The sequence below is a fragment of the Faecalibacterium sp. Marseille-Q4137 genome, assembly GCF_017377535.1.
Classification (GTDB): Bacteria; Bacillota; Clostridia; order Oscillospirales; family Ruminococcaceae; genus Faecalibacterium; species Faecalibacterium duncaniae.
The window spans coordinates 1-55,321 of sequence record NZ_JAFREK010000014.1 but is presented as its reverse complement, the minus strand read 5'-3'; the positions used below and the strand labels follow the sequence as shown (position 1 = coordinate 55,321).

The following is a 55,321-nucleotide window of genomic DNA, read 5'->3' as shown; positions in this document are numbered from 1 at the left end:
CTGCGGGAACCCAGCGCCAGTGTGACCTGCCGTTGCGGCGGGGAAGTTCAGCTGGACAACCTGACACGGTATGAGTTCACCTGCCCCTGCTGTGACTTTGAAGCCCGCGGCCGCACAAATCTGGAAGACCCCGAAATCACGGTGCCCTGCAAGTGCGGCAACCCGGTCACGATGAAGTGGGACCGCAACAAGCGTATGTACCATGAATGAGGGCGGAAGCAATGACACTTGTGGGTGCCGCTGCTGGAGCCGCCGGAGAAAGAAAAGCAATGAAAGAAAAAACCATCACAGTTTCGCATGAAGTGTCACCGGAATATGGAAAATGCAGTTTCGGTGGGGACTTTTGGGGAGAAGAAGTGTGCAAGTACCACGCACTTCGTACCCAGACACACGGAAATAAGGCACCGCCGGAATACAGAAAACCCAAGTGCCTGTTATTCAACTGCTGGCTCGAAGAACCCTACAAGAAGTGTGAAGCATGCAGAAAAGCGTGCAGAGAGGAGAACGAAAAGTGAAAGCTGTCCTTATCAGCATCAAGCCCAAGTGGTGTGACCTGATCCGGCGGGGGCGTAAGACGGTTGAGGTCCGCAAGACCTGCCCGAAGCTGGAAGTGCCGTTCAAGGTTTATATCTATGAGACCATGGATGGCGGTCGTGGTAGCGGCCTTGTTTTCGGCGAGTTCGTCTGCAACGGCTTTGATGTGTTCAGGCCGATCGGCAAGGGCATCAGCATCAAGCGTTTCCCGGCGCTGTACGAAAGCTGCCTGACCCTTGATGAAATCGTAAAGTATGCGCAGGGTGAGCCGGTATATGGCTGGCAGATCTCTCAGCTGAAGCTCTACGAGGAGCCGCTCAAGCTGGAGGATTTCTCCCGGCACGGTTTCTGTGGCATGAACGGGACTGGCGTTTGCGGCAATGCAGACTGCGAGAACTATCAACCGTCTGGCAACTATATGGAGCCGCCCACCTGTGCAGTCAATGGCTGCATCCTGTATGAAGCGCCGCAGAGTTGGTGCTATGTGGAGGAAAGGGAGTGTTCGGAATGAAGTGGATTCAGATTACCGATGTCATAAAGTGGATTGCTGTGTGCGTTGCAATCTCCATTTCTGTTTATGTGACAAGGGATGGAAGATACCTCTGGTTTCTTCTCATCCCTGCATTCCTGATTTAAGTGGGGTGATGGCAATATGAGAGATTGTTCTATATGCAAGGCGAGGGCGTACTGCTGGGAAGCAGTTGAACCCGGCTCCATCATGTGCGGCATCAACCTGATGCAGCATGGTGGGACGAAAAGTGAACCCGAAACGCCGCGGTCGATAAGCGTGAAGCTGAGTCCGACCTTTTGCGCATACTGCGGTAAGCCGCTGAAAATTATTGGGACAGAGCGCTTCTGCAACAACGTCCAGTGCTTCAACCGCTTTCAGAATGTATAAAGGGGGATGCCTGATGTCAAATTTTCAAAAAGATGTCCAGCTCCTCACTGATTTGCAGGAGCTGATCTCCGATGCAGAGCGCACCGCCAATATGCCGGGGTATGCGGGGGCTGTATTCAATGCAATCTCCCCGGCGCTGAAAGCGGCCATGCCGGCAGCACAGAAGAAAGCCCGGCGGCAAATCGATGTGCTGACCCGCGCCAAAGAACGGCTGATGGAGCTGATGGAGGAACCGTAGAAATGACCAACGGTGACTTTATCCGCTCGATGTCGGATGCAGACATCCGGGAAAACTTCACCCAGCTGCTCTGTGAATTCGTCCAGCGGAAGCAGACGAGCCGTTGCCGGAGCAGAGAACATTGCTTCCACTGCATCAAGGACTGGCTGAAAGAAGAAAGCGTGGCGCTTAGGAGGGCCGATGATGACACTGAATGAGATTCGCAAGCTCCGGGGGATGACCCTCAGCGAGTTTAGCCGGAAGTCAGGGCTGTCCCCGCATACTGCACGGAACCTGATGGGCTACAGGGAACTCTACGGAAATCCTCGGATGGACACGATGGTGGATGCGGCGCGGGCGCTGAATGCGGTCGTGACGATCACCCCCAAGGGCGTGACGATCCGCGCCAGAAAGGAAAGCGCATGACTCCTATTCCATTCCGTGAGCAGAACATCACCTATAATCCGCCGGAGGGCATGGAAGACAAGTGCGAAGCTCTTCCAGCTTTCCGGGGAGAGGGACAGGTGATCTCCTGCTGGCATCTTACATTATGGGAGCGCATCAAGCTCCTGCTGACCGGGCGGCTGTGGTTCTCGGTGATCGGCAATGGACAGCCGCCTATCTGGCTGGGCGTGGATTGCCCGTTCATTCGTAAATAATCCGACCGCAAGACCTGTATTTTTGCCGTAAAATGTGCTAAAATAATTAGGTAGCACCTCTACAAATTGGAGGCCGCGCACATATTACTGGAGGTCAGGTATGACGGTGCAAGAGCTGTCCAGATACTTAACGCTTCGAAAGCAGATTGATGAGGACAAAGAAATCTACGAGAACATGTGCCAGAAGATGGGACCAGCATCCCCGTCACTGTCAGGAATGCCCCATACTCCCGGTGTTCGTGATAAGGTTGGTGATCTGGCCGCAGACCTGGCAGACTTGGATGCCGGCATCAAAGAGCTTGAAGCCGAAGCCGAAAGGGTACTTCCAGCAATAGAAGAATTCTGTGTGTCGATTTCAGACCCACGGATGCGCCTGATTTTCAGGCTCCGTTTCGTGCGGTGCCGCTCATGGGCAGAGATTGCAGGAACACTCGGAAGGTACTATACCGAAGCCGGAGTGTGCAAGATGGCATATAATTACCTCAAAAAGATAGCCTGAATTAAATTCAAAAGGCCGCTGTCTCAGTATGAAAATGCTGATTCAGCGGCTTTTTCTTTTGCTTGCCTGCCACGGGTGGAAAGCGTAGTTTGTCAGATGACTTCCAATGGTTTCTGATGGGTTCTAATGACTTCCAATCGGTACGAATGCTTTCCAATGCTTTCTGATGACGCAAGGCGCAAGGCATGGTATTATTATGCTACAAAATCCTAAACAAAGCCGGGCGGTGCAGATCATCTGATGTGCGCCGCCATTTTTATGGAAAGGAGGATTTTTCCGCCCCGCGTTGCTCCTTTGCGCGGGAAATCGTGCTTCCAGTCATCCCCGGTTCGCCGCCGGGGCTGTCTGGAAGCAGGTCATCATAAGGAGCAATTCATGGAAATCAGAAAAGTACCTATCAGCCTGCTCAATGCAGCACCCTACAATCCGAGAAAGGATTTGCAGCCCGGCGACCCGGAATATCAGAAGATTGCCCGGTCAATCGAAAAGTACGGCTGTGTTGAGCCTATCATCTGGAATGAGAAGACTGGCAACGTGATTGGTGGCCACCAGCGCTTGAAAGTGCTGGCGGCGACCGGCGCGGTGGAAGTGGATGTCAGTGTGGTGCAGCTGTCCCTTGAGGATGAAAAGGCCCTGAATCTGGCGCTGAACAAAATCAGCGGCCAGTGGGACAATGAAAAGCTGTCTGCCGTCCTGCAGGATCTTTCTGCCGGCTTCGATGTTGAGGTGACAGGCTTCGACCAGCATGAGGTTGACGCACTGGTTGCATCCTTTGCGGAGAGCGGCCATGAGTACGAGCTTCCCGGCTCTGAACCCTATATCAATAATTTCTTTGATTCCGGGGTTCAGGCAAAGCCCAAGGCCGAGGAACCCGCTGCCGTTCCTGCACCGGAAGCCCCGGCACAGGATGCAGAGATGCACCCCAGCGCTGCACCCACACCCAATGAGGTGCAGGCAGTCCAGCCCGGCGGGAAAAAGACCGTCATTGTGCCTAATCTGTCTGAACAGGATGCAACCACCCTCGTGGACGTTCTCAAGGACATGGGCTTTGCGTACCGTCTGGAGGATGCGGCATGACACAGTATGTGATATGCGCACTTCAGATGGAGGGCTTTCACTGCTGGCCGGAGGCTGATGGAGAACTCGCATATCTCAAAAACTCACACCGTCATATCTTTTTTATTACGGCAGAGTTTCCAGTTCACAATGCAAACCGTGAAATAGAAATCATCAGCCAACAGAATGCAATCAAGCGCTATCTTCTCTCCAAGTATGGGGATGAGGATGGCGCTTGTCATTTTGGGCGGCGCTCCTGTGAGGACATCGCCGCCGAAATCCTGAACCAGTTTGAAAACTCCACATCCTGCACCGTCCTTGAAGATGGGTTTGGGGGTGCGCGAGTTGTTCGATAACAACATCAAAGTGCATTTTGCCGGGAGCGACGGCGGAGAGATATTCTACGCCGCCCTGCTGGCAGCACAAACCAAATACCGGCTGTTTTCCTGTTACAAGTACATTCTCAAGCGTCGCCCGGATGATGATTTCCGGCTCCCGGCGGACCATGTGATCCGTGTGCAGGATACAGTCAACCGCCATGTGATACAGGATAGCGGCCTGTTCACGCTGATGTTTGGTGCCGGGAAAGGGCAGACACAGACGTTGGAAAGCCTGACCGAGTGGCAGGACAAGCTCATAGCATTCGTGCAGCAGAATGATCTCCGCTGTACCTGTGTCGAGCTGGACTGCCAGAAAGTGCTGGGCGTAAGGGAAGCGTGGTACTTACGGGAGCGGATGAAGAAGCTACTGGATAACCCCCAAATCAACGTATTCCATTTTGAGGATGGGATGCGGGGACTGGACAGCATGATAGATTTCAGCGACTACATAGCCCTGAGCATCCCGGAGCTGCGCATCATCAAGCCGAAGACGTTCCGGGAGGACACCCGCTATCTGACCCACTACATCAAAAACCGCAAACCTGAGATCGACATCCACCTTTTGGGATGCACCGATGTGAAGATGATCGCACAGAACAGCTTCTGTACCTCCGCAGACAGCACCAGCTGGCTGTCCGGGGTCAAATATGGCTGGTTCGATGATGGCAACCAAAAGGCACATATCAATCAGTTCCGAAAAGACCTCATAGAACAGCGGCTATCCGCGGTGAGGACCATTACAGAGGGCAGGGGGCTGGAGCTGACAGATAAAACGCTTCTCTATGGAGCGAGAGCCAGCCTGTGCGCCACCATCTGCAAACAGAAATATACACGAGCCGCAGGCTCACAAGAATAGGAGCAAAAATGAAAAAGACAAACGAGAACTTGGTGATCCTGATTACGTTGTTTGCAATCAGCATTGTCATTGCCAACGTGACCGGCGCACGCACCATTACAACCGGCCTGCATATCGGCCCCATCGAGCTGGCCTTGAGCGGCGGTGCCATCACCTACGCCGTCACATTTCTCTGCACAGACATCATCGGCGAGATTTGGGGCAAGGCAACAGCCCAGCGCGTGGTGAAGTATGGCTTCATCGGCCAGATTTTTGCCACCGCCTGCATTATGATCACCGGCGTTTTTCCTGCGACGGATGCCGTCATGGACAATGCTTATCAAACCCTGCTGGGGCAGAACTGGATTTTCGTCATCGGCAGTCTGTCCGCATACCTCGTTTCCCAGTCGTGGGATGTGGCCGTGTTCCATGCAATCCGTGACCGCTACATTGCCAAGCATGGCAGTACCAAGGGTGGCCGCTGGCTCTGGAATAACGGCAGCACCATCACGAGCCAGATTTGGGACACGGTGATCTATGCGGTCATCAGTTTCGGCTTCGGTCTGGGTTGGGTGCATACCCATGAGGGCCGGATGCAGCTTATCGGTATTATCATCGGGCAGTATCTTCTGAAAGCCTGTCTGGCGCTGTTGGATACTCCTTTTTTCTATTTCTTCACGAGAAATGCAGACCGCCGCTGACGGCATCGTGTAGCGTGCGCTCTGTGTTCCGCCTGCCAGTTTGAGCAGAAACAAACAAAGGAGGATGGTGACTATGTAGATGGACAAGCGGGATAAAGGCTACACCCTGTATAAAAAAGGTCTGTCCTGCACCGAGATTTCCAAGAAGTTGGACGTGTCTATCAACACAGTAAAGTCATGGCGCAAGCGCTACTGGACGCAGGGTGCAGATGCACCCGCAAAACGCACCCTGCACCCAGAGGATGCACCCGCCGCACCTGACCCTGAAACAAGACCAAAGCAGGGCGCGCCGCCGGGTAATGTCAATGCCGTTGGAGCAGGTGCGCCCAAGGGAAACCGCAACGCCGTCAAGCATGGCGGTTGGTCTGAACTGATGTTCCGAAGCTGGACAGAGGAACACCGTCAGCTGTTGGATGCCTGTGACGAAGATGTGGATGCAGAAGAACTGCTCATAAACGAGCTGAAGCTGCTGACCGCCCGTGAGGGCTATCTGCTGGAGCGTATCTCCCACTATTCCAAAGAGGGAGCCTATGTTCAGACGCAGACCACATCCAAGAGAAGCAGGAATTTCAAGCGGCTGGATGGTGACACTGAAAAGGAAAAGAATGATTTGCAGGCCTATGTGGATGCCATTGATGCCAAAGTAGCCGCCGGGGAGCGTTTGCCGGGCAATGAAACCCTGACAAATTCCACTCTGGAAGCGTCCTACCTCATCATAGAGCGCTTGAACAAGCTCCTGACCGATGTACAGCGGCAGAAAGCCCAGTGCATCAAACAGCTGGCCGAACTGCGCAATATGAGCGGCGGCGGAAAGAGCGAACTGGTTGACGACTGGGTAGCAGCCATTCAGGCCGCAGAGGGGATGGACGATGACACGCCGTGAGTTTTTCCAAAGAAGAATACCGCGGTACCGCAAAGACCCGCTCCTTTTTTTCAAGGAAGTGACTCACTTTGAGCCGGATCCATGGCAGCGGGAGGCGGCTGTGGCGGTATCACAGCATCGGCGTGTTGCCATCCGTTCCGGGCAGGGCGTGGGCAAAACGGCATTGGAAGCCAATCTTATGTGGTGGTTCATTGCCTGTTTTTCCTACCCGCGCATCGTCTGCACCGCCCCCACGATGCAACAGCTGGATAACGTCCTGTGGGCAGAAATGGCAAAGTGGCTGGACGCAAGCCCGGTGCTTCAAATGATGTTCACATGGACGAAGACCCGCGTGTACATGAACGGCTATGACCGCCGCTGGTTTGCCGTCCCGCGTACAGCCACAAAGCCTGAGTCCCTGCAGGGCTTCCACGAAGACAATATGCTTTTCGTGGTGGACGAAGCATCCGGTGTTGCTGACCCCATCCTTGATGCCATCGGCGGCACCCTGACCGGTGCCAACAACAGGCTTCTCTACTGCGGGAACCCCACAAAGGCGACCGGCGGCTTTGCTGAGAGCTTCCAAGGGGACGGCATGGACTGGTACTGCATGACGGTATCAAGCCGGGACAGCCCCCGCACCAGCAAGGAAAACATAGCTGCCCTCGAAAAGAAGTACGGCAAAAATTCCAATGTGGTGCGCGTCCGTGTGGATGGCCTGCCGCCGGTCGCGGACAGTGATGTGTTCATACCCAGCTACATTGCGGAAAAGGCCACCATGAATGAGCCGCTTCCGCATGACAGCCCGGTGCGACTCTCCATCGGCTGTGACGTTGCCCGCTTTGGTGATGACTGCACTGTCATTGCCCCCAACATAGATGCTGACGTTCAGGAACTGAAAATTCGGAACGGACAAGATCTGTGGGCAACGGCAGAGGACATCATCTTTGAGTATCTTTTCCTGCTGGAGAAGTACCCGCAGTACCCCGGCATGGTCTATGCCATCATTGATGATACCGGTCTGGGCGGCGGCGTGACCGATATTCTGCGCCATGAAAGGGAAGCCAGAGGGCTGAACCAGCTTGAGGTTATCCCGGTGAACTTCGGTGCATCCGTGCCGCAGGAGGATGCCGCTGCCAACTATGCCGACATATCCACATGGATGTGGTCACTGGTTCGTGACATGGCACAGAGCGGGCGGCTGCACCTGCCCAATGATACAGAACTGATCGCCCAACTTTCCACACGAAAGTACGCTTTTGCAGGAACACCGCCGAAGCTGAAGTTGGAGAGCAAGGACATTATGAAGCGGCGCGGCCTGCCCAGCCCTGATCGGGCGGATGCCGTGGCACTGTCCCTGTATCAGCCCGTCACCTACACATGGGAAATCGGATAGGAGGAAACAACAGAAACATGGCAGTATTTGGATTCGGACGGCGCAATGCCGTTGGGCGGCAGTACAATGGCGGGAACGTCAGCGTTATGCTGCCCCGGTACACTACGCCGCCTGAGCGCAATACGCGGGACTGGCTGGAAATGTTTGGCCGCAACCCGCGTTTGGCGGTTGTGGATCGCATTGCTTCCGACCTGTCCACCTGCGCCGGTAAGCTGTACCGCAAGGATGAAAATGGGGAAGAAGTGGAAATCACGGACCATCCCTTTTTGAATTTCATGGCGCATCCGAACCCCCTCTATGAAATGACTTCGGGTGCGTGCTGGCGGTTGCAGCAGATCTATCTGGAACTCAAGGGCGAGGGCTACTTCGTCTATGAATTTGATGCCCTCGGTCGTCCGGTGGAGCTGTGGCCGCTCCCTACACATTGGGTGCAGCAGACCCCCTATGTGGGCTACCCCTACTATGAAATCAGAACGACCGGCGGACTCATCCGGCAAATCCCGGTGGACGATATTTTCTGCATGAAAGAACTGAACCCGCTTGACCCCTACAAAAGAGGTCTCGGTGCGGCAGAGTCCATTGCAGATGAGATCGAGACGGACGAGTACGCGGCAAAATTCCAGAAGAAGTTCTTCTACAACGATGCCACTCCGACCACGCTGATCTCGATGCCGGGAAGCAGTAAGGATCAGCGTGACCGTTTCAGATCTGAATGGAATGAGCGCTTCCGGGGGCCGTTCAACTCCCACGGCATTGCCACGGTGGACGGCAACGTGACCGTGACAAAGCTGGCCGAGAACATGCGCGACATGGATATGACGGAGGGGCGAAGGTTCCTCCGGGATGCCGTGCTTGAGCATTTTGGTGTTCCGCGTGAAATCATGGGCATCACGGAGAGCAGCAACAGAGCCACGAGCGAAGCGGCTCAGTACATCTACGCCCAGAACGTCATCATGCCACGGCTCAACCGCAGGGAAGAAGCCATCAATACACAGATTTTGCCGTTCTATGGCAATGATCTTGTCTGGCATTTTGATGATGTGGTTCCGCGCTCGCAGGAGTTTGACAAGGCCAAAGGCATTGACGGCTGGAATGCCGGGCTTTTGACCAAGGATGAAGCACGCGAACTGCTGGGCATGGAACCCTGCAAGACCGGCGGTGACTGTTTCAAGATCACCATTTCCGATATGTTCATCGGCTCCAACGATGACCCGGCGGAGGTGACGACCGACCTGATGCAGGAAAGCACAGATGAAGTCGAAGTCACGGATGATGAAGATACCGGCGGGATGCTGTCTATGAGTGACCGCCGGGAGCATGAAGAAAAATCCCGTGTGCAGAACATCGGCAATCTGCTGGCGGCCGCCCAGAAAGCCCAGAGAGCGAAGTTTGAAGTTGCCACGATGAAGTTCTTCCGGCAACAGCAAAAACGGCTCTCCGGCTCTCTGAGCGGCACTGAGAAAGCAGACTGGAGCGTGTGGGATGTCCTGATGCCCTACATCACGGAAAACCATGTGGAAGACAGCGCCGCATGGTCTGCCCTCGGTGAGCAGGAGCAGAAAAATCTTGTGGAGCAGTTCATTGGTGGCCTTGTCAACTGGCCGTCCGAAGAAACGGCAATGGAAGAAATCTTCAAGCCGCTTTGGAAGCAGACCTATGATGAGGGTACCCGGATTGCAAAACAGGCCTACAATATCCGCGGTGTTGACCGCCCGGAACTGCTCAGTCAGGCAAAGCTCCACGGTGGGAAGCGCGTCCGTCGTGTGACGCAGACCACCAAGGAAAATATCTCCCGCATCGTGGCAAACGGCATTGAAGCTGGTATTGGCCGCGAAAAGATGGCGGATGAGATTTTGCAGGAGTATGAGATCCAGACCCGGAGCAGGGCGCGGCTCATTGCAGACCAAGAAACCGTTATGACGCTGGAGACCGGCCACTATGACATGATGCAGAAAAGCGGCGCCACCACGAAGACGTGGCATCACCGCCCGCAGAAGAACCCTCGTGATGGTTCCAATGGCGGTCCGAACCATGTCAAGATGGACGGAGAGACCGTGCCGATCGATGCCCGGTTCTCCAATGGTCTGCGGTATCCCTGCGACCCGGAGGGGCCTGCACGCGAAACCATCAAATGCAGGTGCTACGTCACCTACAACAGATAAAGGAGGGCGTGAGAGTGGTATTCACGCGAGAAGATGCAGCTCGTGCTGCACAGACAATCGGCATTGACTTCAAAAAGGAAGCATTCCAGCTGGAAGACCTGCTGAACGGCATGAACACAGAGCTTGCCCGGCACGGTACCAAGGCAGGAACGGTCGATGTTACACACGATGACCCCACAATGACGGCGAAGCTGGCAGTTGCAAATCTGCGGGTATCGCCGTCTTATTATTCCCAGCGCGTGGGGAAAAGCGCATGGGAACGCTCCCTTGCACGGGGAGTAAAGCACAAGGGCGCAAAGACCGAGTACAAAACCGTGGAGTTTGAACTGGAGGGCTTTGACGATAAAGAGGGTACATTCTCCGGCTATGGAGCCGTGTTCTCCAATATCGACAGCGGCGGCGACATTATTGAGCCGGGTGCCTTCACGAAGACCATCGCCGAGGGCATCGGCCGGGTGAAAATCCTGTCCGGGCATAACGATAGTCTGCTGCCGATCGGCATTCCCACCGAACTCCGCGAGGATGCAAAAGGTCTTTTTATGAGCGCCAAGATCAGTGATACCACTCTCGGCAGGGATGTGAAGACGCTGATCCATGACGGCGTTCTGTGCGAACTCTCTATCGGCTATGACCCGGTTGTGTTTGACTACGATGAGAACGGCATCCGCCACCTCCGCGAAGTCAAACTCTGGGAAATCAGCGTTGTCACATGGGCCATGAACGAACAGGCAGTCATTACGGACCACAAATCGGATGATGCGGCGACCCGCATCGAAGCGGAAGCGCAGGCCATCGTTACCGAGGTAAAGGCCGGACGCAAAATTTCTGCTTCCCGCATGAAGTCCCTCAAGGATGCCTGTACGTCCATGAAAGCCGCCACAAAGCTGCTGGATAAGATCATTTCGGAAGCGCAGGGTGACAACGGCAAGGGGCATCCCCCGGTAAGCGCACACAAGTCCGTGGAACGGAAATCCGCTCCGAAGAAAACTGTAGAAATTATTTTTTGACACAGGAGGAAAAATCAATGCGTCTGAAGAACAGAAAGAAGTCCGCAGCCGCCATCAAGTCTATGAAGGTGGGCACCGATGAGCTGAAAGACCTCATCAAGGGCGCCGTCAAGGAAGCTATGGGCGAGGAGGACGATACCGGCGATGATGGCAGTGATACTGCCGCCGCGCTGGATGGCATTACCGCAGAGGACATGGCCGATATTATCGAACAGGCCGTGGACAGTGCCAACGAAAAGCGCAAGTCCCGCAAGGATGCCGGTGAGGAAGTCGGCGACCTGACGGCTGATGAAGTCATTCAGGAAGCCGCTGAGATCATCGATTCCATGACCGCAGATGAGGGTATGGACGATGATGAAGCCGATCCTGAGGGCAAGGATGACGATGAGGCAGACTCTGATGAAAAGGATGACGACGAAGCCGCTTCTGAGGATGATGCCAAGCGCCGCAAGTCCGCTGCATTCCGCCGTCAGGTGAAGTCCGGCACCGCTCCTGCCCAGCGTAAGTACTCCAGCCTGTTCATGGGCGGCACCGCTTCCGCCAAGAAGCAGCAGAAGAGTGTGCCCCCGCTGGTGAACCTCGCCCGCGCCATCAAGTGTCTGGATGTCTTCGGCCGGCATGACCCGGAACGTGCCGAGTTTTACGCCAAGAAGTACTACAACGATACGTCCATGGCCCACGAGTTCAAGGCCATGTCTGCCACCAACCCGACCGCTGGCGGCTTCCTGATCCCGGAAGTCTATCTGGATGAGGTCATCGAACTGCTGTACAGCAAGACCGTCATCAAGGAGCTGGGCGCACGCACCATTCCGCTGGAAAACGGCAACCTGAACATCCCGCGCATGACCTCCGGCACCCGTGCTATGTGGGGCGGTGAGGGTCGCAAGATCGCTTCCACTCAGCCTGCATTCGGCAACCTGCGCCTGTCTGCAAAGCGTCTGGAAGCCATTGTGCCCCAGACCCGCGAACTGCTGATGAGCACCAAGTACAGCGCCGATGAACTGTTCGCCGCTGATCTGTCCCGCCGTATGCAGCTCGGCCTTGACTGGGGCGCTCTGTACGGCACCGGCGGCGAGTTCCAGCCCACCGGCATTGCCAACACCCCCGGCGTTGAGAAAATCGACGCAAAGAAGATGGATGCCCAGTATGCCGCAGACGGTAAGCTGACTGCCGATTTCCCGGTCTATGTGAAGTCGCTGGTTATGAGCAAGAACGTGGACGATCAGGCTCTGGGCTGGGCTTTCAACTCCTTTATGGAGGGCTATCTCAAGAACATCAAGACCACCACCGGCGACTACATCTACCGCGATGAGATGAACGCTGGCAACTTCCTTGGTATGCCGTACAAGGTTTCCAACCAGATCCCGACCGACAGCAAGACCGGCTGCACCGAAATGTTCTTCGGCAACTGGGCAGACCTGATGATCGGCGATCAGATGGGTCTGGAGACCTACACTACTCTGGACGGTACTTGGACGGATGAGAACGGTGTCCAGCACAACGCCTTTGAGGAAAATCTGACCGGCACCCGTGCTCTGATGTACGATGACATTGGCGTGCGCCATGTTGAGAGCTTCGCCTACGTCCACAATATCAAGGTTATCTGAGGAGGAAGACTGCTATGAAAAGAGCACTGTTTGATACTGTCACCGTCCTGCCGTTTGCCAGCGGCAATGTGGTTGACCGCACCGGCTATGAGAGCGCCGTGCTGGCTGTTACTGTGGAAGCATCCCAGACGGCCACCATCAAGGTCGAAACCGCCGACAGCACCGCCGGTCCGTATGAGCCGGTCAAGGACAGCCGCATCTTCGTTGACAACCCGGTCAATGAGGATGGCGAGGCCGTCATCGAGAACGAAGCCGAAGCTCAGGCTGTGGCGAACCTCGACATTGACCTGATTGGCTGCAAGTCCTGCGTCAAGATCACCGCCACCAACGGCACTATCGGTGCGCTGGCGCTGGGTGATGCCACCAACTGCCCGGTCAAGGAAAGTATCTGATGGAGGGCTGCATGATGGCGAGAATGTTCAAACCGCCCAAGTCCGCCCCGCGCCCTGCTGAGAACAAAGCAGTTCATGCAAAGGAGCGGAAGACCGCCGCAACCCCGCCTGCGGCTTCGCAGGAAGCCCCGGAAAAGGGAGCTCAGTAAAGTTTCCCTCTGATGGGGAAAGCCTGTCAGAGGGCTTTTATTTGGAGGTGTCGTGTTGGCCGTAACACTGAGAGAAAATGCCCTCACCACTCTGGATGCCCTGAAAACCTCGCTCGGCATCGACCCGGAGGAAGAAGATGCACAGCGGGACGCAACCCTTGTGCATCTTATCAATGCGGCATCTGCGTGGCTGGAAACTCAGCTGGGAAGAAAGCTGGGGAAAAGCACCTACCGGCAAAGATATTGTGGTACTGGAACGCAGCAGTTGTCGCTAGAGCAGTATCCCATTGTCAGTGTGGAACGTATCACGGACACGTTCACCGGGGAAACCATTACGGACTTCGATTTCAACGAAACCGGAGAGATCGGGGTTCTGTTCCGTGAAGATGGATGGACATACCGCGGGCACATCGGCGGGCTGGCCTATGACTACATTGCCCCCAGAAAATATCTGGAGGTGCAGTATGTGGCCGGGTATATTCTGCCGAAAGATGCCACCGAAGACCATCCGGCCACGCTCCCGGCAGATCTGGAAGCCATTGTTTGGTACATGATCGCCCAGCAGTGGGCCATCATTGAAAATGATGCCGCCGGGCTGTCGGCGTTCTCTATCTCCGATGTGAGCTGGACTTTCGATAAGAATATCAGCGAAACATGGCAGTCCGTGATTTCAAAGTATCAGCGGTGGTAACATGAAAATCCTTAAAGATGGATTTCGCGCAGATATGGAGCGCATCAAGCGGGAACTGACAGCGCTGCAAGGCGTGAGTATTCATGTGGGTATTCTGGGAGACGCGGGAAGCGACATCCTGATGATTGCCGGTGTGCATGAATATGGAGCGACGATCAGTGCGAAGAATGTCAAGCATCTGGCTATTCCGTTAAATATGGAAGCAAAGAATGCTGGCAGTCCCCGCAAATTCAATGACCTGCGGTTTATTCCCATTTCTCCCGGCTATGGCTTTTTGGTACGCGACAGAAAGCATCCCCAGAAAGCCCCCGGCAGGAAGAAGCAGGAAAAACATGATGCAAAAAAGCATCCGAGCGGCGGCGAAGAAGACCCGCGTCCGAATGAGGACTACGAGTGGATGTATATGCTGGTGGACAGTGTGACCATCCCAGAACGCAGTTTCATTCGAGCGAGCTTCGACACCGGCAAGGCCACGCTGGAAAATATCTGCAAAGAAGCTGTGGACGGCATCATTTTGAAAAAATGGACGGCTCAGGAGGCGGCAGACTACATCGGGCGGTGGGCGGTCGAAATGACCCACGACTACTTCAACACGAAGCTGTCACCGCCAAAGTCTGCCACAACGCAGTTGACCAGCACCCAGTATCAGCCCCTGTTTGATACCGGGCGGCTGTACAACAGCATTTCGTACAGCGTGGAGGGTATCTGATTTATGAGAAAATGGAAAGGGCCGCAGATCCCGCGAAGCCTGCTGCACAGTATGTACGAGGTGCATACCGAGGGCGGCGGCTATGATAAGGAGCAGGGCGGACAGTGGAAGCCGGGAACAACGGTCGAAACTGCGTTTCAGGGCGTTGTGATGCCGCTGAACAATGAGGATTTGCAGTACATTGACAGCGGAAGCTATACGCTCAATGCTCAGAAAGTCTATACGAATGGGCATACCCTGCAGGTGGGCGCTCAGTTCCGGGATGGGTTTGACGGCCAGATCTATACGGTCAAGCAGGAGCTGACCCACGGCCCTGTGCATTCGATGAAGCGCTACATGGTTGAGAAGAAAGGGGAGAGCAACCCGAAATGAATTTCAGGGAACTGCGGAACCGTCTGATCTCAAGCCTGTGGGATTACATTGGATGCCCGGTCATTCTGTCAAATCAGGTTCAGCCGGAAGCTGAGCCGCCGTTCTGCATCTATACGGTAACTGCACCGTATATCCCGGACGGCGGCATGGGTGACTATGAGATTGCCGATGTTGCCGAGGGTGTGAAAATCTCTCGGATGGAAATGCCATCGGCTACATTCTCATTCACCTTTTGCAGCCAGAACCGCACTGCGGAGAATGGCTCTGCGGTGAACGGTGAAGATGAAGCGTGGGCGGTCGCTGATAAGGCTATCAGCTATTTTAAGCACGCAGGGCAGGATGATTTCCTTGCACTGGGCGTGGCGGTGGTTGATGTGGGCCAGGCACAGGACCGCACAACGCTTCTTGTGGACGAAGCCGCCCGGCGGGTCGGCTTTGATGTGCAGATTCGGTATACCCGCATCGATGAGCGCGAAACCGCGTCCATCGAAAAAATCAAAATTTAAGGAAAGGACTGAATTGGATGAAAGATATTCAGGTTTTTACCGCGCTTGATGCAAAAACCGTGGCGGCGGAAAAGCTGGACATCCTGCTGCTCTCGACCGAGGGCGCGGCTGACATGGCGACCTACAATGACCTTGAAAAGCTCAAGGCGGCATTTCCGGGGAAAAAGGTCGCGGCCATGGCAGACAAGATGTTCAATCAGGATAACACCCTTGCAGATACGCTTATCCGCAAGGTGCGTGTGGCTGGAATTGAAAATCCTCAGAATGTGGGCGGCACTGCATCCCGCATTGAAATTGCATTCGGCGAAAATATGCCGACCGAAACGCTGGAAGCCAGCACCGCCTACTATGCCAAAATCGGCGGCAAGGCTGTGGTGGAGATCACGACCGGCGAGGAAGTGCCGGTGGACTGCACCGGGCTGGCGAAGCTGTTCGCAGGAACGTCCTTTGAGGAAGATGGTGTGAAGTTCACCGCTGCGGTGGACGACAATACCGTGACCTACACCAGTACCACCCGCACGGCTGTTTCTGGCTATGCGGAGAGCATCAGCCTGTACAAGGATGCAGACTGCTTCGAGGATATGGGCCTGAGCGGCGCTGTCGTGTCGGTTTCCGTAGGTAAGGCGGATACCACTAAGGCCGAAAACCTCATTGCCGCCATCGAAGACCTGCGCGACCACAACGATGACTGGTATTTCATTCTGACCGACGTTACCGACCCGGTCTGCGTGACTGCCCTGTGCAAGTGGGCGGAAAGCACGGAACCCACGGAAGCAGCGCTGGGTGCCGGTGTGGAAGATCACCGCAAGTTCTACTTCGGCCAGACCAACGACAAGGAATATGTCAACGAGTATGGTCGCAGCGTTGTTACCTATGCTGATAATCTGGCCGAGTGGGCGGATGCAGCATGGGTCGGCAGTGTCGGTCCGTTCTGGCCGGAGAGCGTCACATGGAAGTGGAAAGTGCCGGACGGCGTGAGCGTTGCGGACCTCCGCGACAGTGAGCGCGACCTGCTGGAGGAGAACCGCGTCAATTTTATGACGGCGGAGTATAAACACGAGTACATGAAGAACGGCATCTGCGGTGATGGAAATTTCATCGACAATGTGCTGGGTGCCGACTACATCACCCATCAGATCCGCGAAAATCTGTATGAGATTTTCATTGCCAACAAGAAGATTGCCTACACGGATGACGGCTTCGCACTGGTTGCGGCCGGCGTGTTCGCGGCACTCAACCGGGCTGTGGAACTGCACATTATTGCAACTGACCCGGAGGATGACACCGGCGTGTACACGGTTGTGATCCCCAAGCGGGCAGATGCGACCGATGAGCAGGCCCGCAACCGCCAGATGCCCGACATCAAGTGGAGTGCCCAGCTGGAGGGCGCTGTTCACAGCGTCAAGGTCAACGGCACCCTGCGCGTCACCCTGAATGGCTAAGAAAGGAGGAAGCTGTCATGGCAAGTAATATCGAAGTTGCATCCTATGACCCGAAAAAGGTTAATTTGGTGATGAACGGCAAGATCATTACCGGCTTTGCTTCGGACTCTATGATCACGATTGCCCGCAACGAAGACACGGTTACTACGCAGGTCGGCGTAAAGGGCGATGTGGCATACAACGAAAATGCAAATGAGAGCGGCACCATCACTGTTACGCTGATGGGTACTTCGTCCAGCCTGCCGTATGTCCGCAGCCTTGCGCTCAAGCGTAAGGAAGTCTCTGTGATGATCGTCGATGCCAACGATTCGGCATCGGTCAATGTGGCAGAGGAACGCTGCCGCGTCATCAAACCGCCTGACATCACTCGCGCAAAGGAGATCGGTTCTGAATCGGTCAGTATCTTTGTGCCGTCTCTGAATTATCGTTAAGTTATGGCCGGAACAAACTGGCCAGAGCGTCCAAAAAGTTTATCTGAAAGGGGCTACCGAAAATATATGGCTAAGACTAAGGAAATCACCATTGGTGAGCAGAAGTTCACTCTCCAGAGTGTTTCGCCCTCGTGGTACTACGACTTCAACGATGAGTGCGGCAACACCGGCAACGGCAAGCGCAAGAGCGCAAAGTACATGGACGGCATGTTCAAAAACTGCGTTGTGGCACCTCCTGAGGTCAAGGCAAAGGGCATGGAGTACTTCGATGACAACGAAGACCTGAAGACCGCCGAGAAGCTGATCTCTGCAATCGAGCAGTTTCTTCGCAGCTGAACTGGACATTTCCAACGCTGCCCACAAAGCAAAAGTCAACAAGGGCTTTTGGTGCATGGTCTGGTCTGGCAATGGCGTGACCTACACAGAACTGCGTCAAATGGATCTGGCGGAGTACCAAGAGTGCCGTCAGGCCAAATGCCTGTGGGTAGAGCAGTGGCGTGAAGAAGCAAAACCAAAATGAGGGCCGAACTCTTTTCAAGAGCCGGCTTTTATTTTGCGCATCGGGAGGTGAAACCACATGGATGATGCGCGCAACCTGCAATACGGTATCGGTTTTGATACTGCTGATGCTGAAACCTCTGTTGAGAACCTCGGTGAAAAGGTTGAAACCCTCGAAGAAAATATTGGGGCGGTTGAAGTTGGGGCACAGCAGATGGGTGCATCTGCGGTTTCTGCCTGCCAGATGGGGCAGGGAGCGGCCGAGCGCTTCACCGGGGCTGTCGGTGATGCTTCGGGTGGGCTGGATGATATGGCTTCCAGTGCATCCGAAGCAGGCAATGCGGCCCAAAAGGCGGCGGGTCATTGGAACATGACCGCAGAGGGGCTTGAGTGGGTGGAAGAAGCCGCTCAGGCTGCAGAAGCCGCCGCTGAGAGTTTCCGTGATGAAATGGATGACTCCGGCGGTGCCGCCGGGCGCTTTCGGGCGCAGATCAAAAAAACGGCTGAGTCGGCGCAGGACATGGGTCCCGCATTCAAGGGTGCGATGGCCGATGGCCTTGATGCCGGCCAGAGCATTGCGAAGTCTTTTCGGACTGGCGTGACCGGGGCGATGGATTTTACCAAGAAACGGGCAGAAATTTTCGCCAACAACATGGTCCGAAATGCGAAAAACATCAGCAAGGCATTCCAGCACCCCATTAAAATCATCCGCAGTGGGCTGGTTTCCGCACTTCGCCGGGCAAAGAAATCTGAGGATGAAACCGCAGACGGCGCGGACGATGCCGGAGATCATCTTGCGGAAATGGGTGCCGCCGGGGAAGATGCCGGCAACCAAATCAAAGAAGCTATATCCGGGGCGGTCAAGGCTTTTGTTGGCTTTGAAGCCATAAAAAGCGGCATCGAACTGCTCAAGCAGTTTGGTGCGGCGGCGGTGAGCGCATTCTCTGATGCCGAAAGCACTTCAAAGAAATTTGGCCGCTCTTTTTCCGAGGAAGCGGCCGCATGGGCGGATAACTACGCTGACGCAGTGCATCGGAGTACTGCCGAAGTCCAGAGTTTTATGGTCTCCAACAAGGCCATGTATAACGAGTTAGGCATTACGGCTGCTGCGGCCGAAAACCTCTCTGAAATGACAACCTCGCTGGCGTATGACTTTGGTAATGCGTTCAGCATGGACGATTCGGAAGCGCTGTCGCTCATCCAGAGCGCGATCGGTGGCAGCACCGATGCTCTGAATGAGTACGGGATTGTCCTCGACAAAACGGCCTTGAAGAACAGCGCCGCAGCTCTTGGGCTTGGCACCAATATTGATGCTCTGGATGATGCCGCAATGGCTCAGGTCAGGCTCAATGCCATACTGGAGCAGAGCGGCGACATTCAGAAAGCCGCGGTCGAGCAGACCGGCGGTTTGACGAACTCCATCAAATCGCTGAAAGGCGAAATGGCTGACTTCATGGCCGATGCCGGAGAAAAATTTTCCCCGGCGCTGGAAGATATGGTTGGCGTTTTTCTGGATGAATGGCCGGAACTGGAGCCGACACTACTTGAATTTGTTGGAATTCTGGCAGATGGGATGAGCGCCGCGGTGCCGGTCATTTCCAATCTGGCACAGAGCATTCTTCCATCCCTGATTTCCACGCTGGGAACTCTGTTTGATGCAGCTGGGCCAGTCCTGAGCATCATCGGAGATCTGGCACAGGAAATTTTGCCGCCGCTGGCTGGAATTATCAGCGAGTTGGCGGCGAATGCGCTTCCGCCTTTAAGAGATATCTTCGATGAGCTGAACTATCGTGTGGTTCAGCCCCTGATGCCTGTGTTGCAAGAACTGGCCGAGGATCTACTCCCTGTCCTCGGTATGGCTCTTGGGTCAGCGGCGGATATGGTTGGCCCTCTCGCAGATGCGTTTATGCCGCTCCTGACGGACATTCTCCCTGTGTTCGGCTCGTTGGTATCGACGCTGGCCGGGTCGATCATCCCGCCGCTGACCGATATTTTGCAAGTTGTGATTCAGGCACTACAGCCGATAATTCGGCTCGGCCTGCAAATCGTAGAAAATATCCTGCCGGTGGTGACCCCGCTCATCGAAGCGGCGGGTTCTGTGCTGTCCGGCGTGGTCGTGCCGGTGCTGGACTACATTTCGCCGGTGCTGGGGGTAATCGCCGATGCACTCGGCGTTGTGGTGGGCTGGGTAAGTGATTTGCTCGGATTTTTCACCAGCGGCGTGAGTGCGGTGGTTGATTGGTTCTCCGGCCTGTTCGGTGGGGCAAAGGACAGCACCGATGCTGTGCAGGAACTGACCGGCGCTGTCAGCAATTTGGACGGTGCTGCTGGCACAGAAACGTCGCTGGCGGTTGACACATCGGAGTACTCCTCCAGTGTGTCGCAGGCTTCCCAGCAAGCGCAGGAAGCTGTTTCTGAGGCAGCGACCGCTGCCCGCGAAATCTCCAACGAGAATTACGGGCAGATGGCAGAGGATGCAGAGACTGCCTATGCGAGCATGACCCTTGATGCAGAAAATGCTTGGGACCGCATGGAAAAGGCGGCATCCGAGGGCGCAGAAAACATCATCGGGTCTATCCAGAAAATTTTGTCTGCGGCTGATGCTGTCAGCGGCATCAATATCAATCTGAGCAGCAGTGCGAACATTCCGCACAATGCTGATGGCACAGATGATTTTGAGGGCGGCTGGACACACATCAATGAGCGCGGCGGCGAAATGGCATATCTGCCGTCCGGCACCGCAATTATCCCGGCCGACAAGACAGATGAAATTATCAACAACTCTACCAGCAGTTCCAGCGTAACCTATGAGGATCATTCTACTTTCTCTCCGACCATCAGCATCACGCTGGGCGGGGAAACCACAAAAGCCGATGCTGAAGAAATCGTCCGCCGGGTAAAACAGGCGATGGAAGATTTCTGGCAGGAGAAGAAAGAGGAAGAATATCACGAGCGCACCCTGCAGGGAGCGTATGCACAGTAGGGGGTGATTTTGTGGCATACACCATTACAGGCGAAAAGTGCGGGACGGTCCGCCTTGACGCTGAAAAGACCGGCGTAGTCGTAACGGAAAGCGTCCAGCGCAGCAGCAAGGTTACGTCAAACCCGGTGGAAAAGGGTTCCGACATCAACGACCATGTTATCAATGATCCGGTGGTCTTTTCCATTACGGGTGTTTTTCTTGACGAAGATCAGTCCGATATTCTGGAAAGAATGTGGAAAGAAAAAGATGTGGTTGAGTATACCGGGCGCACCCGGATCTCTGACTGCGTTATAACCTCGTTCAAATCCGACATAAGCGCTGACAATAAAAACGGCTCAAAGTTCACCGTAAGCCTCAAGGTCATCAACCGAGTATCCGCAGAGTATGTGGCAAGCGGTGAGCAGATGATGTCCGCACAGGATGCCAACGCTTCAAAAAAGGTCAGCAAGTCGCAGACAAAATCGACTACGGCCGATGGTCTGCATACAACGGTGTCCCAGACTATTTCCTCCAGCGCGTATTCCTCTTATGTCAACAGCTATGCGAACAAGGCGGCAAGCAGCAGCGGGCCGTCTGGCCGCACGACAAGGGCCTACAGCGCCGCGTAAAGGAGTGAAGCTATGGAGGGGTTGAAACTCATCGACCTCGGAAATGAGGTCAGCTATATTGATGTTGACACGTCAAAGGTGCCTTATACGTTCTCCGTCAAGCTGGGCGACAGGACGTTTGCATTCAGCATCCGCTACAATGAGGTAGGCGGTTTCTTTACGGTAGATCTGTCGATTGCCAGCACAGGTGAAGTGCTGGTGTACGGTGATATTGTGAGATATGGCCGACCGCTGTTCAACAGCGTGGAGGATGAGCGCTTCCCGGTGCCGGTCATTATGCCGCTGTGCCTGACCGGCGACGATATTTCGGAGGTCACATTTGAAAATTTCGGCAAAGAAGTTCGGCTGTACCTCTGGGAAAGGAATGCAGCGTGAAGTTTTGGAAGCGTCAAGCGACCTTGCAAATAGGGTCGAAGCGGTTTGGCATGGATGATCTCTATTTCAAGTTTACGGTGCCATTTGAGGACAGCGAAAAACTGGGAACAGCGACCATCGAAGCCTACAACCTATCTCCGGCCACTCGCAACAGCATCAAAAAAGGAATGTCGATTATCCTCAATGCAGGATATGAGGGGGACATAGGTGCTATATTCACCGGGAAAGTTTCACAGGTTTCGGACAAGCATAGCGGCACAGAGGTCATTACCACCATTGCGGCCGCTGAAGCTCTGGAAGAATGGCTCTCGAAAGAGGTCAACAAGACCTACACCGCCGGGAGCAAGGCCAGTGCCATTGTAAAAGACCTGCTCAACATTTTTGGGCTTGAGGTTGGAACGATGGAGCTGGCGGTGGATAAAGAATACCCTCGCGGCAAGGTCTGCAAGGGCAAGGTGAAAAATGTCCTGACGGAGATTGTGACCTCTGACTGTAAGAGCCGCTTCCTCATAAGAAACGGCATTGTTACCATCAATGACCCCAAAACAGGCACGAAAACAGGATACGTCCTCAGTGCTGAGTCGGGGTTGTTACAGGCAGCGGAAGCCACGGACCGCACCGAAACAACAACCCGCCAAACGACCGTCAAGGATGGAAAAGAAAAGCAGGAGGTTACCTATAAGCGGGAATGCCTGCTGAACTACCATCTGGCCCCGGCGGATGTGGTGAAAATAAAGTCGGATACTCTGAATGGAAACCACCTTATCAAAGGCGGTCAGCATACAGGATGCCCGGATGGAGACTGGAAAACAACGATTGAGGTGAAGCCTGTATGAACGGCAAAAGAGAATATGACCTGAGAGATCAGGAGCGCCGTGAACAGGCGGCCAATGTCCGCGTTGGAGCCTTGTGCCGGGTGGAAAAATTTGACCCTGCGGCCATGCGGGTTGATGTGCAGCCGCTTTCCAAAGCACTGGATGCCGGCGTGTATCGTACCCAGCCGCAGATTTTGTCTGTCCCGGTCGCGCTGGTTCGGGGCGGCGGCTTTGTCCTGCGCCCCTGCTACAAAGCGGGGGATGTTGGGGTGCTGCTCTATATCGACCACGATATTGACCGCATTGCGGCATCTGGAGAAGAAAGCGAGCCGAACACGGAACGAAACCACTCTGATGAAGATGCCGTTTTTATCGGTGCATTTGTGCCGGCATCTAACCCGCTGTCTGGACTGCCGGACAACTGCCTTGTGATGGCGACCGAGGGCGGCGGGATCTATGTGGCAGTGAAACAGGACAAGGTGGAAATCAAGGGCGATGTGGAAGTTCAGGGCAAAGTTAAAGTCCGGGATGACGTGATCGCCAAAACGATAAGCCTTGTCAACCACAAACACACGGACAGCAGGAACGGCAACACGTCGGCCCCGCTGCCCTGAGGAGGGGAAGAATGGCAAACATTACTGTTCTGGCATTGGATCCTCAAACAGGAGATTTGTGCTTTGATGCCAATGGGATGCTGATGCTCCGTGAGGATGCAGAAGCGATCGCGCAAAACGTCAGAAACAATCTTCTGACATGGAAAGGCGAATTTCCACTCAATACCGATCATGGAACCGACTGGGAACGTGTTGTGCAGCAGCCCCGCAGTGAAGCGGTGGATGAAGCGGACAGCGTTGTGCGGTCGAGCATTTTTCAGGAACCGTATGTGCAGGAAATCAGTTCTCTTTCCATGACGGCCGATGGCCGGGCGCTCGGTGTGGAATTTTCGGGTGTCCTGTACAATGGCGAAACAATCAGAGTGGAGGTGAACACTGGTGGATGAATACGGATGGGGCCTGACCTCAGCTGGTTTCCGCCGCCCGACATACAATGAACTGCTGGATGCTCTGGAGCATAAAGCGAGGGAATTGTTTGGGGCAACGGCGAACCTGACCGTCAGAAGCCCTCTCGGCCTGTTCCTGCGCATTTTTGCATGGATACTCAATATCCTGTTCTCTGTGCTGGAAGATGTCTACAACAGCCGCTTTGTGGACACAGCGGTTGGCACCTCGCTGCTGAACCTCGGTAGAGCCATCGGCCTACGTGTGCTGTCTGCCCAGAAAGCCAGCGGCTATATCATGGTGACTGGCCCGCCGGGGGTCATAGTACCGGCGGGATGGCTGGTTGAAACTGCGGCCGGCATCCAGTTCTTTGCTGTTTCGGATACTGAAATTGGTGCAGAGGGTACGGTCATGGTGCCGTTCCGCTGCACAAGCACTGGCCCGGATGGTAATGTGGCGGCGGATACGATCACCACCATCACAAACCCCGGCTCGGTAGCCGGTATTACGGCTGTAACAAACCCGGCGGCGTTTACTGGCGGTAGAGAACGGGAAACGGATGAAGAATTCCGCGACCGCTACTATGCCAGCGTGGACTATGCCGGCGGCGTGAATGCGGACAGCATCCGTGCCGCCCTGCTCCAGAATGTTGATGGCATCATGGAAGCAAAGGTGTTTGAAAATGATACTGATGATGTGGATGACTACGGCCTGCCGCCGCACAGCATTGAAGCTGTTGTTTACGGCGGTCTGGACAGCGACATTGCGCAGATCATTTACAAAGAACTGGGTGCCGGCATACAGACGACCGGCCAGAAAGTGATTGAGGTTATCACCGCTTCCGGAGCAACAAAGGCAATTCACTTCAACCGGCCGCACCCGGTACCTGTCTATGTGAAAGTGGTCGGGCTGTCTACCAGCGGGGACTTCCCCCATGATGGAGTAGACCAGCTCAGAGCGGCTATTGTCGCATACATCGGCGACAACGAAAGCGGCGGGGTGAGCATCGGCGAAACTTTGTATCACCAGCGGCTTCCGGCGGTGCTGTACAAGGTTCCCGGTGTTTTGGATTTCGATGTACTGATCGGTACGGACGCGGAAAATCTTCAGGCGGATAACATCCCGGTGGATAGCCGCTCCAAGGTTGTCACGGATGATGGGATGGTGACCATCGATGCGTGAATACGGCTATCTTGAAAAGATGCTGGACATACTGACAGACCCCTATACCCACCGGGATCTACAGAATGTCCGAAAAAACCGTAAGCTGGAAACGAACATCGGAAAACTGTTTTCCCTGCTGGCAGATGGCTTTGAGGTCATCCATAAAAATGCCGAACTGGTTCGGCTGTGGGATGACCTTGAAAATGCTGAGGGCGCAGTCCTTGACCGCTATGGAGCCAACTTTGGTGTACAGCGCGGTGCAGCAAGTGATGCCCTCTACCGAATTTTAATCCGGGTCAAGATGCTGGCACAGCTTTCCGGCGGCGATGGCGATACCGTCATCCGGGCAGCGGGGGAGCTGCTGGGTGTTCAGTTTTCGGATATCGAGTTGCAGGACGTGTACCCTGCAAAGGTCGCACTGTATGTGGATCAGAGCTTGCTTTCTGAGGAACGGCTGGCGCTGATAGATCAGATTGCAGTTGCCCTCAAGCGTATTCTGACCGCCGGTGTTGGCCTACGCCTGTATCTGCGGACCTACCGCACATACCGCTATGACCTGAACATTGGTCACGGCGCGATGGTAAATGTGGTTCGCTGGCTTCCTCCCGTTTCACAGGACCGCAGCAGCCGGGCAGATTTCAAAATCGGCCACGGCGGCTTTACCGAAGCTGATTTCTATCCGCCGATTGTTGGAAAAGACCGGCTGTTTGAAAGCCGCTTTGAAACATCAAGAGGAACCTATCTGCCGCCTGTGATCGAGGGCGTATACCCTGACACTGTGCAGACGGCCACCATGGCGCATGAGGGCGTGCGTGGCGCTGTTTACCATACACACCTCAAGCCCAGAAGAATTGATTAAGGAGAGAGCTTATGGCGAAATATGAAGACGGCAGCTATGGGTCTGCCGCCGGCATTGCCCTGATCGCAAAGGTTCTTGCTGGCCGCTGTGCGATGAAATACACGCGGGTGGCCGTGGGCAAGGGCAATATCCCGGACGACAAGACCCCGAAAACCATGACGGAGCCTGCCGATTATGTCATGGATGCCGTGATTGCGGGCATCACCAACCCGGTGGATGGTGAGTGCCAGGTCACGGTGCAGATCAACTCGGCAAATGTGGACAAGGGCTTCTACTGCACGGCGGTTGTCCTTTATGCAGAAGACCCCGATGAGGGCGAAGTCCCTTATACCTATCTTGTGCTGGAAAATGAACCTGAATGGATCCGCCCGGCAAGTTCGATTGTGGGCAAGCTGGCTACCATTGATCTGATCGCCGCCGTTGGTGATGTTGATACCGTGACGGCGGCAATCGACCCGGAAGCCATTGCAACGGTGGCGGCAGTAAATGACCTGCTCCAGCGGCACAATGAAGACCCGGAAGCTCATGCCGGCATCATCATGGATGCAGTGGGTTCCGCCATGAAGAAGCTGGAGGAGTCCGGTCAGATCATTGATCAGAAGACTGTTGAGACTATGATTCGCAAGGAGATTGCGGAACATGGCAGCGGTGGGTACTACGGTACATACTTTCTGACGTTGGCTGCATCGGGCTGGGAACAGGCTGATGAAGAAAGCCCGGACTACAGCTATATCTATACCGCAGAACTTCCCGACAGTACGAGCGCCCTCATTCCGAGCGGCGCACCTCTGCTGGGAAGTTTTCATATTGCCGAAGATGCGGGTGTCGTGAACGGATGCGAAACCGGGGATGGAGTGGTGAAATTCTACTCCAAGGAAGTCCCCGCCGCAGACATTTCCACTTGCATCATTCTGTTTGGCAAGGGAGGGGGTGGAGAGAGTGACTTGACCGTTGCGACCCGCGAACAGCTGGGACACGTTAAGATTGGTAACGGAATCGAAGTGACCGAAGACGGCACGATTTCGGCCAATGCAAAGGTGTCCGAAGATCAGATTGCAACTTCGGATGATACTTCCGAAATGCTGAAAGAAATTTATGGTGAGTAAATCACAGAAAATTTAGGAGGAAAACTACTATGGCTTACAATGAGAAACATCTGGTAAAACTGGCTGACCTGAAGGCACTGGGTACCAAGCAGAAAGAGGTCGCCGATGCTCTGGCGGCGCGTGTTGATACTCTGGAGAATGTTGGCTCTCAGGCCAACGTCCTTGAGGGTGTCAAGGTGAACGGCACTGCGCTGGCTATTGCCAATAAGATGGTTGACATCCTGATCGCCACTGGCTCCAAGAACGGCAGCATTTCCGTGAACGGTGCTGATGTTGCCATCAAGGGGCTGGCCGCTCTGGCTTTCAAGGCAAAGGTTTCTCAGTCGGATCTCGATGACGCGCTGGCTGCTGTTCTGGAGGGCAAGGCTGACAAGGCAACTACTCTGGACGGTTACGGCATTACTAATGCCTACACCAAGGATGAGATCAACGCCAAGATCAGCGCTGTCTATAAGCCTGCTGGCTCTGTGGCCTTTGCTGAACTGCCCTCTCTGTCTGAGAGCATTCTGGGCAATGTGTACAATGTCACCGATGCTTTCACTACTACCGCCAACTTTGTTGAGGACGCGGGCAACAAACATCCCAAGGGCACCAATGTCGTGGTGGTCAAGGTCGGCGATGCCTATAAGTACGATGTGCTGGCCGGTTTCGTTGATCTGTCCGGTTATGTTGAAAAGGAAGCAGGCAAGGGCCTGTCTGACGAGAACTTCACTGCGGCCCTCAAGGATAAGCTGGACGGCATTGCGGCTGGCGCAAACAAGTATGTCCATCCCACCCACACCGCTGCTGCGAGCGGCTTGTACAAGACCACCGTGGATGAAGAGGGCCATGTGACCGCCACCACTCCTGTGACCAAGGATGACATCACCAAGCTGGGCATCCCTGCGCAGGATACCACCTATGACGAGGCTACCACTGCCAAGGCTGGCCTGATGTCCGCTGCGGATAAGACCAAGCTGGATGGCATGGGCGCCACCATCAATAAGGCCATTGCGGACCACACGGCTACCGATGCCGAGGTGTCCGAGATGCTGGCCGAGGTATACGGCGAGTAAGTTCATAAGCATGGATAGCGGCGGGGATGTCCCGCCGCTTCCTTTTTTCGGGAGGTGATCCTATTGAGCGAAAAGCTCACGACCCTTTCCCAGCTTCGGGCTGTGTCCCAGAAGTCAAAAGATCGGGCGGCACAGGTGGCTGATGCCGCGGCCGCTGCTTTGGATGAAATGGATGGAGTAAAAGCGGATAAAACGGAGTTCGTTTCTTTTTCTATCCCTGCAACTGGCTGGAAAACTGACAGCAGTGTTCCCGGCTATACGAACTACATCGACATTGCAATCAGCGGCTTAACGGCGGCTGACTATGTGGCGGTGGATGTTGCCCCGTCCAGTAGCGCAGTGGCACGAGCGGCAAATTTTGTTGCGACCGAAAGCCGTGCCGGCATCCTCCGGCTTCGTGCGGCATCGGTGCCAACAGCTACGATTTCGGCGCAGTACCACATCATCACGGCCGCAACAGCGGCAAAGGAGGGTTAATCTTATGGCATGGGGTCCTTTTAATGCTGGCGGTGGCGGCGGTTCGTCCGGCGGCACTGCGGCAGATATTTCCTACGACAACAGCAAGTCCGGCATTTCGGCGGCGAATGTGCAGGAAGCCATTGATGCGCTTTCTGTGCTGACCCTGACGATTCAGGCCGTGCCCGCCCAGAGCGGGAGCCTGACCTATACCGGCTCCACCCAGAGTCCCACATGGAAAGGCTATGACAGCAGCATGATGACGATCGGGGGCGTGACCTCCGGCATCAATGCTGGCACCTATACGGCCACGTTTACGCCCATCGGCAAGTATGTCTGGACGGACGGCACGCAGGAAGCCAAGAGTGTGTCGTGGACGATTGGCCGAGCCGCGGTCAAGAATGTGCCGGCACAGACCGGTAGCGTGACTTACAATGGCTCGGCGCAGTCCCCGTCGTGGAGCAACTATAACAGTTCTCAGCTGACGATCGGTGGCACGAGCAGCGCAACCAACGCTGGCAGCTACAGCGCCACCTTTACCCCGACTTCCAATTATAAGTGGTCGGATGGGACGACTACGGCCAAGAGCGCTTCGTGGACGATCGGAAAGGCGACCGGCAGTATTACGCTGTCCGCAAGCAGTCTGAGCCTGACCTACCCGAAAACCTCTGGCACCATCACTGTTACGCGGCCTGGCAGCGGTACGGTGACCGCATCCTCTGGCAGTACGAACATTGCAACGGTAAGTGTTTCCGGCACCACCATCACGGTGACCGCAAAGGCGACCGGCAGTGCCACTATTACGGTCAATGTGGGTGCAGATACCAACTATACTGCACCGTCCAGCAAGACGTTCACGGTGGCCGTTACGCTGGTGTCCAAAACGCTCAGCAGCAACAGTTGGGCAGTCATCAAGGCCGTGAGCGATGCTGGTCAGGGTGCAAACTACTGGTCTGTTGGTGCCACGAAGTCCGTGACAATCAATGGCAAGGTGGGTGCGACTACGATCTCCAGCTTGAAAGTTGATGCCTTTATCATCGGTTTCAACCACAATTCCGGCAAGGAGGGCAGCAACCGCATCCACTTCCTGTTGGGCAAGATCAGCGGCAAGTTTGTTGGTCTGGTGGATAGCAGCTACAGCAGCACGACTTCCACGTCTGGTGCATTCACGATGAACACCAGCAACACGAACTCTGGTGGCTGGGGGAGCAGTCAGATGCGGAGCAAGGTGCTTGGTAGCGCAAGCTCTCCCACCAGCCCGACCGCCAACACGTTGCTGGCCGCACTCCCCTCTGACCTGCGGGCGGTGATGAAGTCCTGCACGAAGTATACGGATAATAAGGGCGGTGGCAATACCGCCAGCAACGTGTCCTCTACCACGGATTATCTGTTCCTGCTGTCCGAGTATGAGGTCTTTGCAACGCACCAGTATTGCAATGATGCGGAGCCGAACTATCAGGCACAGTACGATTACTTCAAAGCGGGTAACAGCAAAGTTGCCAATAAACATTCCGCCACCGGAACGGCGGCGGTCTGGTGGCTGCGGTCGCCTTACTGCAGCTACATCGACTACTACAACAACTTCTGCGCGGTTTCGTCGTCGGGGTCGTTGGGCTATTACAACGCTAACTATGCGTATGGTGTTGTGCCCGGCTTTGTTGTCTAATCCCCCGCAGGGATTCTCGACTTACTCAAGCCCACGGAAGTGGGCGGAAAACAGCAAACTTTCCTAAAAAAATTCAAAGGGCGCGTCAGCGCCCCGCGCGATTTTTTGAAAAAAGATACTGAAAGTGCTATCACTCAACTGTCTTATGAGTGCATACACGGCACGAAAAACGCTATACAATACTTTCAAAACCTGTTTGTTAGGAGGTATTGTATGGCAACTAACAAGCGCGTCTTTACACTGCGCCTGTCCGATGAAGTTTTTGATAAGATCGGCGTTCTAGCAACAAAAGAGCATCGGTCCATCACGAACTACATAGAGTATGTGCTGCTCAAGCATTTGGAAGAAGTTGAGCGAGAGCAAGGGGAAATCGATCTCGATGACCCCGAAGGAGACTAAAGTATCATGTCAGTTTTGAAATCCAAGCGCACAGAAAGCAAGGCGGAGTATGTGAATGTCGCCAATGCGATTTACATTGAAACGATAAACTTCCTGACCCGCATTTCCGCAAGGTATTCCAGATTGATTGCAGAACCGGTTGCAAAGCTGGCAGGCGAGGTGATAGACCACGCCGAAAAGGCAAACAGCATCTATCCCTCCGACGATCAGCGGCGCCAGCTTCGTAAAGCACATCTTCTGGAAGCGCGGGCATCCCTGATGGCGCTGGATGTTCGGTTGACTCACTGCTATCTCATCATGACCCAGAACCCGCAGGGATGTTTCACAACTCCCTCAGGGAAAAGTGTCGATGCGAAGAAAGCAACTGAAAGACTGGACAAAATGGCTCAAAAGTTGGGTGAGCTGATTGACAGGGAAAACGACCTGCTGCAAGGCATGATCGGAACGGTTAATCGGAAAGCCTGATTTTTAAGTGGGTGTATCTCTGTCAATTCCTGCGGCGGCGGTCTGGTGGCTGCGGTCGCCAAACTACAACAACATCAACAACAACAACAACTTCTGCGCGGTTTCGTCGTCGGGGTCGTTGGACTATAACAACGCTAACAATGCGTATGGTGTTGTGCCCGGATTTTGCAATGCTTGGTCACATGGAGTAGCCATAGGTGAAAGACGACCATAGCAAAAGGAGAGGTACTTCCCTGAGGGTCAAACCTCTAAAACTGCTTTTCGATATGCTGACACGGACGCTTCTTGCATGGCGCGGGATGCATCTTACCGCGTTTCATGTGCCAGCATAAAGCAGATTAGACGATGCCCGACAATTTATCTGTACGAGGAGCGAATAATTTTATGACAAGTCAGGAGCGCCATGAAGCGCGATACCAACGCCGCCGGGCAGCACGCCGAGCCAGACAAGAAGCCCGGTGTGCCGCCCTCGGTTCGTTGGAAGAAGTATTTAGTTACCACACGATGTTCAAATATGGCCGGAAATGCTGCAACGGTGTACGCTGGAAGCAGAGTACGCAGAACTTTGAGCGGCATCTGTTTTCCCACACAGCGAAGCAGCGGCGGCTTATTTTGACAAAAAGGTGGCGGCCTAAGAAATACGTTCATTTCACGGTCTGTGAACGCGGCAAGATTCGTGGGATTGACGCTCCTCATATTACAGACCGACAAATCCACAAGGTCATCAGCAAGGAAGTGTTGGAGCCGCTTTACGACCCCAGCATGATCTATGACAACGGTGCAAGCCGGATTGGTAAGGGGCTGCACTGGCAGATCAAGCGCATCAAACAGCAGCTGGCGCGGCATTACCGCAAGTATGGCCGTGCGGGCGGGGTGTTGCTGCTCGACCTGAAGAAGTTCTTTCCTTATGCACCCCATTCTATCATCTATCAGCGGCACCAGCGGTATATCCTGAACCCTGATTTTCGGCGGATAGCAGATACCATTATTGATACTGCTCCCGGCGAATTCCCGGGCCGTGGGATGCCGCTGGGCGTTGAGCCGAGCCAGCAGGAAATGGCGGCGATGCCCAGTGCCGTGGACAACTGGATCAAATGCCAGATGTCCACGCACAGCGCCGGGCACTACATGGATGATTACTGCATCATTCTCCCGGACATCGAAGATTTGAAAAAGCTGGGCCGCGCTATCGTGCGCCAGTTTGAAATCCGCGGCATCCCGGTCAACAAGAAGAAATGCAAGATCATCCCTCTGACAAAGCCTTTCCGCTGGTGCAAGGCTCGTTTTACCTTGACCGAGACCGGGAAAATCAAAGTCAATGGTAGCCGTGACGGCGTGATACGCGCACGGAGAAAACTGAAGCTGTTCCACCGGGAATGGCTGGCCGGGAAACGTACCCTGCAGGAGGTGGCGCAGTATATGAACTGCCAAGAAGCCTACTATAAAAATTTTGATGACCATGGGCGGCTGCTGCGTCTGCGGCGGCTTTGCTATGCAATTTTTGGAGGTAGAGTGCCTTGTTCAAAATCATCAAAGCCAGTGATGGCACCGTCCTTGCCTTGACCGAGGACGTGACCTACATCAAAAAAGCCGACAACGGCTGTTATATCCTCTGCCCGGAGCCTGATGCTTCGGGCATTTCTTATGCCGGCACACCGTATCATCTGCTCGATCGTGACCCTATGGGGGACGATTTGGAAAGCGTTATGCTGGAGCAGACCGATATTGGAAGCTGGGTCACGGAAACCCAAACCGCCATCGAGGATGCTGATGCTCTCAACGTGGATCAGGCGTACCGCCTGACCCTGTTGGAGCTGGGCATCACTGATGATACCGATGCTTCTTGAGAAAGGGGGTGAACTGAATGCTGTATCGTACTTGCAAGCGCATGATTGAAAAGGGCAACACCGCTGGCATGGCAACCAAGCTGGATGTCTTTTACGCTGCCAACAAGCTGACCGAGGACGAGTATAACGAGCTGACCGCTCTGCTCGCCGAGAAGACCGAGAAGAAAGAGCAGGTCTAACCCATGGAGCATGAACGCTTTATCGCCCGCCGCCGGGCGCGCTTCGACGGCATAGATGGAAAAGTGAATATTCCCTATGGAACCGCCCTGACTTGTCAGGACGGTTTTCTTATGCACAAAAACCAGCGCGTGTGTGCTGTAGGGAGCCAGAACGGCATGGACTGCTTTGTGCAGGACGATGACGGTAACGGCACCCTGCGCGGGGAACTGGTAGGGAACATCCAGCGGTGCCTTGAGCGCCGGGATGCGGACTATCAGACCCGCTGGAACCGGGTTTGGGCATCGGCACTCTGCCAAAAGTACCGCCGCCCGGAGTCCGAAGACTACTGGCTGTGGGCGAGAGCGTTTTTTGATGCTCCGATTTTTGATTTGCAGGCAATCGCCGCGCTGGTTCAGTAACCAGCTTGTGAGACCGAACAGGGGGCTTTGCCCCCTGTTTTTTTGTAAAAAATCAAAAGGAGGTTCGGATGGACCAGCCTATCACAAGGGCCGAGCATGAAGAATTCAGGCGGCGGCTCGAAGAAGAAAACTCCCGTCAGGACAGGCGGATTGCACTGCTGGAGGAAAGCGTGAGCAAAATGGGCGCGTTGTCTACCTCTGTTGAAAAACTGGCCTTGAGTATGGAAAGCATGGTCAAGGAGCAGGAGAAACAGGGCAAGCGGCTGGAAACGCTGGAAGATCGTGACGGTGAAATGTGGCGCAAGGCCGTTGGGTACGTTGTGACAGCGGTCATCGGCGTTTTTCTCGGATATGTGTTCACGCAACTCGGTTTTTAGGGGGTGTTTTAGATGAGCATTATTTCGTTTCAGAGCGGGGACAAAACTGCGCTGACCAAAGATTTTGCGCGGTCGGAATTTCAGTGTCCGTGTGGATGCGGTGAGCAAAAGGTGGATCTGGAACTTGCTGAGAAGCTCCAGATCATCCGGGATAAGGTGGGTCAGCCCATCAAGATCACCAGCGGTTACCGCTGCATTGTTCACAATGCCAGCAAAACCGTGGGCGGTAGTCCGAACAGTAAGCACCGCTTTGGAATGGCTGCGGACTGGCGACTCAAAGATCGCGGACTGAACCCGGTAGCGCTTGGCATCTTGGCGGTGGAAGCCGGTTTCGGTGGCGTGGGTATCTACTGGTACGGAAACTATGCTTTTGTCCATGCGGACACCCGCAACGCAAAGGCAACGTGGCTGTGTGATGCAAAACTGCACTACCCCAGCACCACCTACCTGAAATTCATTTTGCCGACCATCCGCCGGGGCTGTACCGGGGATGCAAACAGAGCGGCTACAAAGATGCTCCAGCGGTTGCTGGGGCTGACCCCGGACGGCATTTTTGGAGAAAAAACCGAAAACGCCCTGCTGAAAGCGCAGGAGAAGCACAAGCTGGCCGTGGATGGCATCTGCGGCCCTGCCAGTTGGCGGGCAATTTCTGGGGCCAACAAGTATCTGTGACATAGGAGGAAACCATCATGGAAGCTATTCTGAGTTTTATTCCCGTGCCTGTCGCTGTCATTCTGATGGCGGCGGGTTTTGTTTCGCTGGCAGTCGGCGGTATCCGGCTGGGCTACAAGGCTACTGTTAAGAATCTGGCGCTGGATCTGGTGAACCGGGCTGAAAAGTCCATTATGGGTTCGGGGCAGGGGGCGAAGAAGAAAAAGCAGGTCTTCGCCGCCCTCCGCGCCAAATGCCCGGCCATCATCCAGTGGGCAATCACGGATGAAGTGCTGGATGCGGTCATTGAGCGTGCTTTTGACGCTATGACCGCGGCGCTGAGTACCAAAAAGGCTTGACGGATATAAAAACGCCAGTTAAAATAGAACCACTTGAAAAGCTATGGCTTTTGTAGAGAGCGGCATTGCCTGTGGGCAGTTCCGCTCTTGATTTTTACATTTCGCCGCCCCGGCAGCATACAAAATCCCCCTGCATTGACTTCATCGGCCAGTGCAGGGGGATTTTTTGTTTGCAGATTACCAAATACCGCCGTCATCGGCTTCCTCATCTGGGGTGAGGGCTTCCAGCATATCCGCATCCAACTTACCCAAATCAAGGGAAATGCGCTTGCCGGTATAATAGCCGATCACAGTCAAAACCGTGCCATTGAAATTATATTGTTTGCTTCCGCGCAGGATGCGGAGAGCCTGCTCCAAATCATTCATATAGTAAACCTCATCCTATTTTGGTAATGTAAAAGCGGGTGGATCCTTTTGTCCAAGGGTTGTGCTTGTCTTCTTCCTCGAAGCGCTTCTTCATGGAAAGCGCCTGTTCTTCTGTGCAGGTTCCGCCAACGATTTTGTCATAGCTGTTTTTCACATAGTATTTGACACCGACGGCGGCGCCGTGCTGAAGCGCCTGCTCAAGCGTAAGCATTCAGTTCATACCTCCCATCAATCACCGAACATCCGGCGCTCAGCGGCTTCCTGGCGCTCTTTTTCAATCATGGCGGCAATCCGGGACTTCTCTTTGGTGCTGAACCCCCAAGCCTTTTCGCAGGGGATGGCAACAATGAAGCCGTCCTCATGGATGCCGTATTCATTGAAATCTTCGTCAACGTACCGCTTGCAGTTGTGCGGCCGGTCGTTGAAGTCGTATTCGACCTCATCAGGAATGCGGGTCAGCTTGCCCTTGATGGGAAAATTGTTCAGCTTTGCAAACTCTCGGATGGTCATGGCGCTTCTCCTTACTCAATCGCTTCTTCAATGCTGCTGGTGGCATCTTCCAGACTGCTTACCGCATCGGACAGGCTTTCACAGATTTCCTCGGTACGCTCGTACCGCTCGCCGCTCTGGAAGTTTTCAGGGATGTTGTCCCGGTATTCTTCTTCCTCGGTCTGGATTTCCTCAAGCTGCATCTGGAGGGTTTCAAGCTGGTCAACGATGGCCTGCAGGGCCTTTCTGCGCTCTCTGTTCATATATATTCTCCTTGATTTTTCATCGGTGGGTGGTTATAATTAAAAAGCGAGGGCGGCGGCTCCTACCCGCCGCCCTGCTCTTACGGATTACTTGTTATCCGTGGGGGTCTCGTTGCTCTGAATGATTCTGTTGGGTTTAATCGTGATCGTTATCCGCTCTGCAAGATCGGGATGTTCGACCAAGATTTCCAGCAGCTCTTTCAGAGCTTTTACTTTTTCATCCATCGGTCTGTTCTCCTTTCCGGTGAGCTTCCCGCTCCTCCTGACACCTATATTATACATCTTTTTGATTTACTTGTCAATGAAAAAGATAAACTTTTTTGATTTCGTTGCAAATATTTTTGGTTGACAAATAGCTCAAAAAGATGTATTCTTATAATCAACAAGGAGGTGTTGACATTATGAGTGTTTCGGATGTTATCAAGGGTCTCTTGGCAATGTCAGGAAAGAAACAGGCCGAACTGACAAGCGTTTTGGGAATGAGCAGCAATCAGGCTGTAAATAATAAAATTAGGAAAAACAGCTGGTTTGCCAGTGATCTTCTCAAAGTGGCAGAATTATGCGGATGTAAGCTGGCTTTTGTGATGCCGGACGGTCAGTGCATATATCTCAGCGATGATGAACAGGAAAAATAAAAGGAACAGCCGCCAGCAAACATCGTAATGCTGGCGGCTGTTCCTTTAGTCAGAGGGTAGTTGTTTGACCTGAGAAGCGCCGAAGAATGATGCCCTGTAGGTTTGGCCGTCCCCCTTGCTGCTGTGGATAAGCACCGCCTGAAACAGAGCCTTTGCGCCATGCTCCACCATGTACCCGGCGGCTTTCCATCCTGCCCATGTGTTCACAGGCTCGGCCACCCCGGCGGCCTGCTGGGCTTCCTCGATGCGCTGGGCGTTGATCGGGGCGGCCTTTGCGCTGTTCCATGCCCGGTGCAGAGCTTCGGCAAAACTGCCCACGCCCTTGCGATACAGCTTCCATGCCTTGCACATGATGGCGGACAGATCAAACTTTTTCATAATGCCCTCTCTTTCTTTGGCTGAAAAGATAAAATAAAAAGCAGCAGGGGAGTGGGTTACTGACTTAGCATGCGCTCACGACTTACTGCGCTCCCGGCTCTTACTTCGCCCCTTGCCTTCCGGTCGTACTCCCTTGCTGTGATTATAGTATCCTCCATCTTTAAGAAAAAGACAACAGCAAAAACATGAAAATATAAATAAAATAAATTTATTTATCGCCCTGCTGGATGTATTGAGATTGAAGCGGAATTGCGGATTGTATATTTGGATGAGGAAGATTTTGGGCAAAAAAAGTCCCCAGACACCGAAGTGTCCGGGGAAAGGGGATAACTTACTTGTCGGACGTTATGGATCTGCACCGTGGCGTTGCAAGCCTGCTTCGGGTCAAATCATCCAAATCTTCTTCTTGAACCAGAAGATCGGAGATTTTGCAGTCCAAGGCTTTGCAAATCAAATCAAGCTGTTCCAAAGATACCCGGTCGGTCATCTCATGGTAAAGATCATTGATTGTGTTTCGCCGGATTCCAGTTGCGTCTGCAAGTTGCTTCTGAGTCCATCGCTTTTCGCCTAAGCGGACGGACAACAAAATCCTTAACATCAGCCATATCTCCTTTGCGGAGAGTGTAGCATAAAAGGATAATCTATATCAGCAAAATGATATTTGGTATCGTATTTTGATATTTTCGATTTGAGGGCGAGTGTGACTACCGATTGACTACCACGGTGCTTTTTCGTATTTGCGCAGTCCTTTGTAGAATAGCGTATATTCGTTGTTTATTTTTGCTTTTGCACCAATGGAGTGCGGGCTGGAATGACTCTTAATCAGTGGGCCCAGGGTTCGAGTCCCTGGAGGTGCACCAGATATTGAACGTCAAATCGTAAGATTTGGCGTTCTTTTTTGTTATGTAACCCCGAAAAATCGGGGCTTGCACGGTCAATGCACGGTTTTTGCACGGTTGGCGTTTTCATAGGAATCCTCTGCATGGGCTGGAATTGCTTTGAAATGCGTAGTAAATTTTGCATCAGGTCAGCAGAGCCAGACGGAGCTGGGCCTTTACTTCGGGGTCTGCATTCTTCAGCAGTTCCAGCAGAGCGGTCATGGAGATGGTCGGTTCGCCTGCGGCGGGTACAGCCTGCGGGCTGGGGCTTTCCTGTTTAGCATAGAACCCTTCCTCAAATTTCTTGCCCAGTTCTACACGAGAGGACTGCTGGATATGAGCGTAGGTGTTCACCAGCATATCCGCCGTGGCGTGCCCTGTGGTGCCCTGAACGGCTTTCACATCGCCGCCGGAGATCATCAGCTGATAGGTGGCACTGGAATGCCGCAAACCGTGAAAGACAATGCGGGGGAACTCCGGGTGGGCATCCTGCCACTTGAGGAACTTTTTGCGAATGAGCACCGGCTCCACCGCCAGACCGTTGGGCAGACGGAACAGCATCCCACTGTCATGGTAGCGTGTCGGGTCTTTTCTCTCATCTGTCGCCAGCTGATTCAGCCACTTCTTCAATTCTTCTTTTAGTGCAGAGGTCATGAAGATGGTGCGGCAGGAGGATGCGGTTTTGGTGCTTTTCAGGATGAGGGAAGTGGTGCTGCGTTCCAACTTATCCGGGAATACCTTGATGATGCAGCCATCGTCTACCTGATTCAGGGCTTCTTTTCGCACCCGCTGCATGGACTTGTTGATACGGAAGGTTCCAATGCCATCCGCAGCGTCAAAATCAAGATCCTCCGGGGTCAGACCTACGATCTCGCCCTCTCGCAGTGTGCCCACCAGCGTGAGGTGGACTGCCAGATGCAGGATGGGGTCCTCCATGCTGTCCAGTGCCGCTCGCATTTCCTCAACTGTCCAGATGGTGCGTTCCTGTGTGGATTTCTTGGGGCTGTCCACGGGAACAGGGCTTTTGACAAGGATGCCCCACTCTACGGCATACTGGAAGGCTGTACCCAGCAGCCGATGAACCTCGTGGATGGTGGTGCCGGAAAGAAACCGCTGCTTCTGCTTTTCAGTCAATTTCTGTTTCTTGCCCTCAATATACGAACCGCAGGGCGTTTTGCTCAGGGTCGTGTAGAGGTTTTCCATGTGATAGGCCTTGAGCTTCTGCATCTCCATGCTGCCGATATAGGGGATAATCAGGTTCTGGATGGTGGAAAGGTTGGATTCGTAGGTCTTGGGAGCCCACTTGTGTTTGCTGCACTGCTTGGGCAGCCAATCCATGAGGAACTCTGCTACCGTCACCGAGGACGGGATCAGAAAAGTGCCAGCTGCCAGTTCATGCTCGATTTGCTTCTTTCGGTTTGTTGCCTCCTCTTTGGTGGAAAAGCTCTCCCATTTGTCGCAGCTCTTGCCGTGTTCATCTTCGTAGGTATAGCGAACACTGTAAGAGTTGCCACGCTTCGTAATATATGCCATACTGTTTGCCTCCTTATTAAGCTGCCCGGTTGAGCCACGCATCGAAACCGTCCTTCGGTACACGGATGCTTCCGCCTACCCGCAGGACACGGAATTCGGTGGTGCTGTTGCACAGGTTGTAAGCAGAGCGCAGGCTGATGGCCAGCATTCGTGCGATCTCTTCCACCGTGTACACCAGCTTCGTGGTTGCTGGGCTGTCAGTCGGAGACTTGACGGCATTGGTTTGAGTGACCACCTCCATTGTAGTGGGGTTCGAGTCCTTTTGCAAGGGATTATTCGTATAATTTTCGAATTTCACGGTTTCGGTCATGTCAGGCCGATTCAAATTCATAGGCAGACCTCCAATTCCTTGTAGTCGGGTGACTATTACACCCGGCAATTTTTGCTTTCCGATGTTTTCGGTTTATCCAATCAAAAGTTTCATACGTTTCAGCTTCTCCTGCGCGTTCTCTTTGCGGAAACTCACACCGATGCAGGAAACAGGAATGCACATTTCCAGCAGGCGGTCATAGATGCGGGCATGGGCGGTATCCTGTGGGTGGCGTATCTCGTCCAGCGTCAGGTTGGTGGTGACGATTAACGGCTTCCGGCTGCGGTATCGGCTGTCTACGATGTTGTAGATTTGCTCCAGTACATATTCCGTTCCGCGTTCCATGCCGAAATCGTCAATGATGAGCAGGGGATAGCGGCAGAGCTTGTCCACAACATCATTTCGCCCGGAAAAGCTACTGTTCAACTCGTTCAGGATTCGGGCAAAGTTCGTCATTCGCACAGGCACTTCCTGCTCCATCAGAGCGTTCGCAATGCACCCGGCAAGGAAACTCTTGCCGGTGCCAACACCGCCCCAGAGAAGAAGCCCAAGGTTCTCTGAATGCATGGTCTGCCACTGCTCTACATATCGGCGTGCATGGTGCATCTGCGGGCTGCGGCCATTGCCGTTTTCAAAGGTCCAGTCTAGCATTGCTGGGTCTGAAAATCCTTCTGCTTTCAGTCGCCGCACAAGGTCGAGGTGTTTTTGCTGGTTGATAAGGGCTTCCTGCTTTTCTCTTTCCATGCGCTGGCAGCAGCATTCGACTGGGTGCTTGTTCTTGCCCATCAGGGCAATGCCCTTCGCAAAGAACGCTTCTTTTGGGGTGTGACATTTTCCGCAGTAAAGCAGACCGTCCTTGCCATAATAATCCTCGGGATTTTCGGGAATACTGGATGGGAGCTGTTCCAAAATTTTTTCGATCGTCTTTATAGGCTTTCTCCTTTCTTGAATGTGTAGTCCGGGATACCCGGTGTTTGCTTTTGTTCTAACTTTTGCCGTTTCGCCCAGATGCGCAGGGTAGCGGCATGATCAGAGTACTTTTTGCCGGTAGACTGGATATAAGCTGAAAGCTGTTCGATCAGATCATCCAGCCCGGAAAAATCGGCTTTGAGCCGCTTGTAGTCTTTTTCCGTCAGAAAAACATTTCGATATTCTCCGAACATCAAACGAGTGCCATTGGTTCTTACTAGGTGGTTATCTTTCAGGTTGTTCTTATTACGTTGGTTAGGTGTGCATTTTTGCGCAATCATACTGCTCGGTTCTGCACAGTCATGCTCGGCATTTTTGCATACTGCGATGGTGCAATTTTGCGTAGTATGCGGAACCTTGAGCAGAATGCGGCTGGGCTTGGAAAAACCGTTGCGGACACGTTCTACGAGCTGTGCATTTTCTAGTTCAGTAAAAGAGCGTGTTATGCTGGAAATACTGCATCCCAAATCTTTTGACAGATGAGAAAGCGGATAGACTACATAAATGCGACCCTGTGCATCGATCCAGTTGTTCTTTTTGGAAAGCGTTGCCCGGTCCAGCAGCAGGGTGTAGAGCAGCTTTGCTGTGTGGCTCAGGTCTGTGTCCAGAAGAAAGCGGGCATAGGGTAGATATTGCGGCAAAGGTGTAGTGACAGTCAGGTAATCGGAAATAGAATTCACCTCCAGCGTTTTACATCAAAAAATGGTGCAAAGGCCTGCACTTCTGCTCCGGGCAAGCTGACAGGCAAAGATTTACGAATTTCTGCCCGCAGCTCGTCCGGCTTTTTCAGTTGGCCACTTTGACCAACTGATTCCGTTACGGGTAAAATCAAGTGCCGGGTGGCGGCACCTGATTTTCAACAGACCTTGCAACGTTACAGGTGGAATCAGGTTGTCTTTTTGGCAACCTGATTTTCAACGACCTTGAGGCGTTACAGATGAAATCAGTTGGTCATTTTGACCACCTGATTTTTACGGAGTAGGAGTGACGTGTTACAGATAAAGCCGAAGTTCTCAAAAAGATAACTCCGGTAGCTCTGCCACGGATGCAATCAAGTTATCATTTTGACAACTTGATTTTGATACGGCTAAAATCAAGTTCCCAAAGTGGGAATCTGATTCGGCAGGGGCTACAAATCAAGTTACGGAAAGCGTAACTTGATTTCAGATGACAGCCACAATTCCCACTTTGGGGATTTGGGAGTGAGCGATTAGACGTTACGGTATTTTGGTTCTTCCCAAAATGGGAAGTACCACTTTACTGGATAAAAGCGAGCGTAGATAAGGAACTTGACAAACTTTATCAAGTTCCTCAAAGAGAAGCGTGAGCCGTTACTTTACGCTTACGGTAGTCTTTCTGCCGACAGGCGTTGCTGCAATATCTGGCATCCGCCCGAATCGGTAAGAACTGCTCACCACAGCAAGGACAGGTGTAGGTTCCGCGCTCAACGCGCTTTTTAAGACTTTTTCGCAAGTTCAGCATCCGGTGGCCGCAGGTCTGGAAGCTGCAATATTTGCGGTTCCGGGTTTGGGTGTAGATGACCTTGCGGCAGTATTCGCACTGGATTCTGCGCACACTGGGGTCACCGTCAATGAAATATTCCATCAGAGTGTCCTGATTTTCGCGTTCCCATTGTTCTGTTGTCATAGGCATCCTCCTTTGGCTGTTACAGGTGTGTGGTGGATAATGAAAAGCATTATTTGCCCCAAATGTTACGGGTATATGGTGGTTATCAAAATGGTAACCACCACTTTCACACAATAAAGCGTTACGATTGTCTGGTTGGTGATCAAAATGATCACCAACTAAAATCTGTGCGTTATGGCTGGGTGGTAAGTGGACAATTTGTCTATTTACCACTTCCAAGTGGTGAGTTACGGTTTTCGTAACCCACCACAGAGTGACCGTGTTACGGTAATTTGGTAAGTACTGAAAAGCAGCACTTACCAGATTTCACCGTGGCTTGACAAAATGTCAAGTCGAGGTTAAGCGTAACATGGATAGTGTTCAATTTGAACACATTGAACGAGCTGTAACGTAGAAGATGTTTCTGGTGAATGACGCTTTGTGTCATTCACCACATCAACTGGCCATTTTGACCAGTTGATATTGGGTGTGCCGTTCTCCCTGCATGGATTTCCTGCCCCCTTCCGGCGGCGTTTTCCGGCTCGCTCTTGCGAGGTCTTCGCCGGGTATCCCATGCAGACGGTCTTTCGATTTTCAAGGTGCGGTGCTGGATCTGACAATAAAAAATCGCCACACAACAACCGAAACCTGACCATCCCTTCCGGGATGGCCTTGGTTCGGGTTCGTTATGTAGCGATAAGAAAGTCAAAAACTTGCTCCGGCTCCTTCAGGAGCCGAGCTGGAACTCTAAGTAAATATGTTATATTAAATTGTTGGAATAGACTACCACAAAAATCGAGCTGTGTCAACAAAAAGATTTGAAAATACGCCACTTTCGGCGGGTTGCAAGAAAAGGCGATGAAAACTTTGGCAAAAAGAGAGAGGGCTGGACGGTACCGGCCCCCTTGTGGGTCATAATGCCTTTAGAGGATAAGATGCACGGTCAGCGCAATTTTGTGCTGAATGTCGGGTTTGGGAGAAGCCCAACAAGCGTTTTTGAATTCGGATTTGTAAAATCTGATTCAAAAATTGCGAGTTGGTACCGGCTTGCCCTGCTTGCTGCGGATGCAAACACGAAAATTTTCTAAGAAGAAAAATAACCGTCCACTTCAAGTTGAACTTAAAAACGGATGGTCTCAATCGCAAAATGTTTTTCAAATTTGGGAAGCGCATTGAGAGGCTTCATAGTTGTTGCAAGCAGGGCAGACGTATATACAACGTCTGCATCTGCAAGCAATGTGTCTGTCTATACAAACACCATTTGCGTTGCAAAATGCTTGTTGGGAACACCCAAACCCTTGAACTGCACCGTGCCGATGCAGGCTATATGCTCTCGCAATCCTCAAACCAGCTTCTCCCACAGCGCATTCAAAGCGGCAGCGGCATCCGCATTCATGCCCTCGTTCAGGCGGCGAGCGGCGTACCAGAGGGTAGAGCTTTCGCTCTGCACATCATTGGCAAGGGCGGTGTCTTGCAGCGGCAGAGCAAAGTCTGCCACCGACAGAACGTCTCCTTCCTCCGGGTCGGTGCCGTCCAGCGTCTGGAAGCAGCCATACCGCTGCTCCATGGCGGCGGGGTCGTCCACGATGAACAGGGTGCTCTCGCACAGATAAAAATCAGAGTTCAGCTTGTCCTCGCTGGACTGCATCAGCCGCTGCAGGGCGGCATCCTGCGTTTCAAAGTCCAGTGCCAGCCAGATGCCCTTTACCGTGACCTTCACCTTGCCATCGCCGTTCACGTCCCCGGCAAGGGCTTCCAGCCGGGTCTCCAGCTGGCTGAGGAAAGCAGTGTCCGGGTCGGTGCGGCTCACCACTGCCACGGTGTAGTCCGGCTGCACCTCGGTGACTCGGTTCCAGACGAAATACCCCACCGCCAGCAGGGCAGCAGCGATCAGCACCACATAATACCAGTGGTAGTGCCACCAGTTGGCACGCTGCTGCGCCGGGGTCAGGGGAGGGGGCGTTTCCTGGATCAGGTCTTCGGGTTTGATATCCCGTTCGTAGCGGTAGGATGCCATGGCTGTGTCCTCGTTTCGTCTGTTTTTCTGCATCTATCATAGCACAAATTCCCGGGCAGCGGCAGACTGCCCGGGAATTTTTCATGCTTTATTTACACCCGTGTACGCAGGCACTTGAGGTCTGTGCCGGTTACGGCGTAGGCCCCGGTGCCAGCGGGCAGGAACAGGCTCTGCCCCTTGCGGATTGGCAGGCTTTCGCCGGTGGCGGTCTCGGTCAGGGTACCCCTGCCTTCCAGCACCAGCAGAGAGGTGAAGGAGGTCTCGTCGCAGACATCCTCAAAGTCACCCTCTACGGCATCCACCGTGAAGTAATCACACTGCGCCAGATGGCCGTGGAAGTCCTGCGCTTTCGGCGGCTCCCGGAGGGTAACATCCAGTGCCTGCGGGATGTGCAGCTGCCGGGGCTTGCCATCTGCGCCCAGACGGCCATAGTCGTAGATGCGGTAGGTGACGTTGGAGTTCTGCTGGATCTCTGCCACCACGATGCCCTTGCGGATGGCGTGCAGCGTGCCGGAGGGGATGAAGAAGCAGTCCCCCTTGTGCACCGGCACGGCGTTCAGCGCGTCGGTCAGGGTGTTATCCTGAATGCGGCGTTCAAACTCTTCCTTGCTGATCTCATGGGTGAAGCCGTAGTAGAGGGAGGCACCCGGCTCTGCTTCCAGCACATACCACATCTCGGTCTTGCCGTACTGGTGTTCGTGCTCCAAAGCGTATTCATTGGAGGGGTGCACCTGAATGGACAGGTCTTTTTTGGCATCAATGAGCTTTGCCAGAACGGGGAACTCGCTGAACTTTTCGCAGTGGGTGCCAAGGCAGCCGGGATGAGTGTTGATGTACTGCTGGAAGGTGGAGCCGTCCGGCAGGTAGCTGGGGCCGTCCGGGTGGCAGGACAGCATCCATGCCTCGCTCAGGGGGTGTAATTCGCTCTGGATGCCGTACTCGGTGCGCAGCTTTTCGCCGCCCCAGAGGTAGTCTTTGCAGCTGGGAGTAAGCTGAATCGTTTTCATTTTATATACCTCGAATATGCCTGAAATTGAACACAAAAGGCGATTTTTCCGAAAAAGGGTGCAAAAAGCTGCCCCGTCCATTTTTCGGCGGGAACGAGGCAGCCAGTTTGCAGGGGATTATGCTTTCAACAGGGCAGAGGCAGCTTTGCCAAGAGTGTCATTGATGGCATCGGCTGCTTCTTCGGTGGGAGCAACGGCAGAGAGATACACCTTGATCTTCGGCTCGGTGCCGGAGGGGCGTACCATCAGCTTGGCACCGCCCGCCAGACGGAACTCCAACACATTGGCCTTGGGCAGTCCGGTGCCGGCGGTGTTGTAGTCCACCAAGCTTTCCACGGCCATGCCGCCGATGGCGGTGGGCGGGGTCTGCCGCAGCTGCTTCATGATGGCGTCCATGGTGTGCATTCCGCTTTCGCCCTCAAAGGCGAAGCTGTGCAGGGCGTTGCGGTAGCAGCCGAACTCGGCATACAGCTGATTGATGGCATCCAGCAGGGTCATGCCCTGCTTTGCGTACCATGCGGCGGCTTCGCACACCAGCAGGGTGGCGTTGACGGCGTCCTTGTCCCGGACGTGAGCGCCGGACAGGTAACCGTAGCTCTCCTCAAAGCCAAAGATGTAGCGGTCGGCTTCACCTGCGGCTTCCAGCAGACCGATCTGCTCGCCGATGAACTTGAAGCCGGTCAGGGTGCGGCGCAGCTCCACGCCGTACTTTGCCGCCACCGGGGTGGCCATATCGGTGGAGACGATGGTGGTCACAGCCACCGGATGCTCCGGCATGGTGCCCAGTGCCTTGCGGGTGCGGCAGATGTAGTCCAACAGAATGATGCCCATCTCGTTGCCGGTGATGAGCCGGTAGCCGCCCTTGCCGTCCGGCACGGCGGTGCCGCAGCGGTCACAGTCCGGGTCGGTGCCCAGCAAAAGGTCCGGGTGCACTTTGTCGCACAGCTCCAGACCCTTCTGCATGGCTTCCCGGATCTCCGGGTTCGGGTAGGGGCAGGTGGGGAAGTTGCCGTCCGGCTTTTCCTGCTCCGGCACCACGGTCACATGGGTGACACCCAGCTTTGCCAGCAGTTTTTTCACGCATTCCAGACCGGAGCCGTTCAGCGGAGTGTACACCAGCTTTAGGTCGGCGGTGCCAGCCCCATCGCCCACACGCTGGGCATAGACGGCATCCACAAAGTCGTCCAGACATTTCTCGCTGCTGTATTCGATCTTGCCCTCGGCAAGGGCTGCGTCAAAGTCCGCAGGCTGTACGGCAAAGCAGTCTACTGCTTCAATGGCGGCAAGGATCTTTGCTGCCACCTCAAGGGTGATCTGGCAGCCGTCTGCGCCGTAGACCTTGTAGCCGTTGTACTTGGCGGGGTTGTGGCTGGCGGTGATGCACACGCCTGCGCCGCAGCCGTAGTACCGCACCGCCCAGCTCAGCGCCGGGGTGGGTTCCAGACGGGGGTAGATGTACGCCTTGATGCCGTTAGCAGCCAGAACAGCCGCCGTTTCTTTTGCGAACACATCGCTCTTGATGCGGCTGTCGTAGCCGATGGCCACCTTCTTGGGCAGGTCGGAGGCGTTCAGGTAGTTGGCAAGCCCCTGCGTTGCCTTGCGGATGTTGTAGACGTTCATCCGGTTGGTGCCTGCGCCGATGACACCCCGCAGACCGCCGGTGCCGAATTCCAGCTCCCGGTAAAAGCGGTCGGTGATGGCGTCCTCGTTGCCTGCAATGCTCTTCAGCTCCTCGGCAAGGTCAGCAGGCATCCCGGGCTGGGAAAGCCAGCGGTCATACTGCTGTTTTACTTTTTCTTCCATAGGATCACACTTTCTTCCAATAAGGACAGTTTCGGTACAGACGATCATTGCACGCTGTCCTCCGTGTCAGGTTCTTCTTCCGGTTCCTCTTCCTTGCGCCCGGCTTTTTCCAGCTGAGCAAAGGCGGGGCGCATCAGGCTTGCCATGCCAAGGGCAGAACCTGCGCCGCCGATGAGCAGCCACAGGGGCAGCAGATAGACGAACCACGCAGGGGCGGCTTTTGCCAGCAGAGGAAACCACGCCAGAAAAGCCAGATTCCCCACAGTGGGCAGCAGGTTTGCAAGGGTCATGCGGCCGCTGTCCGCCAGCACCGGCAGAACGCCGGGATAGGTGAAACGTGCCAGCAGGGCAAAGCCCCAGCTGCCGCAGCAGCCCGCCAGCACCAGCAGCAGAAAGGACGCTGCCGCCAGAATGCCGGTGCTGGGGGTGTCCTGTGCGGTGGCGGTGCGCAGCCCGGTGAGGGCGGCAAAGCCTGCCAGCAAAAGCACCAGCCACAGGGCAGTAGATTGCTTAAAATCCCGCTTGAACGCCTTGAAAAAGTCGGTGTGGACGGTGTAGTCCTCCTTTGCCGCCATCTTGTTCACCACCGTGAACAGCCCCAGGGTGGAGGCTCCGGCGGTGACGATGGGCAAACAGCACACCAGCCACAGAAGGTTGGCAAAAAGCAGATCGCCGATCTTCCCCATAGTGCGGTAGAAGGGGCTGTCGATGTTGGTCTTTTTCATGGCGTTTCCTTTCGGGTGGAGGGCTCAGAGGGGCGGTTTACTCGCCGATGCTCTTGAGGTACTCCAGATTTTTGTCGATGAGGGCGCACCGCTGCTTTACGCAGTCCACACTGCGCAGCGGGTCGGCGGGGGTGTTGAAGGCGAAGTCCAGCAGTTTGTCAATGGTGGTAGAAGCTACATGGAGACGGGTATCGCTGGCTGCATAATAAATATACACGCTGCCGTCATCGTCTGCAATCGCGCCGTTGGTAAAGACCACGTTGGAGACATCGCCCACACGCTCCCAATCCCGGGGAGCGATCAGGAAGCCGGAGGGCTCTGCAATCACCTTGCTGGGGTCGTCCAGTGCGGTGACGAATACATAAATAACGTACCGCAGCCCGGCGGCGGTATTCCGCACGCCGTGGGCAATGTGCAGCCAGCCCTTTTCGGTCTTGATGGGGGTGGCACCCTCGCCGTTCTTTGCCTCGGTGATGGTGTGGTAGCGGCGGGGGCTGGTGATGATCTCCTCGTCAATGACGGCGTGAGTGATGTCCTCGCACAGACCAAAGCCTACGCCGCCGCCGGAACCGGTGTCGATGAAGTCATCCATGGGGCGGGTGTAGAAGGCGTACTTGCCGTTGACAAACTCCGGCAGCAGATCCACATTGCGCTGCTGGGGGCTGCGCTTGGTGACAAGGTTCGGCAGACGCTCCCAAGTCTTGAGGTCTTTGGTGCGGACGATGCCCGCAGCAGCCACGGCAGCGGACAGGTCATTCACGCTGTTGTCCTTGCTCTCGGAGCAGAACACGCCGTAGATCCAGCCGTCCTCGTGCTGGGTCAGGCGCATATCGTAGACGTTGGTCTCCTCCGGGCAGGTGTCCGGCAGCAGGATGGGCTTTTCCCAGAAGTGGAAGCCCTCCACCGGGCTGTCACTTTCTGCCACGCCGAAGAAGCTCTTGCGGTCGTTGCCCTCGATGCGCGCCACAAGGTAATACTTGCCGTTCAGCTTGATGGCACCGGAGTTGAACACGGCGTTCACGCCCAGACGCTCCATAAAGTGGGGGTTCGTCTCCGGGTTCAGGTCGAACCGCCAGCTCAGCGGGATGGATTCGCGGGTCAGCACCGGGTTTTCCCACCGGTCGTAGATGCCGTTGTAGAAATCGGTCTTTTTGTTTTTGCGGGCCAGGTAGGCATCCTGCAAAGCCTTCTGGCGCAGGTATTCGGGGTGGAGTTTAGACTGTGACATCGGGGTTCCTCCTTATCAGTTCCATGCACATTCTGCCGTTGTGGTAGGGGCACTTCCACGGCTCAAGGATGGGCTTGCGGCTGGACGGTTTTCCGTCTGCGTCCACCTCCCAGAACCATTCACTGCCGGGGCGTTTGTCCACCATCACGTTGCAGATGTAGTGGTAAATATCGGCGGCGGCATCGCGGTATTTTGCATCGCCGCTCTTGTTGTATTCGTTCACGAAGCCCAGTACGCTTTCGGCCTGCACCCACCACACACGGGTGGTGTTCACCTTGCCCCGGTCGCACTCGTTGACCACCGAGTGGTCAATGTAAGCTTCCTTGTAGATGTGGGCGGCAAGGTCGGAGTTGATGGCGTGGATGCGCTTGGAAAGCGCTGCATCTCCCAGTAAATCGCAGCCCCAGTCGATGAGCCAGCTGGACTCGATATCGTGGCCATAGCTGTACAAATCGATGATAGAGTTGTAGTGCTGGTCAAAGAACACCAGCTGCCGGTGCAGCTCCGGGCTGTAAATCTTGTGCTCGTAGATATCAAGGATGCGGCGCAGAGCCTTTTCCACCTCCGGGTCACGGCTGGCCTGATAAAGCCCGGCGTAACCCTCGAACACATGGAGCAGGGTATTCATGGTCTTTGCCGCCATGACACCGTTTTCCGAGAGCTTTTCGTTGCTCTCCGGCTTCCAGTCGATGGTAAAGGCCTCCAGATAGCCCTCGCTGTCGGTGCAGTGCTGCTCGATGAGATGAAAGATCTTTTTTGCGTAGTCCAGCGCAACGGGGTCTTTGGTCAGCCGGTAGTAAGCGGAAAGGGCATAGATGGCAAAGCCCTGATTGTAGGTGTGCTTGGTGGTGTCCTGCGGCTTGCCGGTATAATCGCAGCTCCAGTACACACCGCCGTTTGCCTCATCGTAGCAGTTTTTCAGGAAGAACTGGTAGGCGTGGCGGGCATCCTCGGCAAGGTCTGCCCGGCCGGTCAGCATGGCAGCCTCGGAGAAGAACCACAGAATGCGGCTGTTCAGGATGCAGCCCTTTTCGGCTTTTTTATCCAGCTTCAGGTCAAAATCCATGTAGCCGTAAAAGCCGCCGTTTTCCTCGTCCCGCAGCCCTTTCCAGAAGGGAATGATGGTTTGCAGCAGCATTTCTTCTGCTGCCTGTTTGATGGAAGACATAATACAGAACTTCCTTTCTGTACAAAGTAAAACCCTCTCGGTCACGGCTTGCGCCGTGCCAGCGCCCGGTAGGGGACGTAAAATCTCTTTTTGCAGAGATGGCGATGCGAAGCATTGACAGAGAGGGTTGCGCTTGACGCTTAGCGGATGCCCACCTCGTGGTCGGTGGGGCCTGCGTTATCGTGGGTCTTGATGTAATCCACCACCTCGTCTACGGTGGTGAAGGCCAAACCGACATAGCTGTCGGCGCAGCCATAGTACAGAGCGATGCGGCCGGTGTCGGCATCCTGCAAGGTGGCGCAGGGGAAGCAGACGTTGGGCACGAAGCCACGCTCCTCATACCACTTTTCCGGGGTCAGCAGGAAGTTGCCGCAGCGGTACAGCACCTTGCTGGGCTCGTCCTTATCCAGAATGGCACCGCCGATGGAGTAGACGAAGCCATTGCAGGTGCCGGTAACGCCGTGGTAGAACAGCAGCCAGCCCTCGCTGGTCTCAATGGGGGCAGCACCGCCGCCGATCTTCACGCTCTCCCACCAGTTGGAGCCCTTGCTCATCACATGGCGGTGACGGCCCCAGAACTCCATATCCGGGCTCTGGCTCAGGAAGATGTCACCAAAGGGGGTATGGCCGCTGTCAGACGGGCGGCTCAGCAGGGTGTACATGCCGTTGATCTTGCGGGGGAACAGCACGGCGTTGCGGTTGAAGGGGATAAAGGGGTTCTCGATGCGGACAAAGGTCTTGAAGTCGGTGGTCTTGGCGATGCCGATGGACGCACCGTAGAAGTCCTGACACCAGATGATGTAGTAGGTGTCCTCCACCTTCACAAGACGGGGATCGTAGGCGTACACCGGCATAAACGGCTCGCCCTTTTCGTTGACGAAGGGGATCTTGTCCTTGTCAAAGTTCCAGTGGATGCCGTCCTCGCTGCGTCCCAGATAGATGTAGGGGATGCCATCGACCTGCTCGCCACGGAACACGCCGATGAACTTGCCCTCGTAGGGCACCACGGCACTGTTGAAGATGCGTGCCACCCCTTCCACAGGGTTGCGGTCGATGATGGGGTTCTCGCTGTACCGCCACACCGGGGCGGTAACGTCAGCGGGCTTTTCCTGCCAAGGGATGTTGGGCAGTGCGTCGCAGAACATTTTTACGTTGCTCATAAGATAAACTCCTGTAATAGAAGATTGTTTGTTTTCCTTCTGCTGTATTCTCCCGGCTCCTGCACAGAAACCGGGAGAAGCAGCAGATGATGAAGGAAAAATGTGGATGTCTTGAAAAGACTGTACTGGCCGAAAACGGCTTTCCTCTTGCGGTGCCCAGCGTCCACTTCGGCCCTTGGGCGGGCCTCGTGTCCTGCTGACCGCGGCGCCAAAAATTGCTCCCTGTTTCCGCCGCAGGCGGCGGTCGCAATTTTAGCCCTTCACAGCACCGGCAGCCATGCCGCTGTAGATCTGATCCTGACACAGCAGGAACACGATAAGGGCGGGGATGATGGTGATGATGACACCGGCGCAAATGTAGTTGTACTGGTTGCCCATGGGGCCGGAGAACACATACAGGGAGGTAGCAACCACCTGATACTTGGTCTTATCCTGCAGATACAGGTTTGCCATGTAGTATTCGTTGTAGGTGGACACACCCTTCAGGATGGCGCTGGTGACGATGGCGGGCTTCAGCAGGGGCAGCAGGATCTTGAAGAACACACCAAAGTAGGTGCAGCCATCCAGAATGGCGCTTTCGTCCAGCGTGGGGGAAAGGTTCTCGAAGAACTGCAAAAAGATATAGATGGTGATAACGTCCGTGCCCATCATCAGGATGATGTAGCCGGGCATGGAGTTTACCAGATGCAGAGCGGTCATGATCTGGTACACCGTGACCTGGGAGGCGATGCCGGGGATCAGGGTGGCAATGGTGAACAGGTTGCGGATCAGCTTGTTGCCGGGGAACTTGAACCGGTTCAGCACATAAGCCAGCATGGCGCTGATCATAATGCTGCCTACCAGCACGCAGATCAGGATAATAAAGCTGTTGAGGAACGCCTTACCCATGTTGGCCTTGTTCCATGCGATGATGAAGTTATCGAAGTTCAAAAAGTTCTTGGGCAGGGTGATGACGTTGGTGCTGGCATACTCTTCCTCCGTCTTAAAGGCGGTGAAGATACAGGACACGATGGGCACCAGTGCCACGAAAGCGGCAAAGATCAGCAGCACATACTTGCAGATATTGATGAGGATGCGCTTCATTTTGATTGCGTTCATACGTTCTGCCTCACTTTCACTTGGTTACGCCGCTGCTGCGGTTTTCCAGCCATTTTTCCACAGCCTTCTGGGCGTAGGTGACGATCACGATGAGCAGCAGCAGAACCACAGCCATGGCGGATGCAAGACCCACCTTCTGGTCGGTATGGGCGATCTTGTCCATGACCACGAAGTAGGTGGAGGTGTTGAAGCCGCCGCCGGTGACAACATAGGGCATCTCGAAGGCGGACAGTGCGCCGGACACCGAGATGATGAGGTTCAGCACCACGATGGTGCTGATGGAGGGCAGGATGATGTCCTTGAAGCGGTGCCATGCGTTGGCACCGTCGATCTCAGCAGCCTCGTACAGAACGGGGTCCACAGAAGCGATAGCACCGATGAACATGACGATGTTCTGGCCGATGTATTTCCAGATAGAGCAGGCCACCAGCACGACGTTGTTGATGGACTCATCCCGGAGCCAGAAGGGAAGCTTATCTACATTGAAGCCCACCCAGCTCAGCAGGGTATCCAGCACAAAGCCGTGGGTGAAGAAGAACTTGAAGATGAAGCCCACCGAGATGCCGCAGATGAGGCAGGGAAAGTACAGTGCACCACGGAAGAACTTGCTGCCCTTGCACTTGAAGCTCAGAATGGTGGCAAACAGCAGCGCCAGCGCCATCTGCACCACCGAACCTACCATGTAGTAAAGGCTCAGGCTCAAAGCATGGAAGCAGTCTTTGCGGGTAAAGACCGAGATGTAGTTCTGCAGACCCACAAAGGTACGTCTGCCGATGTACTTCATTTTGAAGAAGCTGAACTCCACCATTTTGAAGAAGGGCAGATAGGTAAACATGAACAGCAGCACCAGCGGAACAAACAGGAACACCAGCGTGACGATGAGCTGCTGGCCGCGCATACTGTGAAAGTATTCGCTGAAGCTCTTGCGCTTTTTAGGCGCGGATACGGTTGCGGAAGATGCCATGTAAAAGACCTCCTTTCACCAAAAGCAGGGCGGACACGGGCCCGCCCTGCTGATTTATAACGATAGATCGATTACTGCGGTGCGCAGGCATCCACAGCTGCGTCCCATGCAGCGTTCCAGTCGGCCACGATGTCGTCCAGAGTCTCGTCGCCGTTGATGCCAGCCTCCACCACACGCATGACGTGGGTCTGGTCGGCATTCAGCATCAGCTCAGCCTCCTGCTGCACCTCGGTGGCAAGGTCTGCCAGCTCTGCGGGGGCGGGGGCATCCTCGACCAGGTCGATGCCGTCAAATGCCTTCAGGGTATCGGGGTATTCCTGGCTCTTCAGCACCGGCACACCGCCCTGATCATAAGCAAAGTTGGAGCTTTCGGTCAGCCACTTGATGTAGAGCATGGCAGCCAGCTTTTTGTCATCGGTGGTGTTCTTGTTCACACCGTAGCAGTAGTCTGCACCTGCGCTGGCGTACTGGGTACCCTTGACGGTGATGGGGAACGGCATATAGCCAATGTCGTCGGCGTGGTCACCGGCGGCCTGCATCTGCACGATGGCCCAGCTGCCCAGAACCATGGCACCGATCTGGCCGTTATTGATGCGGGGCTTGGAGCCCTCCCAGTCGGTGGTGGTGGGGTCGGCCTCGGTCAAGCCGCGCTTCACTGCTTCGTACAGGATGTAGTACACAGCGTAGGGACCCATATCGTCCGCACCCAGAATGCCCTTCTGGAACGGATCTTTGGTCTGGGGCATGGTAATGTTCATCCAGTTCGGGTCGCCGGTTGCGCCGCCGCTGGTGTAAGCATCCCATGCGGTCATGGTCCAGCCGGCGGCGTAGTTGGTGTACAGGGGATCAATGGAAGGATCGTAGTCCTTGATCTTCTGCAGGTCATCCAGGAACTCGTCCGGGGTCTTGGGCAGGGTGGTGATGCCGGCAGCCTCAAAAACCTTCTTGTTGTAGATGATGCCCTGTGCATTGCCGGTGGAGGGGATGCCGTACACGCTGCCGTTATAAGCGCGGTTGGAAGCGAAGTTGTACTCGTTCTCAATGTCGCTCAGTGCGCACAGAGGCTCAAAGTAGTCGCCCAACTCGGTCAGGGGGATGTTGGTGGGGATCATGCACAAATCACCCCAGTCGTTGGAAGTCAGACGGGTGGTCATGTCGTTGGCATAGTCGGTGATGCCCTCGTACTTGATGGTGATGTTGGGATACAGCTTCTGGAATGCGGCAACGTAGCCGTCAAAGGTGCCGTCCTCGATGAGGTCGGTGCGGTGGCTGACGAACTTCAGATCGGCCTTCAGGTCGGTGTTGTCGGTGCCAACGGTCAGCTCATTGTAAGCCTTTGCACCGTCTGCGCTGGCAGCGGAACCGGCGGTGCTGCCGCCGCAGGCGGCAAGAGCGGAGGCTGCGGCCAACACACCAGTGACCTTCAGGAAATTGCGGCGATTGATCTTACGCATAGGGATGTCCTCCTTCTTTAATGTGGAACCTTTTTCCGGGTTGCGAAAGCTTTTGTTAACTTGATTTAGCTAACTGCTTCCTTTCGCTTTTTGTGATTTAAGTATAGTCTTTTCACGATGCACTGTCAATATCACCAAAAAGATTCGGTGTTTTGGTGGCAATTCGGCGATTTTCTTGTGAAAACTGACCCGCAAATCCGGGATACAACACGAAAATTGAACTTAAAATGTTTTGTTAGCTAACAAAAATAGAGAAAATTAGCCTAAACAATGGTTAGCTTGAAGGCTTTCAAAGGTTTTTGTTGACGAAACTACCGAAAACTGTTATGCTAGTTATAAAGTTAATCAGAATTTTATTTACCTCATAACCAAATCAAGAAGAAAGCTGGTCAGGAACATGGCAAAAGCAGTACGCATGGCGGACATTGCACAGCGGCTGGGCATCAGCACCGTTTCCGTCTCCAAGGGTTTGGCAGGGAAGGAGGG

70 protein-coding genes and 1 tRNA gene (1 of these 71 cut by a window edge) are annotated in these 55,321 nt (G+C 54.4%); 49 read left to right on the top strand and 22 right to left on the bottom strand.

Going from position 1 to position 55,321, the window contains the following annotated elements; all coding sequences use genetic code 11:
• From J3353_RS07585 to J3353_RS07360, 47 genes are all read left to right on the top strand, one after another.
• On the top strand, positions 1-210 hold the 3' end of the coding sequence (locus J3353_RS07585) for a hypothetical protein (protein ID WP_207684554.1). Its footprint begins 351 nt before the window's first position; 210 of the gene's 561 nt are visible here — the last part of the coding sequence; its start codon lies beyond the left edge, outside the window; its stop codon occupies positions 208-210.
• An 11-nt stretch (positions 211-221) separates the two neighbouring features.
• Positions 222-515 (top strand): hypothetical protein, encoded by a 294-nt coding sequence (locus tag J3353_RS07580; RefSeq protein ID WP_207684553.1) that lies wholly within the window; start codon positions 222-224, stop codon positions 513-515.
• Positions 512-1,045 (top strand): hypothetical protein, encoded by a 534-nt coding sequence (locus J3353_RS07575; RefSeq protein WP_207684552.1) that lies wholly within the window; start codon positions 512-514, stop codon positions 1,043-1,045. The genes J3353_RS07580 and J3353_RS07575 overlap by 4 nt, the downstream gene beginning before the upstream one ends.
• A 400-nt stretch (positions 1,046-1,445) precedes the next feature.
• The gene (locus tag J3353_RS07570; protein WP_207684551.1) at positions 1,446-1,670 is read left to right on the top strand and encodes a hypothetical protein; all 225 of its coding nucleotides are present in this window, start codon (positions 1,446-1,448) and stop codon (positions 1,668-1,670) included.
• A 2-nt stretch (positions 1,671-1,672) separates the two neighbouring features.
• A complete protein-coding gene (locus J3353_RS07565; protein WP_207684550.1) occupies positions 1,673-1,867 on the top strand; it encodes a hypothetical protein in 195 nt (64 codons plus the stop codon).
• Complete coding sequence (locus J3353_RS07560) at positions 1,851-2,075, top strand: helix-turn-helix transcriptional regulator (RefSeq protein ID WP_207684549.1); 225 nt, start codon at positions 1,851-1,853, stop codon at positions 2,073-2,075. The genes J3353_RS07565 and J3353_RS07560 overlap by 17 nt, the downstream gene beginning before the upstream one ends.
• A complete protein-coding gene (locus J3353_RS07555; protein ID WP_112121996.1) occupies positions 2,072-2,308 on the top strand; it encodes a hypothetical protein in 237 nt (78 codons plus the stop codon). Before J3353_RS07560 ends, J3353_RS07555 begins: the two co-directional genes overlap by 4 nt.
• A gap of 100 nt (positions 2,309-2,408) precedes the next feature.
• Positions 2,409-2,807 carry a hypothetical protein gene (locus J3353_RS07550; RefSeq protein ID WP_112121997.1) on the top strand — a complete coding sequence of 133 codons (399 nt, stop codon included), beginning with the start codon at positions 2,409-2,411 and terminating at the stop codon, positions 2,805-2,807.
• Between the two features lie 375 nt (positions 2,808-3,182).
• Positions 3,183-3,884: a ParB N-terminal domain-containing protein gene (locus tag J3353_RS07545; RefSeq protein ID WP_207684548.1), complete on the top strand. Its 702-nt coding sequence runs from the start codon at positions 3,183-3,185 to the stop codon at positions 3,882-3,884.
• On the top strand, positions 3,881-4,219 hold the full coding sequence (locus tag J3353_RS07540; RefSeq protein ID WP_207684547.1) for a hypothetical protein: 339 nt from the start codon (positions 3,881-3,883) through the stop codon (positions 4,217-4,219). Before J3353_RS07545 ends, J3353_RS07540 begins: the two co-directional genes overlap by 4 nt.
• Positions 4,209-5,099 (top strand): hypothetical protein, encoded by an 891-nt coding sequence (locus J3353_RS07535; RefSeq protein WP_207684546.1) that lies wholly within the window; start codon positions 4,209-4,211, stop codon positions 5,097-5,099. The genes J3353_RS07540 and J3353_RS07535 overlap by 11 nt, the downstream gene beginning before the upstream one ends.
• An 8-nt stretch (positions 5,100-5,107) precedes the next feature.
• Entirely contained in the window at positions 5,108-5,779 is a 672-nt protein-coding gene (locus J3353_RS07530) for a queuosine precursor transporter (RefSeq protein ID WP_112122001.1), read from the top strand.
• A gap of 79 nt (positions 5,780-5,858) precedes the next feature.
• On the top strand, positions 5,859-6,662 hold the full coding sequence (locus J3353_RS07525) for a helix-turn-helix domain-containing protein (RefSeq protein ID WP_207684545.1): 804 nt from the start codon (positions 5,859-5,861) through the stop codon (positions 6,660-6,662).
• 100 nt (positions 6,663-6,762) lie between these two features.
• A complete protein-coding gene (locus tag J3353_RS07520) occupies positions 6,763-8,037 on the top strand; it encodes a DEAD/DEAH box helicase family protein (protein WP_242983645.1) in 1,275 nt (424 codons plus the stop codon).
• A 17-nt stretch (positions 8,038-8,054) separates the two neighbouring features.
• Positions 8,055-10,199, top strand: a complete 2,145-nt coding sequence (locus J3353_RS07515; protein ID WP_242700895.1) for a phage portal protein — start codon at positions 8,055-8,057, stop codon at positions 10,197-10,199.
• Positions 10,200-10,213: 14 nt separating this feature from the next.
• Complete coding sequence (locus J3353_RS07510) at positions 10,214-11,206, top strand: HK97 family phage prohead protease (RefSeq protein ID WP_370569181.1); 993 nt, start codon at positions 10,214-10,216, stop codon at positions 11,204-11,206.
• Between the two features lie 17 nt (positions 11,207-11,223).
• On the top strand, positions 11,224-12,813 hold the full coding sequence (locus J3353_RS07505; protein WP_242700893.1) for a phage major capsid protein: 1,590 nt from the start codon (positions 11,224-11,226) through the stop codon (positions 12,811-12,813).
• Between the two features lie 14 nt (positions 12,814-12,827).
• Entirely contained in the window at positions 12,828-13,205 is a 378-nt protein-coding gene (locus J3353_RS07500; RefSeq protein WP_207684544.1) for a hypothetical protein, read from the top strand.
• Positions 13,206-13,409: 204 nt separating this feature from the next.
• A complete protein-coding gene (locus tag J3353_RS07495; protein WP_242700892.1) occupies positions 13,410-14,045 on the top strand; it encodes a head-tail connector protein in 636 nt (211 codons plus the stop codon).
• 1 nt (position 14,046) lies between these two features.
• On the top strand, positions 14,047-14,754 hold the full coding sequence (locus J3353_RS07490) for a hypothetical protein (protein WP_207684543.1): 708 nt from the start codon (positions 14,047-14,049) through the stop codon (positions 14,752-14,754).
• 3 nt (positions 14,755-14,757) lie between these two features.
• Positions 14,758-15,126, top strand: coding sequence for a hypothetical protein (locus J3353_RS07485; protein ID WP_112122006.1), 369 nt, complete (start codon positions 14,758-14,760; stop codon positions 15,124-15,126).
• On the top strand, positions 15,123-15,632 hold the full coding sequence (locus tag J3353_RS07480; RefSeq protein ID WP_112122007.1) for a hypothetical protein: 510 nt from the start codon (positions 15,123-15,125) through the stop codon (positions 15,630-15,632). Before J3353_RS07485 ends, J3353_RS07480 begins: the two co-directional genes overlap by 4 nt.
• Before the next feature lie 17 nt (positions 15,633-15,649).
• Positions 15,650-17,074, top strand: a complete 1,425-nt coding sequence (locus J3353_RS07475) for a DUF3383 family protein (RefSeq protein ID WP_207684542.1) — start codon at positions 15,650-15,652, stop codon at positions 17,072-17,074.
• 17 nt (positions 17,075-17,091) lie between these two features.
• Complete coding sequence (locus J3353_RS07470; protein ID WP_207684541.1) at positions 17,092-17,505, top strand: DUF3277 domain-containing protein; 414 nt, start codon at positions 17,092-17,094, stop codon at positions 17,503-17,505.
• Between the two features lie 66 nt (positions 17,506-17,571).
• Entirely contained in the window at positions 17,572-17,841 is a 270-nt protein-coding gene (locus tag J3353_RS07465; protein ID WP_207684540.1) for a hypothetical protein, read from the top strand.
• A gap of 241 nt (positions 17,842-18,082) precedes the next feature.
• Positions 18,083-20,986 (top strand): hypothetical protein, encoded by a 2,904-nt coding sequence (locus J3353_RS07460; RefSeq protein ID WP_207684539.1) that lies wholly within the window; start codon positions 18,083-18,085, stop codon positions 20,984-20,986.
• 11 nt (positions 20,987-20,997) lie between these two features.
• A complete protein-coding gene (locus J3353_RS07455; protein WP_112122012.1) occupies positions 20,998-21,594 on the top strand; it encodes a phage baseplate protein in 597 nt (198 codons plus the stop codon).
• A gap of 12 nt (positions 21,595-21,606) precedes the next feature.
• Positions 21,607-21,969, top strand: a complete 363-nt coding sequence (locus tag J3353_RS07450) for a hypothetical protein (RefSeq protein WP_112122013.1) — start codon at positions 21,607-21,609, stop codon at positions 21,967-21,969.
• Positions 21,966-22,805, top strand: coding sequence for a hypothetical protein (locus tag J3353_RS07445; protein ID WP_207684538.1), 840 nt, complete (start codon positions 21,966-21,968; stop codon positions 22,803-22,805). The genes J3353_RS07450 and J3353_RS07445 overlap by 4 nt, the downstream gene beginning before the upstream one ends.
• The gene (locus J3353_RS07440) at positions 22,802-23,398 is read left to right on the top strand and encodes a Gp138 family membrane-puncturing spike protein (RefSeq protein ID WP_112122015.1); all 597 of its coding nucleotides are present in this window, start codon (positions 22,802-22,804) and stop codon (positions 23,396-23,398) included. Before J3353_RS07445 ends, J3353_RS07440 begins: the two co-directional genes overlap by 4 nt.
• Positions 23,399-23,409: 11 nt before the next feature.
• A complete protein-coding gene (locus J3353_RS07435) occupies positions 23,410-23,784 on the top strand; it encodes a DUF2634 domain-containing protein (RefSeq protein ID WP_112122016.1) in 375 nt (124 codons plus the stop codon).
• A complete protein-coding gene (locus J3353_RS07430; RefSeq protein ID WP_227622871.1) occupies positions 23,777-24,964 on the top strand; it encodes a baseplate J/gp47 family protein in 1,188 nt (395 codons plus the stop codon). Before J3353_RS07435 ends, J3353_RS07430 begins: the two co-directional genes overlap by 8 nt.
• Positions 24,957-25,805 (top strand): hypothetical protein, encoded by an 849-nt coding sequence (locus J3353_RS07425; protein ID WP_207684537.1) that lies wholly within the window; start codon positions 24,957-24,959, stop codon positions 25,803-25,805. Before J3353_RS07430 ends, J3353_RS07425 begins: the two co-directional genes overlap by 8 nt.
• An 11-nt stretch (positions 25,806-25,816) precedes the next feature.
• Positions 25,817-26,911, top strand: coding sequence for a hypothetical protein (locus J3353_RS07420; protein WP_207684536.1), 1,095 nt, complete (start codon positions 25,817-25,819; stop codon positions 26,909-26,911).
• A gap of 29 nt (positions 26,912-26,940) precedes the next feature.
• Complete coding sequence (locus J3353_RS07415; protein ID WP_112122020.1) at positions 26,941-27,966, top strand: hypothetical protein; 1,026 nt, start codon at positions 26,941-26,943, stop codon at positions 27,964-27,966.
• A gap of 63 nt (positions 27,967-28,029) precedes the next feature.
• A complete protein-coding gene (locus J3353_RS07410) occupies positions 28,030-28,443 on the top strand; it encodes a hypothetical protein (protein ID WP_207684535.1) in 414 nt (137 codons plus the stop codon).
• Between the two features lie 4 nt (positions 28,444-28,447).
• Positions 28,448-30,088, top strand: coding sequence for a DUF6273 domain-containing protein (locus J3353_RS07405; protein ID WP_207684534.1), 1,641 nt, complete (start codon positions 28,448-28,450; stop codon positions 30,086-30,088).
• Positions 30,089-30,301: 213 nt separating this feature from the next.
• Positions 30,302-30,487 (top strand): hypothetical protein, encoded by a 186-nt coding sequence (locus J3353_RS07400; protein WP_207684533.1) that lies wholly within the window; start codon positions 30,302-30,304, stop codon positions 30,485-30,487.
• Positions 30,488-30,493: 6 nt separating this feature from the next.
• Complete coding sequence (locus tag J3353_RS07395; RefSeq protein ID WP_207684532.1) at positions 30,494-30,952, top strand: hypothetical protein; 459 nt, start codon at positions 30,494-30,496, stop codon at positions 30,950-30,952.
• Positions 30,953-30,959: 7 nt separating this feature from the next.
• Entirely contained in the window at positions 30,960-31,166 is a 207-nt protein-coding gene (locus J3353_RS16580) for a DUF6273 domain-containing protein (RefSeq protein ID WP_370569179.1), read from the top strand.
• A 170-nt stretch (positions 31,167-31,336) separates the two neighbouring features.
• Positions 31,337-32,515: a reverse transcriptase domain-containing protein gene (locus J3353_RS07390; protein ID WP_207684531.1), complete on the top strand. Its 1,179-nt coding sequence runs from the start codon at positions 31,337-31,339 to the stop codon at positions 32,513-32,515.
• On the top strand, positions 32,470-32,799 hold the full coding sequence (locus J3353_RS07385) for a hypothetical protein (protein ID WP_133300819.1): 330 nt from the start codon (positions 32,470-32,472) through the stop codon (positions 32,797-32,799). Before J3353_RS07390 ends, J3353_RS07385 begins: the two co-directional genes overlap by 46 nt.
• A 17-nt stretch (positions 32,800-32,816) precedes the next feature.
• Positions 32,817-32,978: a hypothetical protein gene (locus J3353_RS07380; protein WP_165852641.1), complete on the top strand. Its 162-nt coding sequence runs from the start codon at positions 32,817-32,819 to the stop codon at positions 32,976-32,978.
• A gap of 3 nt (positions 32,979-32,981) precedes the next feature.
• On the top strand, positions 32,982-33,377 hold the full coding sequence (locus tag J3353_RS07375; protein WP_120081560.1) for an isoaspartyl peptidase: 396 nt from the start codon (positions 32,982-32,984) through the stop codon (positions 33,375-33,377).
• A gap of 68 nt (positions 33,378-33,445) precedes the next feature.
• Positions 33,446-33,754 (top strand): hypothetical protein, encoded by a 309-nt coding sequence (locus J3353_RS07370; RefSeq protein WP_207684530.1) that lies wholly within the window; start codon positions 33,446-33,448, stop codon positions 33,752-33,754.
• A 12-nt stretch (positions 33,755-33,766) separates the two neighbouring features.
• Positions 33,767-34,426: a D-Ala-D-Ala carboxypeptidase family metallohydrolase gene (locus J3353_RS07365; RefSeq protein WP_207684529.1), complete on the top strand. Its 660-nt coding sequence runs from the start codon at positions 33,767-33,769 to the stop codon at positions 34,424-34,426.
• A gap of 17 nt (positions 34,427-34,443) precedes the next feature.
• Entirely contained in the window at positions 34,444-34,764 is a 321-nt protein-coding gene (locus J3353_RS07360) for a hypothetical protein (protein WP_207684528.1), read from the top strand.
• Positions 34,765-34,941: 177 nt separating this feature from the next.
• On the opposite strand, the gene J3353_RS07355 is transcribed toward J3353_RS07360, so the two are convergent.
• The 5 genes from J3353_RS07355 to J3353_RS07335 all read right to left on the bottom strand — a co-directional run bounded on the left by J3353_RS07355 (position 34,942) and on the right by J3353_RS07335 (position 36,107).
• Entirely contained in the window at positions 34,942-35,130 is a 189-nt protein-coding gene (locus tag J3353_RS07355; RefSeq protein ID WP_120081564.1) for a hypothetical protein, read from the bottom strand.
• A 10-nt stretch (positions 35,131-35,140) separates the two neighbouring features.
• Entirely contained in the window at positions 35,141-35,341 is a 201-nt protein-coding gene (locus tag J3353_RS07350) for a hypothetical protein (protein WP_120081565.1), read from the bottom strand.
• Between the two features lie 17 nt (positions 35,342-35,358).
• Positions 35,359-35,640: a hypothetical protein gene (locus tag J3353_RS07345; RefSeq protein WP_207684527.1), complete on the bottom strand. Its 282-nt coding sequence runs from the start codon at positions 35,638-35,640 to the stop codon at positions 35,359-35,361.
• An 11-nt stretch (positions 35,641-35,651) separates the two neighbouring features.
• Positions 35,652-35,882, bottom strand: coding sequence for a hypothetical protein (locus J3353_RS07340; protein ID WP_112122202.1), 231 nt, complete (start codon positions 35,880-35,882; stop codon positions 35,652-35,654).
• An 87-nt stretch (positions 35,883-35,969) separates the two neighbouring features.
• Positions 35,970-36,107, bottom strand: coding sequence for a hypothetical protein (locus J3353_RS07335; protein ID WP_165852650.1), 138 nt, complete (start codon positions 36,105-36,107; stop codon positions 35,970-35,972).
• Between the two features lie 176 nt (positions 36,108-36,283).
• On the opposite strand from J3353_RS07335, the gene J3353_RS07330 reads away from it, so the two are divergent.
• Positions 36,284-36,517: a hypothetical protein gene (locus tag J3353_RS07330; protein WP_207684526.1), complete on the top strand. Its 234-nt coding sequence runs from the start codon at positions 36,284-36,286 to the stop codon at positions 36,515-36,517.
• Between the two features lie 45 nt (positions 36,518-36,562).
• On the opposite strand, the gene J3353_RS07325 is transcribed toward J3353_RS07330, so the two are convergent.
• Both J3353_RS07325 and J3353_RS07320 read right to left on the bottom strand, forming a co-directional pair.
• On the bottom strand, positions 36,563-36,895 hold the full coding sequence (locus J3353_RS07325; protein WP_120080853.1) for a hypothetical protein: 333 nt from the start codon (positions 36,893-36,895) through the stop codon (positions 36,563-36,565).
• A 331-nt stretch (positions 36,896-37,226) separates the two neighbouring features.
• A complete protein-coding gene (locus J3353_RS07320) occupies positions 37,227-37,493 on the bottom strand; it encodes a helix-turn-helix transcriptional regulator (protein ID WP_112122199.1) in 267 nt (88 codons plus the stop codon).
• Positions 37,494-37,683: 190 nt separating this feature from the next.
• On the opposite strand from J3353_RS07320, the gene J3353_RS07315 reads away from it, so the two are divergent.
• Positions 37,684-37,755: transfer RNA gene (locus tag J3353_RS07315), tRNA-Lys, on the top strand.
• Between the two features lie 162 nt (positions 37,756-37,917).
• Here J3353_RS07315 and xerC read toward each other — a convergent pair.
• The 15 genes from xerC to J3353_RS07240 form a co-directional block, all read right to left on the bottom strand.
• On the bottom strand, positions 37,918-39,306 hold the full coding sequence (gene xerC, locus J3353_RS07310) for a tyrosine recombinase XerC (protein ID WP_207684525.1): 1,389 nt from the start codon (positions 39,304-39,306) through the stop codon (positions 37,918-37,920).
• Between the two features lie 16 nt (positions 39,307-39,322).
• Complete coding sequence (locus tag J3353_RS07305; protein ID WP_207684524.1) at positions 39,323-39,637, bottom strand: helix-turn-helix domain-containing protein; 315 nt, start codon at positions 39,635-39,637, stop codon at positions 39,323-39,325.
• A 72-nt stretch (positions 39,638-39,709) separates the two neighbouring features.
• Positions 39,710-40,546, bottom strand: coding sequence for an ATP-binding protein (locus J3353_RS07300; protein WP_207684578.1), 837 nt, complete (start codon positions 40,544-40,546; stop codon positions 39,710-39,712).
• A complete protein-coding gene (locus J3353_RS07295) occupies positions 40,543-41,265 on the bottom strand; it encodes a replication initiator protein A (protein ID WP_207684523.1) in 723 nt (240 codons plus the stop codon). The genes J3353_RS07300 and J3353_RS07295 overlap by 4 nt, the downstream gene beginning before the upstream one ends.
• A gap of 631 nt (positions 41,266-41,896) precedes the next feature.
• On the bottom strand, positions 41,897-42,232 hold the full coding sequence (locus tag J3353_RS07290; protein WP_207684522.1) for a hypothetical protein: 336 nt from the start codon (positions 42,230-42,232) through the stop codon (positions 41,897-41,899).
• Between the two features lie 1,321 nt (positions 42,233-43,553).
• A complete protein-coding gene (locus J3353_RS07285) occupies positions 43,554-44,228 on the bottom strand; it encodes a hypothetical protein (protein WP_113621309.1) in 675 nt (224 codons plus the stop codon).
• A 92-nt stretch (positions 44,229-44,320) separates the two neighbouring features.
• Complete coding sequence (locus J3353_RS07280; RefSeq protein ID WP_044960178.1) at positions 44,321-45,235, bottom strand: type I phosphomannose isomerase catalytic subunit; 915 nt, start codon at positions 45,233-45,235, stop codon at positions 44,321-44,323.
• A gap of 117 nt (positions 45,236-45,352) precedes the next feature.
• Positions 45,353-47,038 carry a phospho-sugar mutase gene (locus J3353_RS07275; protein ID WP_044960176.1) on the bottom strand — a complete coding sequence of 562 codons (1,686 nt, stop codon included), beginning with the start codon at positions 47,036-47,038 and terminating at the stop codon, positions 45,353-45,355.
• Between the two features lie 44 nt (positions 47,039-47,082).
• The gene (locus J3353_RS07270; RefSeq protein ID WP_005922719.1) at positions 47,083-47,763 is read right to left on the bottom strand and encodes a YesL family protein; all 681 of its coding nucleotides are present in this window, start codon (positions 47,761-47,763) and stop codon (positions 47,083-47,085) included.
• 37 nt (positions 47,764-47,800) lie between these two features.
• Positions 47,801-48,991, bottom strand: a complete 1,191-nt coding sequence (locus J3353_RS07265; protein WP_097777010.1) for a glycosidase — start codon at positions 48,989-48,991, stop codon at positions 47,801-47,803.
• Positions 48,978-50,159: an AGE family epimerase/isomerase gene (locus J3353_RS07260; RefSeq protein ID WP_005922715.1), complete on the bottom strand. Its 1,182-nt coding sequence runs from the start codon at positions 50,157-50,159 to the stop codon at positions 48,978-48,980. Before J3353_RS07260 ends, J3353_RS07265 begins: the two co-directional genes overlap by 14 nt.
• A 140-nt stretch (positions 50,160-50,299) precedes the next feature.
• Positions 50,300-51,319, bottom strand: coding sequence for a glycoside hydrolase family 130 protein (locus J3353_RS07255; RefSeq protein ID WP_005922713.1), 1,020 nt, complete (start codon positions 51,317-51,319; stop codon positions 50,300-50,302).
• Between the two features lie 252 nt (positions 51,320-51,571).
• Complete coding sequence (locus J3353_RS07250) at positions 51,572-52,417, bottom strand: carbohydrate ABC transporter permease (protein ID WP_005922709.1); 846 nt, start codon at positions 52,415-52,417, stop codon at positions 51,572-51,574.
• A 16-nt stretch (positions 52,418-52,433) separates the two neighbouring features.
• A complete protein-coding gene (locus J3353_RS07245; RefSeq protein ID WP_005922707.1) occupies positions 52,434-53,381 on the bottom strand; it encodes a carbohydrate ABC transporter permease in 948 nt (315 codons plus the stop codon).
• 71 nt (positions 53,382-53,452) lie between these two features.
• Positions 53,453-54,835 carry an ABC transporter substrate-binding protein gene (locus tag J3353_RS07240; RefSeq protein ID WP_207684521.1) on the bottom strand — a complete coding sequence of 461 codons (1,383 nt, stop codon included), beginning with the start codon at positions 54,833-54,835 and terminating at the stop codon, positions 53,453-53,455.
• Between the last annotated feature and the right edge of the window lie 486 nt (positions 54,836-55,321).

Bases quoted from the DNA above. Each gene is read 5' to 3' on its own strand.
- J3353_RS07375 (WP_120081560.1), top strand. From the start codon at position 32,982: ATGGAGCATGAACGCTTTATCGCCCGCCGCCGGGCGCGCTTCGACGGC.
- J3353_RS07500 (WP_207684544.1), top strand. From the start codon at position 12,828: ATGAAAAGAGCACTGTTTGATACTGTCACCGTCCTGCCGTTTGCCAGC.
- J3353_RS07420 (WP_207684536.1), top strand. From the start codon at position 25,817: ATGGCGAAATATGAAGACGGCAGCTATGGGTCTGCCGCCGGCATTGCC.
- J3353_RS07530 (WP_112122001.1), top strand. From the start codon at position 5,108: ATGAAAAAGACAAACGAGAACTTGGTGATCCTGATTACGTTGTTTGCA.
- J3353_RS07350 (WP_120081565.1), bottom strand. From the start codon at position 35,341: ATGCTTACGCTTGAGCAGGCGCTTCAGCACGGCGCCGCCGTCGGTGTC.
- J3353_RS07555 (WP_112121996.1), top strand. From the start codon at position 2,072: ATGACTCCTATTCCATTCCGTGAGCAGAACATCACCTATAATCCGCCG.
- J3353_RS07260 (WP_005922715.1), bottom strand. From the start codon at position 50,159: ATGTCTTCCATCAAACAGGCAGCAGAAGAAATGCTGCTGCAAACCATC.
- J3353_RS07305 (WP_207684524.1), bottom strand. From the start codon at position 39,637: ATGAATTTGAATCGGCCTGACATGACCGAAACCGTGAAATTCGAAAAT.
- J3353_RS07515 (WP_242700895.1), top strand. From the start codon at position 8,055: ATGGCAGTATTTGGATTCGGACGGCGCAATGCCGTTGGGCGGCAGTAC.
- J3353_RS07320 (WP_112122199.1), bottom strand. From the start codon at position 37,493: ATGTTAAGGATTTTGTTGTCCGTCCGCTTAGGCGAAAAGCGATGGACT.
- J3353_RS07325 (WP_120080853.1), bottom strand. From the start codon at position 36,895: ATGAAAAAGTTTGATCTGTCCGCCATCATGTGCAAGGCATGGAAGCTG.
- J3353_RS07360 (WP_207684528.1), top strand. From the start codon at position 34,444: ATGGAAGCTATTCTGAGTTTTATTCCCGTGCCTGTCGCTGTCATTCTG.
- J3353_RS07365 (WP_207684529.1), top strand. From the start codon at position 33,767: ATGAGCATTATTTCGTTTCAGAGCGGGGACAAAACTGCGCTGACCAAA.
- J3353_RS07245 (WP_005922707.1), bottom strand. From the start codon at position 53,381: ATGGCATCTTCCGCAACCGTATCCGCGCCTAAAAAGCGCAAGAGCTTC.
- J3353_RS07425 (WP_207684537.1), top strand. From the start codon at position 24,957: ATGCGTGAATACGGCTATCTTGAAAAGATGCTGGACATACTGACAGAC.
- J3353_RS07475 (WP_207684542.1), top strand. From the start codon at position 15,650: ATGAAAGATATTCAGGTTTTTACCGCGCTTGATGCAAAAACCGTGGCG.
- J3353_RS07345 (WP_207684527.1), bottom strand. From the start codon at position 35,640: ATGACCATCCGAGAGTTTGCAAAGCTGAACAATTTTCCCATCAAGGGC.
- xerC (WP_207684525.1), bottom strand. From the start codon at position 39,306: ATGGCATATATTACGAAGCGTGGCAACTCTTACAGTGTTCGCTATACC.
- J3353_RS07270 (WP_005922719.1), bottom strand. From the start codon at position 47,763: ATGAAAAAGACCAACATCGACAGCCCCTTCTACCGCACTATGGGGAAG.
- J3353_RS07415 (WP_112122020.1), top strand. From the start codon at position 26,941: ATGGCTTACAATGAGAAACATCTGGTAAAACTGGCTGACCTGAAGGCA.
- J3353_RS07435 (WP_112122016.1), top strand. From the start codon at position 23,410: ATGGCAAACATTACTGTTCTGGCATTGGATCCTCAAACAGGAGATTTG.
- J3353_RS07550 (WP_112121997.1), top strand. From the start codon at position 2,409: ATGACGGTGCAAGAGCTGTCCAGATACTTAACGCTTCGAAAGCAGATT.
- J3353_RS07545 (WP_207684548.1), top strand. From the start codon at position 3,183: ATGGAAATCAGAAAAGTACCTATCAGCCTGCTCAATGCAGCACCCTAC.
- J3353_RS07335 (WP_165852650.1), bottom strand. From the start codon at position 36,107: ATGGATGAAAAAGTAAAAGCTCTGAAAGAGCTGCTGGAAATCTTGGTC.
- J3353_RS07285 (WP_113621309.1), bottom strand. From the start codon at position 44,228: ATGGCATCCTACCGCTACGAACGGGATATCAAACCCGAAGACCTGATC.
- J3353_RS07480 (WP_112122007.1), top strand. From the start codon at position 15,123: ATGAATTTCAGGGAACTGCGGAACCGTCTGATCTCAAGCCTGTGGGAT.
- J3353_RS07560 (WP_207684549.1), top strand. From the start codon at position 1,851: ATGATGACACTGAATGAGATTCGCAAGCTCCGGGGGATGACCCTCAGC.
- J3353_RS07250 (WP_005922709.1), bottom strand. From the start codon at position 52,417: ATGAACGCAATCAAAATGAAGCGCATCCTCATCAATATCTGCAAGTAT.
- J3353_RS07450 (WP_112122013.1), top strand. From the start codon at position 21,607: ATGGAGGGGTTGAAACTCATCGACCTCGGAAATGAGGTCAGCTATATT.
- J3353_RS07280 (WP_044960178.1), bottom strand. From the start codon at position 45,235: ATGAAAACGATTCAGCTTACTCCCAGCTGCAAAGACTACCTCTGGGGC.
- J3353_RS07390 (WP_207684531.1), top strand. From the start codon at position 31,337: ATGACAAGTCAGGAGCGCCATGAAGCGCGATACCAACGCCGCCGGGCA.
- J3353_RS07380 (WP_165852641.1), top strand. From the start codon at position 32,817: ATGCTGTATCGTACTTGCAAGCGCATGATTGAAAAGGGCAACACCGCT.
- J3353_RS07340 (WP_112122202.1), bottom strand. From the start codon at position 35,882: ATGAACAGAGAGCGCAGAAAGGCCCTGCAGGCCATCGTTGACCAGCTT.
- J3353_RS07470 (WP_207684541.1), top strand. From the start codon at position 17,092: ATGGCAAGTAATATCGAAGTTGCATCCTATGACCCGAAAAAGGTTAAT.
- J3353_RS07485 (WP_112122006.1), top strand. From the start codon at position 14,758: ATGAGAAAATGGAAAGGGCCGCAGATCCCGCGAAGCCTGCTGCACAGT.
- J3353_RS07290 (WP_207684522.1), bottom strand. From the start codon at position 42,232: ATGACAACAGAACAATGGGAACGCGAAAATCAGGACACTCTGATGGAA.
- J3353_RS07460 (WP_207684539.1), top strand. From the start codon at position 18,083: ATGGATGATGCGCGCAACCTGCAATACGGTATCGGTTTTGATACTGCT.
- J3353_RS07240 (WP_207684521.1), bottom strand. From the start codon at position 54,835: ATGCGTAAGATCAATCGCCGCAATTTCCTGAAGGTCACTGGTGTGTTG.
- J3353_RS07525 (WP_207684545.1), top strand. From the start codon at position 5,859: ATGGACAAGCGGGATAAAGGCTACACCCTGTATAAAAAAGGTCTGTCC.
- J3353_RS07570 (WP_207684551.1), top strand. From the start codon at position 1,446: ATGTCAAATTTTCAAAAAGATGTCCAGCTCCTCACTGATTTGCAGGAG.
- J3353_RS07405 (WP_207684534.1), top strand. From the start codon at position 28,448: ATGGCATGGGGTCCTTTTAATGCTGGCGGTGGCGGCGGTTCGTCCGGC.
- J3353_RS07395 (WP_207684532.1), top strand. From the start codon at position 30,494: ATGTCAGTTTTGAAATCCAAGCGCACAGAAAGCAAGGCGGAGTATGTG.
- J3353_RS07370 (WP_207684530.1), top strand. From the start codon at position 33,446: ATGGACCAGCCTATCACAAGGGCCGAGCATGAAGAATTCAGGCGGCGG.
- J3353_RS07565 (WP_207684550.1), top strand. From the start codon at position 1,673: ATGACCAACGGTGACTTTATCCGCTCGATGTCGGATGCAGACATCCGG.
- J3353_RS07540 (WP_207684547.1), top strand. From the start codon at position 3,881: ATGACACAGTATGTGATATGCGCACTTCAGATGGAGGGCTTTCACTGC.
- J3353_RS07400 (WP_207684533.1), top strand. From the start codon at position 30,302: ATGGCAACTAACAAGCGCGTCTTTACACTGCGCCTGTCCGATGAAGTT.
- J3353_RS07275 (WP_044960176.1), bottom strand. From the start codon at position 47,038: ATGGAAGAAAAAGTAAAACAGCAGTATGACCGCTGGCTTTCCCAGCCC.
- J3353_RS07355 (WP_120081564.1), bottom strand. From the start codon at position 35,130: ATGAATGATTTGGAGCAGGCTCTCCGCATCCTGCGCGGAAGCAAACAA.
- J3353_RS07440 (WP_112122015.1), top strand. From the start codon at position 22,802: ATGAACGGCAAAAGAGAATATGACCTGAGAGATCAGGAGCGCCGTGAA.
- J3353_RS07330 (WP_207684526.1), top strand. From the start codon at position 36,284: ATGAGTGTTTCGGATGTTATCAAGGGTCTCTTGGCAATGTCAGGAAAG.
- J3353_RS07265 (WP_097777010.1), bottom strand. From the start codon at position 48,991: ATGTCACAGTCTAAACTCCACCCCGAATACCTGCGCCAGAAGGCTTTG.
- J3353_RS07255 (WP_005922713.1), bottom strand. From the start codon at position 51,319: ATGAGCAACGTAAAAATGTTCTGCGACGCACTGCCCAACATCCCTTGG.
- J3353_RS07490 (WP_207684543.1), top strand. From the start codon at position 14,047: ATGAAAATCCTTAAAGATGGATTTCGCGCAGATATGGAGCGCATCAAG.
- J3353_RS07465 (WP_207684540.1), top strand. From the start codon at position 17,572: ATGGCTAAGACTAAGGAAATCACCATTGGTGAGCAGAAGTTCACTCTC.
- J3353_RS07505 (WP_242700893.1), top strand. From the start codon at position 11,224: ATGCGTCTGAAGAACAGAAAGAAGTCCGCAGCCGCCATCAAGTCTATG.
- J3353_RS07580 (WP_207684553.1), top strand. From the start codon at position 222: ATGACACTTGTGGGTGCCGCTGCTGGAGCCGCCGGAGAAAGAAAAGCA.